The following is a 57,671-nucleotide window of genomic DNA, read 5'->3' as shown; positions in this document are numbered from 1 at the left end:
GTGGACGACCCGGCTGCGCTGCCCCGGGACGGCTCGGTCGACGTCGTCGTCCTCGACCTGTACCTGGCGGACGGCAGGCCGTCGACGCCGGCGGTCTCCGAGATGGCCACCTGGGCGCGCGTTCTAGTGATGTCCGCGTCGCGAGCCCCGGCCGATGTGCTGGCAGTCGTACGGTCCGGAGCGAGCGGCTACGTCACCAAGGACACCGGCAAGGAGGCGCTGCTCGCGGTCCTCGCGACGGTCGCGGCAGGGGGATTCTCGCTTTCGCCGCAGCTGGCGGACGTGCTGGCCGCCGCGCTCTCCGCGACGCCAGCGGTGCCCGAGGATCCCTCGGACCTGCTGTCGCCGCGCGAGCGTGAGGCGCTGGACCTGATCGCGGCCGGGTTCACCCATGCTCAGGCCGCCAAGCGCATGAACGTCACCAAGGCCACGGTCGACACCTACGTCGAACGCATTCGCGTCAAGCTGCAGGTCGGCAACAAGGCGGAGCTGACCAGGATCGCCCTGGCGGCGCGCCGTACCTGAAGCACGCGGCGGGAAAAGGGCAAGGAACGGGACAGAGCGGACGATGTCCGATAGGGGGTGGCGGCGGTCGACCGGCTCGCAGCCTTATGGGTCCGCACCGCCGCGGGGGTGGCCCTGGTGGTGTGCCCCATCGTGTGGTGGCTCGCCGGTGCCGGTATGAGGGGCGGCGCCGCCGCGGGTACGACGGCACTCGCCCTCGCGGTGCCGACCGGGGTGGCGGCGCGCGCCGTTCGCAGGGTCGGCCGGGAACTCGACCGGCAGACAGCGGCGGCGATCAGTCGCGCCGAGGAGGCGGCACGCTCCCAGGAGCGCGAGCGGCACCAGCGGATCCTGCACGACCGGGTCCTGCAGATCATGGAAATGCTGGCCCGCGGTGACCGCCGGTTCGACACGGGCGTCCGCGGCCAGGTCGCCGAGGAGGCTGCGTGGCTGCGCGACCTGGTGGAGACCGGCAGGGAGCGCGAACCGGGCAACCTCGTGGCCGAGTTGGAGACACTGGCCCGCGCCTTCGCCCTGCAGCAGCTGCGGGTGGAGGTGAACACCGCGGGGCTCGCCGCCGCCGGCAACCCACACGACCGGCTGCCGCGCACCCACGTGTCGGCATTGGTGGAGGCGACCCGCGAAGCCCTCACCAACGTCGTCAAACACGCGGGAACGGATGTCGCCACCATCCGCGTCAACCACGGGCCGCACGGCCTCGTGCTCACGATCGTCGACGCGGGACGCGGCTTCGACGGCGAACCGGCGGCCGGCACCGGCCTGCGGCGGTCGATCATCGGCCGGCTCACCGAGGTCGGCGGTGCGGTGCTGATCGAGAGTGCCGCTGGTGAAGGCACCTCCGTGGAACTACGGCTTCCGATCCCCGAGTAGGTACACGTGGAATTCGTATTCGATGACGGCGGGCGCGGGACCGAGTACACCCTGACGGTCACCGATCCGACCGCCGAGGTCGGCGACCTGGCGGAGGCGCTCGGGCAATCCTCCGTCGCCCTGGTGATCGACGGGCGGCTGGTGGCCGGCTCGGTCGGGCTGCCCGCCTCCGGACTGGTGGCCGGGTCGGTCGTCGCCCCGGCCACCGCGGTAGCGCACAGCCGTCCGGAGCCGCCCCCGCGTGAGGCTTGGGTGATCGCCGGTCCGGACGCCGGTGGTCGGTTGCCGCTCAGCCTGGGAGAGACGTCCGTCGGCCGGGACGCCGCCTGCGGTGTGCGGATCGATCATCCCGGGGTCTCACGTCACCACGGCGTGCTCACCGTTCCGACGACAGGGCCGGTCACGGTGGCGGACCAGGATTCCCGTAACGGCATCGACGTCAACGGGACGTTGATCACGGAACCGACGTCGGTCGGGGAGCAGGACGTGATCGGTGTCGGCGGTGGCGCTGTGTTGCGTGTGGTGAGGCCGCCGGAGGACCATCGGCGGGCGAGCGTCGACACCGTCCACGGTGTGCGGCACGGCTGGCGAGTACCGTTCCACCGCCAAGCACGCAGGACGCTCCCGGCTCCCGTGCCGTTGCGGGTGCCTCAGGCGCCGGAGCGCCGACAGCGCTCACCCTTCCTATTCACGTCGCTTCTGGCACCGATCGGTCTGGCCGCCCTGACGGTGTGGCTCTTCCACGACGTGCGTTTCGCCGTGTTCGCCGCGCTGTCGCCACTGGCGTACCTCGCCTCCGGCTTCGAGGAGCGGCTGCGCGGCCGGGGCGGACGACGCAGGAGACATCGCGCCTACCGCACCGCGCTGGAACGCTTCGAGGGCGAGGTGGCACGGGAGCATAAGGCGGAACTCACCCGCCGCAGGACCGCGGGGCTCGATCCGGCCGAGGTGGCGTTTCGCGCCGAAGCGCCGGGCGCGTCCCTGTGGGAGCGGCGTGCGGGTTCCGAGGACTTCCTGAAGCTGGCGGTCGGCGTGGGTGACCAGCCCTGGCAGCCGCAGCTCACCGAACCGCCCTCCGGCGCCCATGAACTGCCCGCCGAAGTCGCCGAGGTGCTCGCCCGGTACGCGGAGCTGCCGCGCGTCCCGGTACAGGTCGATCTCGGCGTGACCCGGGTGCTCGGAGTCGACGGACGCCGTGAGGCCGCGCTCGCGGCGGCACGCGCGCTGCTGCTGCAAGCGGCGGTGGCCACGGGCCCGGCCGACCTGGCGGTCGCGGTGTTCACCAACTCGGCCTGGTCGGCGCGGTGGGAGTGGACGAAGTGGCTGCCGCACCTGTTCGACCGGGCCGAGGGCACAAGCCGGCTGATCGCGGTCGGCCGCGCAGAGGCAGACCGCCTTGCCACCGAACTCCTGGCGCACCATCCGTTCCCCGAAGCCGAGCGCGGTGTGCTGCTGGTGGTCGTCGACGGTGCCGCCCTGCTGGAGGGGCGCAACTGCCCGTTGCGCGACCTGATCGGTGGCCGGGCTGGCTCCACCCGGGCCGTGGTGCTGGCCGATCCACTGCCCGCGCTGTGCGAGGTGGTGCTGAGCGTACGCGCCGGTGGCGCCGGGGAACTGCGCCACGTGGCCACCGGCGAGCGTCGCGGCAGCATGCTGACCGCCGGGGTCGGCGAGGCGCAGGCACGCGAGACCGCCCAGGCGTTGGCCCGCTTCGAGGACCCCGAGATCGCGTTGGCCGGGGCCGGTCTGCCCGCGCGGACACCGCTGCTGCCGCTGCTCGACCTCCCGGACCTGACCACCGGCGCGTTTGTGGACCGCTGGCGGGCAGCGGCGCGCACGCTGCGCGCCCGCACCGTGCTCGGTGTCACGGGCGAGGGACGGTACGAGATCGACCTGGACGACGACGGACCGCACGCGCTCATCGCGGGAACCACCGGCTCGGGCAAGAGCGAGCTGCTGCGCACCCTGGTCACCGGGCTGGCCGTCGGAAACGACCCGGACCACCTGGTCTTCGTGCTCATCGACTACAAGGGCGGCGGCGGCCTCGACAAGTGCGCCGACCTGCCGCACGTCGTCGGCATGGTCACGGACCTCGACGACCAGTTGAGCATCCGGGCGATGCGCTGTCTGGAGGCGGAACTGCGGCACCGCGAGCGGATGCTGCGGGCCGCCGGTGTGTCAGACTTCCGCACCTACCAGCGGCTGCGGGACACCGACCGTCCGGAGCTCGAACCCATGCCGCGCATGGTGGTGGTGATCGACGAGTTCGCAACGCTCGTCAAGACACTTCCGGCATTCGTCGACGCCCTGGTGGACGTGGCTCAGCGCGGCCGCGCGCTCGGCGTCCACCTGGTGATGGCCACGCAGCGGCCGGACGGTTCGGTCAGCGACGCCATCAAGGCCAACGTCAAGCTGCGGATCTCACTGCGGGTGGAGACCCCCGAGGACTCCCGCACCGTCATCGACTCGCCTGCGGCAGCGGGCATCGGACCACAGCAGTGGGGCCGGGCCTTCCGGCGGGTCTCGGGTGCCGAGGTGGAGGCCGTCCAGACGGCCCTGGCGACCACCGTCACCCCGACCGGGGGCGCCAGCGAGCGGCTGCACGTCGCCCCTTTCGCCTTCGGTCCCGGTCTGCCGACTGCTGAGGGCACCGAGGAGTCGCATGCCGAGACGGGCCCCACCGACCTGCGGCGCCTGGTCGATCTGGCCCGCGAGGCGTTCACGGCAGGCGGGTACCCGGCACCACGCCGACCATGGCCCGATCCGCTGCCGCGGCACGTCCCGCTCTCGGGCCTGGACGTCGCCGAGGCCGGCCTGCAGACCCCCACCGCGGGACTGCCGGCCCTCGTGCTCGCCGACGATCCCGACGGCCAGCGGCGGGTGCCACTGGGCTGGGACCCGGACGCCGGCAACCTCCTGGTCTTCGGCGCGGTCGGCTCTGGCACCACCACCGCCCTGGCGTCGCTGCTGCTGGCCTGGGCGCGGGCCCTGCCGCCGGAGCGGTTGCACATGTACGTACTCGACCACGGCGCGGGCGACCTGGCGCCGCTGGCCGGGCTCGCGCACGTCGGCGGATGCGTCCGCAGCTCCGACCGCGAGCGGCTGGTGCGGCTGATCGGCCTGCTCGGCAGGGAACTGGAGCGACGCAAGGCCATCGGCGGCGCGGACTTCCCTCGCTGGCTGGTGGCCGTCGACGGGCTCGGCGCACTGCTCGCAGGGACCGGGGACGACCTGCTGCTGGACGAGTTGATGGGGCGGCTCGGACAGGTCTACGCCGACGGCCCGGCCGTCGGCATCGCTTTCGCCGGGACCGTCGACCGGGCCGGCGGCATCCCCGGCAACTGGTTGAGCCGTACGGCACAGAAGGTGCTCCTGAGACTCGCCGACATCTCGGACTACGGCAACTTCGGCGTGCCCGCGCGCGAGGTGCCCCAGGCGGCTCCCGGGCGCGGCCTCGTCGCCGCCACGCGGCAGGTCGTGCAGGTCGCGGCGCCGGGAGCGGAACTCGCCGAAGCCGTGGCCGCAGTGCGCGACACCTGGCCGGGGACGCACCATGTTCCGGCCATCCAGGTACTGCCGGACACCGTGCCACTGGGGGGACTGAAAGCGAGAGCGCGCGCCGACGCACACCCGTGGACCATCCCCATCGGGGTCGCGCAGGAGAACCTGGAGCCGGTTCACCTGGCGATACACGAACACGACCACGTGCTCGTCTGCGGACCTCGCCGCTCCGGGCGCAGCACGCTCCTGGCCACCATCGCGCTCGGCCTGCGGGAGGCCGTGGACGCCCCCATCTTCGCCTACGCGCCACGCAACTCACCAGTCCGACGGCTGCCCGCCCCGGTGCGACTCGCCTCCGACCTGACGGAACTCACCACCCTGGTCCAGGAGAACGACCGGCCGCCCGTGGTGCTGATCGACGACGCGGACGTGTTCGACGACTTCAGCGGAGTGTTCCATGCCCTGACGTCCCATCAGGAACCGGGCATCCACGTCATCGCCGCAGCCCGCAACGACGGCGAGGTGCGCAGCAGCATGCACTGGCTGACGTCCGTGCGGCGCAGCAGGTCGGGGGTGCTGCTGATGCCCGACTCGCTCGACGGCGACCTGCTGGGCGTCGGCCTGCCCCGCCGCGCCGCGCTCCCCATGCGGCCCGGGCGCGGATACCTCGTCTCCGACGGCTCCTTCACCGCCGTCCAGGTAGCCGTGCCTGGCGACTGACAGGCCGACAGGGCGTGTGGAGCCTCGCACCACACGCCCTGTCCTGCCTACGTCCGACGCCCCGCACGCTACTGCCGACACTGCTCCCCCGCCTACCTTCGAGTCATCGACAACAGCCACCGGCACCGGACAACGGCAGGCCGGAGACAGAAAGAGGGCGAGCGCCATGGCGGTTCAGGTTCTGGTCGGAGCAAACGCGCAGACCGACGCGCAGCAGTTCCTCTCGGCGGTGCAGACCTTCACTCAGGAGATCAACAAGGTTCGTTCGGCCGGGCAGAAGTTGGCGAGCTCCAGCGAGTGGCAGGGCAAGTCCGCGCAGAAGTTCGACGCCGACTTCCAGGCGTTCGCCAAGGCGGTCGCCCTGATGGAGCAGTCGCTGCAGAAGATGGCGACGGGCGCGAAGACGGTCATCACCAACATCGACAACACCGATGCGCAGGGTGCCGCGCAGATCGGCGGCTTCAGCGGCTGAAGCCGCCGATGACGCCCTCGCCTCTCTCCGGCAGAGGGAGGCGGGAGGCAGGGATGACGGGCTGTCGGCACGGAACGCCAAGGGCGAACGATGAGCGCAGTGTTGGACGACGAAGAGCTGACGGCACTCGGTGTGGTGACTGTGGAGCCGGGCGATCCGGAGCGAGTCGGCCAGGTTCAGACTGGTCGGCCTGCTGGGGGCCGGCGGTATGGGACGGGTGTTCCTCGGCTGGTCCGACGGCGAGTGGGCGGCGATGAAGGTGATCCATCCCGAGTTGGCGGACGATCCCCGGTTCCAGCGGCGCTTCGGCCGGGAACTGGAGGCGGTCAGGCGGCTCGACGCGGCGTTCACCGCTCCGCTGCTCGATGCCCAGGCGGACGCCGCCCGGCCGTGGCTGGCGACACAGTACGTACCTGGCATCGCGCGGGAGGACGCCGCTTCCCCGGGACAGCCGCTGCCCGCCGCCGCGACGTGGCGGCGGGCCACCGGCGTCGCCACGGCACTGCAGGGCATCCACAGCGCCGGCATCATCCACCGCGACCTGAAGCCATCGAACGTGATCGTGGCCGACGACGGCCCCAAGGTCGTCGACTTCGGTGTGGCACACGCCGCAGGCACGAGCCGGTTGACGGTCACCGGGCAACCTGTCAGCACGCCCTCGTACATGGCGCCCGAACAGGTCAGGACCGGACAGGTCGGCTGCGTCTCCGACGTCTTCGCGCTCGGCGGACTACTGGTGTTCGCGGCCACGGGCTGGCCGCCATTCGGCGCGGGCAGCCCCGCCGAGGAACTGTGCCGAGTCGTCCACGAGACTGCGGACCTGCCCGGGCTGGAGCAGACCGACCCCGCTGTGGCGCGCACTGGTCGAGCGGTGCCTGCGCAAGGACCCCGAGCAGCGCCCGGACGCCGCCGAGGTGGCCGCTGCCGCACGGGAGCAGGCGGTCGGCGCGGGCTGGCCCAGTACGCTGCTGAACGGCATCGATCTGCGCACGGCACTGGCCGGGAAGGCGGCACGGGGCGAGCCGGCCGCGCTGTCCGACAGTGAGACCTCCATCGGGACCGGCGACTGCCTGCCGCAGCGCGCCAGGGCGGTAACGCGGCCACCCAGACCATGCCTACCGCCGACGGCGGCGGCAGCATAAGAGAGCCGTTTCGGCCCCGACCCCCGCACGGCGGTGGAGCAGTTCCAACGTGTGCACGGTCTACGGCATCGTCGGCATGAACACCTGGCACGCGCCGCGTGACTCAGTAGAACGGTGATGCGAAATGGCAGAGAAGGTCCTGGTAGGCGCAAGTGCCCCGAACAGTGCGCGTGAGTTCACCTTGGCTGTGTCCCGTTTCGAAGGGGCGGCGACGAGCGTGGAGAGCCTGGCTGATCGTTTGGCGTCCTCCAGCAGTTGGCAAGGCCAGACGGCGCAGCTCTTCGCCCGCGAACGCGAACAGTTCACGCAACGGATGACCGCCATGCGGCAGGCGTTGTCCCGGATAGCCCAGGCAGCACAGGCCATCGTCCAGGCCATCGAGGAGACGGACCGTCAGGGTGCCGAGCAGTTGCCCAATGCACCGTCCTCGGTCTCACCGGCGCTGGCCATGGCGGCCAACGCCCCCTTGCTGCCTCAAGGACCCTTGCCTCCGGAGCCGCCGCCGCTGGCGACCGATCCGCGGTTCCCGCCTGTCGTCGGCTGGGCAGGTCCGGATCTCCCAGTGGTGAATGCCAAGGGCGCCTTCCAGCCGGACCACGGAAACGACTACGGAGCCGACCAACCCGACTCGACGACTCCCCTGTTGCAGGATTACGCGGAAAGTATCGCGGGCGGGTCATATTTGTATCCCGGAGCCGATGCCGCGCGATTCTTCCAACACTATCTCGACGGATCGGGAAGCGATCTCCACTTCAGCTCGCTGGACCCGTATACACAGTCCCAGAAGTTCCAGCATATGGTCGACCAAACGGTTCGCGACCAGGTCGCGCTCGCACGGGCAACTGGAAAGAACGGCTTCGACTCGGGCTACATCTACAATTCCGACATGTTCCCCGACAACGGAAATTGGACGGGTGCGATCAAAGGTTGTTTCGTCCGAGTGGCCGGGCATCAGACGCCACAGGGCACATGGGAAACCACCTTGCAGATCAGCAGTTACTACCAGTTCGTCCCCGGGGCGAATTTTGGTCCCCTCGATGCCGCCAATGGCGCCGCGCTCCACGAACTGGAAAGGATGGGCGTCGCACGGAACTACCACTCCCTGGGTACAGCCACCCTCGAATTCGACGACAATGGTAGCTGGATTCTCCCTGATCCCGGCACAACCATGTAGGCGGCTGCGCGACTCAGGGCACGCGAGCGTTTTTCGGGTGACGAGATCCGGTGGGAAAGTCAGGAGGGTGCGGCTGATCACATCCCATTGATCTCCGATCTTCCGACGCCCCGCGCCTGGGGCGTGAGCGCGGCAATCGGGTACGAATGCGCGACGGTCACCGGCTGCCGCGGCCGCGCGCCCGTGCGGTCTCGCTGGTGTGCGCCCTCACGGGAGCCGTCATCGTGACTTGGCCTACCTCGCCCAGATGCGTACGGCTGACCGAAGAGGGTGAGCGATTCCTGCCGGCCGCTCGCGAGGCTTTGTCGGCGGGTGATCAGGCGATCGCCGTCCTTCGCGGTGTGGGACCGTCCATCCCGTACCGCTCGACGTGTGGGGCCATACGGTTCCCCCGGGGTGCACGGTCGCCCAGACAGTCGAAGGGCTGTGTGAATGTCCGTAGTCGTGTGCACGGATGAACTGGGGATTCGCCACGGAGTGCAGGGAAGTGTGAACTCTCAGATGGTCCGAAGTCATCTGCACTACGGTCCACTTGGCCGTAGTCGTGTGCGCGACGGGGGACTTCCGGATGGTCGATGGGCCAGTGGCGGAGCGCGGGGTTCGGACCGCGCCTGCCGGGTTATGGGATGCCGCGGTACGGCAGGCCGAGGTGATAGGGCCGCTTGCCGAGAAGGACACGGTGGGGCTGACAGACGCGGACGAGGCCGCCGCGATGCTTCGGATCTCCCGGCGCCAGGTGTACGTGCTGGTCGGGCGGTGGCGGGCGGGTGAAGGGGTGGTATCGGACCTGCTTCAGAGCTGCTCCAGCGGTGGCCGCGGTGGTGGGCGTCTGTCCGATGAGGTCGAGGCGATCGCTCAAGAGGTACTGCGCACCAGGTACCTGACGCGGCAGCGCCGAACCATGGCGGCGATCTGCCGCGAGATCACGCGCCATTGCCGCGCTCGTGGGCTGCGGGTTCCCTCGCGGGGAGCGGTGATGCGTCGGATCGCGCGGCTGGATCCGGTTGCCTCGACCACCGCGCGGGAGGGGAGTGAGGCGGCGGGGCTGCGGGCGGAGTGCCGCCCGCAGCCCCGCCGAGATGGAACGCACCTTCACCGCCGAACGCGCCGCCCACGCCCGCGCCGTCGCCGAAGCCGCTGGCCGCCATACCGGCCGCCCCGTCGCTCACCCGGCAGACAAGATCGAGTACGCGCGGCTACTGAAGCAGCAGGGCAGCAGCCTCGACGAGATCGCCACCAAGACCGTTATCCCCAAGACCTCCCCACATCGTTATCTGCGCGGGACGGCGACAACCGCCGGTGCCCTATGAGCGCTAATCCACTCGCAGCGAGAAGAGTCGCCAATGTCACGCAAGGAAGTGAAAAACAAAATGCGCATGGGCTCGCGATCTCCGTTAATTTCCGTTGCCGCAGTCATCGCCGCGACGGTGGTTATTCCGGGCTGCAGCGACAGCCGACCGACCCAGTTGGCCCAGCCGACCCACAAAATCGTCAAGCACACCTTCTACGGCGTCAACCCTGAGTACCCTGACCAGCGTGAGATTCTGAGCTGGGCGTCGCAGGAAGACAACGGCCCCATCGACGGCACATACACCCTCCAGGAAAAGGCGAACGATTCCGCCCCTTGGACGACATCGAGCGACCCGAAGCCTTTTCAGGGCACGCAGCACGGCACCGAGATCAGCCTGACGGGAGAGCAGCTCGGCGGCGACGTACATGGCACCATCCAGCAGAATGGCCACCGGCTCCATCTCGATTCCGACCTGGGAATCGAAACGTACGACCTGTACGACTCCCCATCGGCGACCCCATCCCCCCCGACTTCCCAGCCGCCCACCTTCACCAGCGCCAAGTGGTCCTCAGGGCCAGGTATCTCCGTCACCGGCAAGACCAGCCCAGACTGGGGCAACCGCAAATACTTGGGTGGCCTGAACGAAGGCTGGTTCCTGGTCTACAGCCGCGCCGCAGTGAGCGCTGGCCGTGTCAGAGCGAGCTCCTCCGACTGCACGATGCCGGTACAAGGACACTCTGACTACTGCATCGGCGCCGATTCCGTTACCGGTGTTGACCTAGGCGGAGGCGAACCGCTGGACGAAGGGATCTACCAGGCGACAGAAGTTACTCTATTCGATCAGGACAACCGCCAGATCGATACGTCGGGCAAAGTCCCTGCTGGGCAGAAGTTTCGAGCCCTTCTGCAGTCCCGCATGCTCGACCCGAAAAATCGCCCCGGTGACATCGCTGCGGTCTGGCTGGATTCCACCAAACGCTTCGGCGTTTCGGGTTTCAAGGAATTCCCCGTCGACGCGTTTCTGCCCGTCACGTCCTAACTAACGAGCAAGGGGTGTTCGGGGTTAAAGGAACGCCCGTCTCGGATCGTGCGCTTATCCTCCGCCACTCCTGGCGTACCCGGCACGTGAGAGTGGTCTGCACACCCCCTGAATGTGCAGACCACTCCGAACATCCGTGCAGACAACTTCGGACATTGACAGGCTGGGCGACGTACGGCTTTAGCCGGGCCCCGGAAGGGACTGGCCGTCCGTCGCCCAGGCGCTGCTGCTCGGCGACACCAACTTGGGATTCGGCCGGGTGCACCCACGGATGGAGTGACCCCCGAGATTCCGACACCTGGACGCTGGATGTTTCGTCATCCAGGGGAAGCGATCCATGGTGGCAAAGCGGAAGAATTACCCCGAAGAGTTCAAGCGGGACCCAGTGGACCTGGCGCGTTCCTCGAAGGACCGAACCCTCACCGACATCGCACGGAGCCTGGGCATCCATCTGGAGACGCTGCGGAACTGGATCCGCGAGGACAAGGCCCGCGCCCAGGACGCGGACGGCGGGGGTGAGGCCGGTATGACCTCTGCCGAGAAAGACGAGCTCAAACGCCTGCGGCGGGAGAATGCCCGGCTCAAGGAGGACAACGAGATCCTCCGGAAAGCTGCCGCTTATTTCGCGCGGGAGACGACACGGTGATCCGCTTCCGTTTCGTCGACGAGCACCGGCACGCCCACGGCGTGAAGCGGATGTGTGACGTCCTGGGCTGGGACCGGTCCGGTTACTACACCTGGCACAAGAACAAGGAGGTGCGGGAGGAGAAAGCCGGCGTCGAGGAGGCGCTGGCACACAGCATCCGGGAGATCCATACCGGTTCCCGGGGATCCTACGGTGCCCTGCGGATCACCCGCGAACTGCGCCGTCGCGGGCAGGTCGTGAACCGCAAACGGGTCGCGCGGATCATGCGGGAGAGGCAGATCGCGGGGATAACGCGACGGAAAACGCGGTCCCTGACGAAACAGGACCGCTCGGCTGCGCCCGCGCCGGATCTGATTCTGCGTGACTTCACGGCGCCGATGCCGGGGCTGAAACTCGTTGGTGACATCACCTGTATGCCGACCGCTGAGGGATGGCTGTATCTGGCGACGGTGATCGACCTGTGCACGCGTGAGGTCGTGGGCTGGTCGATGGCCGACCATATGAGGGCTCAGCTCGTGGAGGATGCCATCCGAATGGCCCATGCTGGCGGACACACCGCCGGCAATGCGATCTTTCATTCGGACCGCGGGTCGCAATATACGTCTCGTCAATTCCGGGACAGACTTGCGGAGTTGGACATCAGGCAGAGTGTCGGCCGAACCGGGTCGTGTTTCGACAATGCTGCGGCGGAGAGCTTCTTTGCCGTCCTCAAAGCCGAGATCGGCACGACGGTCTGGGAGACAAGGATGCAGGCCCGGCAGGACGTTTTCCGGTGGATCGCGGAACATTACAACCGGGAGCGGCTCCACTCGACCATCGGCTACATCACACCGTATGAGGCGAGGAACCGCTACAGGCAACGGCTCGGCCTCGCGGCATAAAACGGAAGTGTCGGGACCCGAGGGGTCACTTCAGAAGGGTCCCGCTCCTGTCCGCCCGACACGGCCACGTGATGGCCCTCATAGGCTTACTGCGTGACGAAAGTCTTGATCACAGGAATGTCCGGCACCGGCAAGTCGACGGCACTCCACTCCCTGCGCCTGCGAGGGCACAGCACAGTGGACACCGATACCGACACCTGGAGCCACTGGGTGACCCAGCCCGACGGCTCTGCCGACTGGATCTGGCGCGAGCAGGCCATCACCGACCTGCTCAGCAGCCACGACCACGGCAACCTCTTCGTGGCCGGCTGCAAGACCAACCAAGGCCAGTTCTATCCGCTGTTCGACCACATCGTGCTGCTGAGCGCACCCGCCGAGGTCCTGCTGACCCGCATCGCGGCGCGAACCAACAACCCCTACGGCAAGCTACCTGAAGAGCGAGATGCCGTCATCGACCACCTGAACACCGTCGAGCCATTGCTCCGAGCGACTGCGACCGTCGAGATCGACGCCACAGCACCCATTGAACACGTCGTTCGGCAGCTGGAAGACCTCGCAGAGCACTGACCCGCGGGAGACGCTCCGCAACAGCGAAGGGGCAGAGTCACACAGCCACTGCGGTCCTCAGCGACTGGGGAATTACACGACCGCAGCCCTGGGGAATTACGTGACCGTCGACAGCTAGACGGGCCAAGGCAGCCTGCCGACCACGATCGCGGATGTAAGCCACTACCAGCACGACGCCCGTCTCCGCCCCCGGCCGCTGAAACTCCCGGCATAGTCCGGGAGCCAGTGGTGCAGTCCTGACGGAGTATCAACGTGCTCGGCCGTTACGACGGCGCAGCCACACCCCGCTCTCACCAAGGCACCCCAGTACACCCTCAGCGAAGCACGCCACGGCTCACCCGCCAGCACCCCACACAAGATCACCAGCAAAGTCGCGGTGCTGCACGACGCGCGACACGACCACGTAGCGGGCGACAGGTCGCGGGGGAGACGATCGCGTGGCACGAGGGCAAGCAGCAGCGTCCATCGCATTCGGCGCCCTCATCGACAAGCCGAACTGAATCGAGGCTGTTGAGCGCCAACTGTTGCAGGCGCAGGAGGAGTCGCCCTGGGAGCGGGTTGTCGAGCCCCCAGGCGCAGCGCGTTGATCGTGGGATTGTCCGGATGTCACAACCCTGCGGCCTTGAGCACACCTGCGAGGGCACGGCGGATCGGGACCCGCTTGCACGATCTCTGCACGCTTGGCCACCACATGGCCACCACACCGAACCCAACAGACCCGAGCCGACCGGCAGCACCGAACAAAAAGCCAGGTCACAGCTCTGTGAACCGAAACGCCCACCGGTCGTCAATCCCAGACCTACGCATTGCGATGCGTCGACCACAGGTGCCCGATTAGCCCGGATTCCAAGGTCACCCGAAACAAGAAATCCCAGGCCAGAGGCCTAACCTGGGTTTCACCTTGGAGCCGCCTTCGGGATTCGAACCCGAGACCTACGCATTACGAGACCATGAGCGATCGTGTTGCCTGGTGCCGGGTCGTGCCGCCGGGTGGCGTTTTTCCTGATCAGAGCACGCGGGACTGGTTGACCAGTGCCATCCCGTGATGCAGGGTCCGAAGGCATCCGGCCACCGAGCGGCCACCGCGAACTCCACGGCCGCAGGGTTACCGCCTTCAACTGCCCGCCACACCGATTGTGGCAGCCTTACAAGCCCCGGACTCCGCCGCTCAGCCTACGAAACTTGGTTTGAGGAAGGTGATGTGGCGGGGGAAACCGCGGTCGGGAGCGAGATGCGCTCCTCAGCGACAGGCTGCAAGACCGGGACGCATCCCAGCCCCCACTCCTCTGCAACTTCCCGCAGCACTGCTGGGTGGCGTTTTCCTGCTGAAGAGCCCCACATGTTCCCCCTCCATCCCGTCGCGACGTGCTCGGAATTGCCGCGAGTCAGCGGTGCGGCCCTGGAGATCCTCACGATGACCGCATCTGGCAGTCTGCCCCTCCATGCTCTCGCACGGAAGACAACTTTGCCGCGGCGAGTCCGGATCTGCTGCACGCGATGGTCAAGACGTTCGCCGACGCGCTCATGTCCGCGGAGGCAAACGCCCGATGACAGCGACGAACCACTCCTCGCCGGAGCCGCCTCCGCTGACGTTGCCGTCAATTAATGCCGTCAGGCATTGGCCCCTTCTTACCTCCGGAAGGGGCCTACACTTATACGCCTGCATCTCCCTGAAATCCGCCTATTTTCAGTAGGAAACGCGGGAAAATCGGAAGTTGGCACGCCAGGAATTATCTCCCGATAGGGACTTATGGAAGGCATCGATAATTTGCGGAAGCTCCGCCAGCGCGGTCCGAAAATGCTCATCTTCCGATCCGTCCCTAAATTCCAGGACGTAAGAGTGAGCGGGAATTCCAGCGGCAGTACCAAACCCCACCTGAATGAACCAACCCGGCCGGGTCTCAAGAATGAGGTACCAGTCTTCCGGCGAAAGCCCATTCAATGCCCGAGTTACGTCATCTCGACTTGGGCTGTTAATGACCGTACCGTCAGCAAACTCTAGCGTTACCGAGTTCCCGCTTACCGGAAAATGCACATTCCCGGACTGAGGATCATAGGAGGTAACCCCGGTCGCATTGGCCAATTCCAACAGAAACTCAGACACTTCCAGCTGCCGAGGGTAGGAGATAGGGGCGATCAGGCACTCACTAGTCCGATACAGAGGCGCTGCCCAAGGGGAGGTTTCGAAATTATCCTCCGTCAGGTCGGGGAACCGGCTGATCAGCTCACCGAAGAACACGTCCAATGCGGGATGCTCATTTGCAATTCCAACTTCTCCCGCGATCATCGCGCTGTACTTTCGAGCCGCTTCAACGGGAGTGATCGGCTGCGCTTCCCACCAGAACCCAAGATCAAAGCTCACGAGATCACTCCTGTAGAAAAAACCTCCGGCACTGCTGGGGGCAGCCTACAGGCGCAGGCTGCCCCCATCCTATCAGTGGGGAACCCAAGCGTTGAAGGTTCCCTCCAGGGTGAGCCCCCCACTGGTTGTGACCGTGTTCCCCGGCGTATTGAGCCAGTTGTCAAATTCCCTCTGGGGCGGAGTCAGAGGCGAGGAGCCCCCCTTCACCTCCACGCCGAGCCAGTGCCCATCAATCTGAACCGCTCCGTCATATTTCCGCAGAGGGAATCCGGGAACCCTTGCGTACACTTGGCCGCGAACTATTGGAGCACCATCCAATTCAAGCTGATCCATCACGGTTCGCTCATCGAGAGAGCCGTCCGTTCCCGGCTCCCCATTTCGCTTTGCAAACTTCCCGTCAGCTGTGCGCGGCGCTTTCCCTGTCGGCGGGCTCGAGCGGCTGGAGCCGAACCGTCCCGAAATGCCCCGCATGCCCATGGCAGAAGCCGCCAGTGCCCCCGCGTCTCCTATACCCCCACCGCCGTCTGTGCCGCGGTACATGCCGGCTGCGGAGTTGGCCTGGTGATACAGGCTCAAGTACTTCCCGACTTGCTTACAGTTGACCTTGACGCAGGCGTTGAGCATGGCACTCACCTGAACCAGCCAACGAGCCTCTCCATCATGAATGTCTTCGCTCTGGATGCCGTCGTCGAAATACTGGCGATAGGCCTGCAGAAAGGGGGCGTTGTTCTGGACCTGAATAGGCTGGCCGGTTGGTCCTACATAGGGAAGGTCATTCACCGTCGGGGAGGATGCAGCGCTGTTCCCCGTGCCACCGACGCCGCCTCCGTGCGCCGTCCCTGACTGGGTGCCGCTACCGCCGGAGTGCGGGACCTCATCAATGGTGCCGCCGTTGGCTGTGCAGTTCAGATAGTGGGCGCAGTTGTCCAGCTTGAGACCGGTCGGGTCGCTCAGGGTGACGGGGTTGTTGTCGCCGTAGGCGTAGCCGTTGAGGCTCTGTGCGTCGCCCATATCCAGGACGGGATCGACGCTGAGGAAGCGTCCGATGCTGGAGTCGTATTCACGTGCGCCGATGTAGGTGAGGCTGGTGGTGGGGTCGGTGGTCTTGCCGAGGAAGGTCTTGTCGTCGGCCCAGACGCCGGTGCCTCCGGTGCGTGCGGCGCCGAACGGGGTCAGGTAGCGCTTGGTGACGGCCTGAGTGGTGGAGTCGAGACTGACCGTGGGGGTGCCGTGCGGGTCGCCGGAGAGGTAGCACAGGGTCTGGGTGCCGCTCTTGTTGGTGCGCAGGGCGATGGTGGCGCTTCCGGTGCTGTAGTAGCGCTGGGCCCAGTACTTGGCCGTCGAGGACGCCGCGTCCAGGTGGACTTCGGTGGTGCCCAGGTAGAGGACGGTCTCACCGCTGGTATTGCGGCGGACGAGGAGGTTGCCGTCGGCGTCGTAGACATGGCTGGTCGTGCTCTTCGTGGTGCCGCTGCTGGACTTCTCGGTGACCGTGTCGAGGTGGCCGGTGGCGTTCCAGGTCAGGGACTGGGTGTCGGTGCCGTTAGGGCGGGTGGTCGTGTCACCGATGTCGTCGTAACCGTAGGTAGCACCCACGCCGGTGCAGGAGGTCGCGGTGGTCGTCGCCGTGAGGCGATGAGGTTTGGCGGTGGTGTTGTAGCAGTAGGTCTTGGTGGTGTCTCCGCTGCCCGTGTGCGCGGTTTCCGTGGTGCGCAGGCCGCTGCTGGTGTAGGAGTACGAGGTCCAGTAGGGGGAGGCGCCGCCGAGGTTGGTCGCGTTGCGGCCGCTGGCGGCGCAGGAGGCGGTGGACGGGGTCCAGGCGTCGGTGAGGCGCTGGTAGCCGTCGTAGCCGAAGCACTGGTAGTCGGTCGCACCGGTGCCGGAGAGGTTGGCGGTGTCGAAGGTGGAGGTGACGTTGCCGGCGTCGTCGTGGGTGAAGTTCAGGTCCTGGACACTGCGGGTGGCGTCGGTGGTGAGGCTGCGGGTGAGCCGGTCGGTGCCTTCCTCGTAGGTGTTGGTGATGTAGGCCTTTTTGGCGGTGGATGCCGTGGAGGTGCCCAGGGTGTACTGGTTGACCTGGCCGAGAGCGTTGTAGTCGGCGGCCAGGAGGTAGCCGGTCGCTCCGCCCACATCGGTGACCTGTCCGAGGCCGTTGTACTCGTAGTCGACGGTCTCGCTGCTCAAGCCGCCGGCCGCGGGTTCCTTGTAGTACTGCTGGCTGCCGTCGATGTTGTAGTACGACGTGAAGGCCAGGGTCGACGTGACTGCGCCGGAGGTGACCAGCGGGTCGCTGGACGGCAGGGTGAGCTGGGTGCCGGTCGCGTGGTAGAGGTTGTCGTACGCGGTGACCTTACGTGTGTACGCACTGCCTGTCGTGCCGCCGACGTAGCTGATCGAGTCGTCCAACTGCCCCTTGGCGAGGGTGTCGTAGTCCCAGTGGGCCAGTTTGTTCGCGTCGGTCTTGGAGGTCTGCCACTGGTCGGTCCTGCGGCCCAGGACGTCATAGCCGTACAGCAACTGGCTGCCGCGGTTGTCCGTGGTGGTGTCCGTCTGGTCCAGGTTCGTGTAGGTGGTGGTCGTGGTGCCCAGGTCTGGGTCGGTGGCCGAGATCTGCCGGCCCAACAGGTCGTATTTGTAGGACCATTGGGCGCCGTCCGGACCGGTGAGGGTCAGAGGCTTGCCGTCCAGGCTGTTCGTGTACTTGGTGGTCGTATAGGCGGCTCCGGTTCCGGCGCCGTAGGCGGCGTCGGCGGGGTCGGTTCCGGAGTACGTCCGCTTCTCGACGATATTGCCGAAGATATCGGTGATCGTGCGGGTGGCCGAACCGCCGTTCGGGGCAGTCGTTGCGGTGGAGTCGCCGGTGTAACTGGTGCTCGTAGTCCACTTCTTGGCCCCGTACACGTACAGAGTGCTGCTGGTGGGGCGGCCCGCGCCGTCGTAAACGGTGTCCGCCTGCTTGGGCGCGCCACCGTACTCGGCCCGGGCGTAGGTACCGCCGGGGAGGTGGGCGGAGTCGAAAACGTCCGCGTAGGTCTCGTAGGCCAGGCCCCTGCTGTCGTAGCGGGTGTCGGTGAGCAGGCGTCCGCCGTCAGGGGTCGGAGACTGAGTCTGCAGAGGCCGCAGCAGGGAGTCGTAGATGGAATAGCTGGTGTTGTAGGTGGTGCCGTCCGCCTTCAGGGTTGCGGTCGACGTCCAGGACGGGGCGTCGTTGGTGACGCTGTAGGCGTAGGTGTAGTTCGCAGTCTGGCCCCCGGCGTGGGAGCGGTTGGACAGCCAGGTCGCGGTCTTGCGGCCCAGTGCGTCGTAGGTGGTCTCGGTGATCTTGTTGTTGACGTCGTAGACCTTGGTGGGCAGGCCGGAGGCATAGTCGGTGTAGGTGTAGGCGTTCTGCAGTAGGGCGTTGGTGACCTTGGTCTTGGTCAGCGGTCCGGAGTCGGTGGGTGTGTAGGTGGTCTTGGTGGTGTTGCCGGCTGCATCGGTGACGTTCATGGGCCGGCCGAGGCCGGCGGCGCCGCCGCTGTCGTCGAAGGTGATGGTGGTGACGGTCTGCCACGCGGTGGGATAGCGCTCACCGTTGGTGGCGCTTGCCGGGTAGGCGGACGCCCGTCCGGTCCAGGTCGGCTCACCCAGGGTCGGGTTCTGGTTGACGGACCAGGCAGTGGCGGAGGTGTTGTCGTACACCGTGGCGGTGTCGGACAGCACGTCGCCACGCGAGGCCGAGGTGGACGGCAGTGCCAGAGAGGTCTCGGCGACGGAGCAGTCCTGGCCCACGACACGGGTACGCGAGACGAGACCGGTCAGGCCGACGGCGGCGTTGCGGGCGTACCACGTGCGGGTGCAGGTGTTGTCGCCGCTGACACCGGTCTGGCCGGTGTCGTTTACCTGGGTGGCCATGCCGTAGTCGTCGTAGGTCGTGCTGCTGGTTCGGGTGCGCCAGGTGGCGGAGGCAGTGAGGTAGGTGGAGGTGGATGTCTGGCCGGTGCGGACGTAGTACGCCTTGATGCTGGCGTACGACTTCTGCTGGCTGGCCGTCTGCTGCGACCAGGGGGTGTTGACCGTCACCGTGACCGGAGTGGCGCCGTTGTAGGTGACCTGCTCACGCAGGAATCCGGCGTCCTGGTCGGTGTCGGTGACGTCGGCGACGTCCAGGCCGGAGACGTCGAGGCCGGTCCGGGTGGCGGAGGCGGTGGTGCCGTCGGACTGCGTGTCGCCGTCCATGCCCTGCATGTACAGGCTGACGGTCTTCGACTGGGTGGTCCCGGAGGCGCCGGTGGTCGTGGTGACCTTGCCGTAACCGCGCCAGTCGGACCAGGTCCGCTCATCAGCGGGGACCAGCGGGTCGAAGTTGTAGTGCCAGGCCGGGTCCGCGTAGCTGTAGGCGGTTTCCACGCCTTCGCCCAGGCCCGTCGGGTCAGTGCTGAGCATGGCGGTGACCCGATACTTGTGGAACCAGTCCAACGAGGCTTCGGTGGCGCCGTTGATGTGCCAGTACTGCGGATAGCAGCTGAGGGTGTCCTTGTCCTCGGACGCCGGCATGTTCGAGCCGCGTACGCACTCCGGGTCGGACAGGGTCACCGTGGTGATGGCGCCGGTTTCCGAAGTGACGGAGGCAATACGGGGCATGCTCAGCGGCAGGATGTCGTCGGAGGTGGAGTCCACCCGGTTCGGCCGCAGTTGGTAGGTGAAGGCGACCGGCGGCAGGGTGATGGCGGTGCCGTTCTTGCCGGTGCGCCGGATCGAAGACAGCACCAGGGTTTGGTCGGAGGTGTCGCCGATGTCCTGGCCGTCCAGGAACTTCTGCGTCAGCGCCCAGGAGTCGACGGGCATGTACTTGCTGTCGGTGGCCGACCAGGCGAAGGTGTCGATGCTGGTCAGGCGCTTGCGGGTGAAGAACGACGGGCTGTCGGTGTTGCAGTCGTCGGCGCCGCTCGCGCAGATGAAGTCGAAGGGTACGTCAGGCCAGTTGTCGGACGTGGAGTCGGTGAGTGAGGGGCAGTCCGAGGCGGTGCACCGTTCGTCGTAGGAGAACGTCACCTCGTCCGAGGCAGTCCCGGAGAACAGTGTGGTGGCGCGCTGTCCATAGAGGATCTTGGTGAGGTAACCGCCGCGTGTGTACTGGGTGTTGGCGGTCGAGGCCCCGTTCTTGGGGTAGGAGTTGGTCTCGGCCGTGTACCAGTACGACATGGCGTTGCCGTGCAGGTCGACGACATAGTCGAGGTTCCATCGCCACGCCTGGGTGAGCGAGCGGTCGGCGAAGCTGGAACCCTGGTCGTAGCCGGGCTCACCGGAGTCGTCACCGAAGACCGGGACGGTCCACACCGAGTTGGTGCGCTGGGTATCGGCACCGGGCAGCTTGTTCAGGCCGAAGACGTACTTGGTGCCGTCTCCGGTGGTGATCGTCCAGTACTCGCCGTCGTTGTCGCCATTGTCGCCGCCGGTCGAGTGGGTGACGGTGGATGCGTCATCGTCCTTGAGGTGCCAGGCACCCGTGCTGTCGTCCTTGACGAGTTCGGTGGACTTGCCGTTGAGGACGAGGGAGGCGTTGTCGTACTTCCAGCACAGGTCGTGCTTGTCGGTCTGGCCGTCATCGTCGCAGGACGCATATGACCGTTCGACGTAGGACGCCGCGCTCAGGTCGAATCCTTCACCGACCTGCGTGGACTGGTTGTTCGTGGATGCCGTCTTCCCGTCGGTGCTGCCGGAGTCGTAGTCCAGAGAGAGGGAAGGCGACGGACCTGCTGCCGCGGGCGGCATGGACAGCGGATAGGACCAGGTGAAGGCGCCGGAGGAACCGCCGGCTTCCCAACTGGACGCCTCGGACAGGGGCGAGGCGGAGTAGTTGCCCGAGCCGGACGCCGACTCCCCCGAGGTGGCCGTCAGCGCGAGTACGGTGGCCGAGGAACCCGTGTCCTGGGACAGGATGGCCGAGCGGACACCGGAGCGCGATGCCCGCGGTTCGCTCCCTTGGGCGGGGACCTGCCCCAGCGGAACCGTGGCGGACACACTCTGTCCGCTGACGCTGTTGTGCGAGTCCAGGGGTGTCTGGACCCGGCAGGCCGCCTTGTCCGGAGTGGTCAGGGCACAGGCCGGCAGTTGCACGAGGCGCAGGCGGCCAGCCCAGTCACCGCCGTAGGCCGAGGCGAAGGCGCTGTAATCGATGTTGACCTTGGCGTCGCCGTCGTCGCTGGCGCCTGCCGTCAGCAGTACACCCTTGATCCCTGCGGCGGATGCGGCCTTGTGGCTGAGGACCTGGACGCGGACCGTGCCCGAGGCGGTGTTCGCCCCGGCGCCTCGGTGCACGGAGACGGGCAGTCCGCCGGCCGTCAGCCGGAGGGCACCGGATGCGGGGAGGGGCGCGGTGCCGGTGGAGGCCTTGGGCCAGGTCGTCTTCTGCTCCGCGAGGGCGCGTTCGGCCTGCTTTTTGTTGGCTGCCCGTTCCGCGTTGACCCGAGCCCGGGCCTTCTTCGCGCCCAGGCCATTCACCGGTTTGACAGTGTCGGAACGCTGCGCGGGTATGGCGGGAACCAATTGCCTGGTCGCCACCGAAGCTTCGGCAGCCGCAGGAGTCAGGCCCGCTATGGCCAGCGCGAGCGTGACGCCGACTGTGAGCACTCTAGGTCTACGGCGTCTCGCACCACTGGCGGCACTCACGACAACAACCCCTCACACGTTAGAAGTCATCAGGAATGGAAGCTCGGGACTTGTCTGGGCGAGGCGGCAGCGAATGCCGCCTCGCCCAGGGTGGCGACGGTCAGTCCCCCACCGTTTCGGCGATTTGTTCCTGGCTGGCCATGGCACCGGCCCAGACCCGGATGTCGCTGACGGTCGCGGGTAGATAGTGGCCCCAGGCAGAGTTCACGTACGCCTTGCCTACGGCGAAGTCACCTGTGCCCGGCGTCGCGGTGTAGGCGGTGGCGTCACCGTTTTGCGCATCCCCCACATAGAGGCTGACCGTGCCGGACTGGGCGTCGAACACCCCCGTCAGCCGCACCGCGCTGCCCAGGTCCGCCGTGTAGTCGGAGACCACTCCGGTGAAGCTTCCGTCGGCATTCAGACGGCCGAAGTGCCAGTAGCCGACAGGGACGGTGCCGTTCTCAGGATCGTCCTCGGTTCCCGTCAGTTCGTACCACAGGCCCCAGGCGGAGCCGTCCGAGCTGCGCTGGCCGAGGACCTGTCCCATGTAGCCCACCGGCTTCGCCGCGAGGGCGGTGCTGTCCAGCTGTATGGCGGTAGTCGCGGTGAAGGACCCGGTGTCGTCCACCAGCGGCCCCGCTGCGGTCGCCGCGTCGTCGGTGCCATCCATGACGATGCCCGTACCGTCCAGCGACGCTCCCCCCGACAGGGTCAGGAGCGAACCGTATCCGGAGGTGGTGTCGGCGACCGTGGTCCCGGTCGCGGCGGACGGGTCCCACGCTGCCATCAACTCCGCCGCCGCGTAGCTGTCGTTGGTCTTCAGCCGCGCCTCGGTGGCCAGGGATTCCGGTGACAGGGCCTGCTGCCAGACGGTGACCTCATCGATCTGCCCGTTGAAGTAGTCGGTGAACGCGCCTGGGGCGCTGCCGTTTCCTCGGCCGAACTCCAGCGGGCCGGTGTCCGCCTCCGGCTCCCCGCTCGGCATGGCCTGCGGGCTGCCCTGGGCCTTGCCGTTGACGTACAGCTGGATCGTGTGCGCCTTCGCGTCATACACACCGGCCAGGTGGGTCCACACCTTCACAGGCGGCGAGGCGGAATCCGCGACCGAGCGCACGAAGTGCGCGGTGCCGACCGCGTCGGTCCAATGCCAGTTGAAGATCCACTTACTCCCGGCGGTGGAGTAGTAGATGGCGAAGCCGGGTTGTGTGCTTCCGCTGCCAGTCTGGGAGAGGACCACATAGTTGTGGGTCGGAGTTGTGGCCATCCGGGCCCATGCCTCGACTGTGTACGACGACCGCGCCTCCACCACCGGACCCGACGTGGCCGCATAGCCTGCCGAACCGTCCACGGTCAGCCCCGTGTCAGTGACCGGCGTCGCCAACTCCGCCCCCGAGGCGTCATGCGTCAGCACGCCCCGTCGGCCGCGCCCGTCCCGGGAGGCGCCGGACGACGAAAGACTCGCGTTGTCCTGCTCCGCGGCGACCGTCGTGGACGTGTCGAGCGCGGCGCCGCTCGCTTCGTCGAAGTGCCACTGCCCGATCGGACCGGGCCCCTCGGCGACCAGGAAGTCCACCGAGTTCTGAGCGCCCCACCCCAAAGAGTCCTCCGCGCGCACGAAGACGGTGAACGTGCCCGAGGTCGGCGGAGTGAACACCGCAGTCGGTTTCGACGCAGAAATCGGCGCCGACCACGCGGCTGAGGAAGTCAGCTTGTACTCATAGTTGGTGTTGGTGGTGTCACCGGACGCAGCAGTGAACGTGAACGTCACATCCGTACCCGGTCCACCCGCAGCGGTGCACGAACTGGCACACGCGGAGTACGGGCTCGACAGAGTGACCCCGGGGGCCTTGGGACGGGTCGGGTCCACCTTGAAATAGCAGTACCCCGTGGTCGACCCGTTCGACGGGCCGGCCAGATAGTCGTCCCCGGTGTAATACGACCGCGTCCAGGCACGGTAGCGATACAGCGTCCCCTCAGTCAGGGTCGACGTCGGAACGCTGCCCGGCGAAACGTTGTCGCCGACGTATCCGTTGGCGGGCCGCGCCGTTTCGAAAACGGTCGACCAAGTGCCGCTGCTCGCCGTGTACTTGTCCACGCTGTAGACGGCCCTGAGGGACGCTCCCGCCTCACCACCCGGCGCAGTCTGCGGCGTCGCCGCAAGTGACGGCGTCGGGGAAGAGACGATCAGCGGATCCGACTTGTTGGTCTCACGCGACGCCCGTCCCGGTGACCAGGCCGATCTTCGTGGGTTTGGCCGGGATGCCCACGTACTTCACTTTGAGTTCGGCGTTGTCGTCGAACCGTTTCCAACTGTTCGGGTCACTCTCGTCGTGCGCCTTGAGCATCAGCGTCAGGCGGGAGAAGTCGCCGTTGGCGAACTTCGTCACGGTCGAGGTGAGGTTCTCATTCGTCTCGTCGGGGTTGTCGTTGAACTCGATCGGGGCAGCGGGCTGGCTGGGATCGCACGCGGAACCGCGTCCCGCGGACACGTTGCGGTCCACCATCAGGTCCCAGTTCGCCGTCGGGCCGGGCCAGTTCGTCGAGGATGAGATGTTGCCCGTGCGCACGAGGTCCACCCATGACGGAGTGCAGGACATCGACCACTTCTCGGTGATGGTGAACGTGGCGTCGAGAACGTGCTTTCCCGCCAGCTTCGCCGGCGAGAACTCGAAGTACATGCGGTTCTTGTAGCCGGAGCCGCAGTAGTAGGCGTAGCCGCCGGTGACGTAGGTGCCGCAGTAGCCGACGCCCTTGCCGCTGTCGCCGCCGGAGAAGTTGTAGAAGGTGTCGCCGTCCGAGGAGAGCAAGGTGCGCTCGGAGGCTGTCATGCCGACATCCGGGTCGATGTACTGGGGGAATACGGCGGAGTCGTCGGCGAGCATCGAGGCATCTGGTGTCACCTTGATCGTGCTCTGCTCCGCGGTGACCCCAAGACTGGCGGAGGCGTCCCCGTCGCTGGGCCCCTCGGTCGGGTCCGGTGTCGCCTCGCCGTCATCGCGTGTGGTCTCGTCCGCGGTGCTGTCCTGCGCCGTGGTCGTGAACGAGGCCTGCGACGCAGCATGGGAAGAGGCGGATGCGGTGCTGGTGGCGTCGCCGGCCGAATCCCACTGCTGGGCGGCCGGAGCACGGAAGACGGTGTTGCCGTCGTCGTCGACCGCAGACAGGCCGTCACTCCCCCCGTCCCGCAGAGCCAGCCCGTCGGCCTTCACCGGGAACGAGAGTTCCTTCAGTTCCGGGTTCGACGCGGCCGACGCCGAGGTGACGATGAGCACCTCACGGTACCCCTCAGAGGTGGCGGTCATCCGCAGATCAACGCCCGGCAGGACATCCGCATACACCGCCGAGTCACCGTCCAGCGTCGGCTTCGGCAACGTGCCGGGCCAGCCCACCGTCAGCGAACGTCCGTCGAGCGAAAGCTTCACCAGATCGGCTCCGCTTCCGCCTCCCGAGAAGGAGATCTTCGCGACCGACGCTTTCGGGCCGACAGTGCCGTCCGACCGCGCCTCCAAGGTCGTGTCCGGCTGCGTCCAGGACCCATCGGCCTTTTGCACCCGCACCGGCACCGCAGAGTCGTTGAGCGTGAACGTCACGCCGTCCGGATTGGCGAACGTCGTGGTATAAGGCGTGCGTTCACCCACGACCTCAACCTGTTCCCCCGTCTCCGCCGCCTTCTCCGCGTCAGCCCGCGCCTCCGGCGTCACCTGATCAGCGGCCATGGTGTCGTCTGCGCGTGCTCCCGTCGCGGGTAGCGCCAGCGTCGGCAAAGCAGCCATCAAAGCGGCCGTTGCGGCCAGCGAGACCACACGTCTACGCGCGCCAACTGCCGAGCGTGCACGCCAAGAAAACCCCATCCCCCACCCCAACCGTTCACACAGCTCTTACCCCGCCCTTACGGCCGCCTCATCAGAACCGCCCGCATCACAGCTGGTCAATGACATACACGACACCAAAGGGCGAGATTCAGCCATGCCCGCGCGTAGCCAAATAGGGCGAATTAGCATCTATGGGAACGGACCTGCGCGAACCCCCTAGCAGCCCGCCGTGTCACACCTGGAACCAGGTGGCCGCATCACCCCGCAGTTCGATCACTTATGCGAATTCTGTGCCGGGCAATTCATCTCATGATGACCCTAATGATCCCATCGCTAATATCCAATAGCAAATGATCGAGACGTAGGAGCGCGGCATCTGCAGTCGAAGGCGCCGCGAAACGGCTTCAGAGCCTTCCTCCGGCCCACACTTGCATGAGATCAGAAATGATGGCAAACCATGCCTTTATCCAAACGTATACACCCAGTTAGGCGTGGCCGATATTGGGCCCATGGGTAGTGAAAGAAAAAGCAAAGAGCCAATTCGCGGACACACAGGAACCAGACCGCACTCGCCGCTCAGGCCGCCTCCCGCGGCCTGGAGCGGACCGCGACCGCACCGCGGGCAGGGCCCGCGGTGCTGCAGGGCCTGGTGATCTGCGGCCGCTGCGGCAGGCGCATGACCATCGCCTCTCACCTGCGGCAAGGCCGCGAAGTCTCCGACTACCGGTGCATGACCCACGCCATCCAAAACGGCGGCAAGGTCTGCCAGCGCATCCCCGGCATCGAACTGACCATCGCCACCCTGCTATTGGACGAGCTGACCCAGCTCGCCGTCGAAGCCGCCCTGAAAGTCACCGACCGCCTCGCCGCCCAAGCCGCCGAGGCCAACCGGCGCCGCTCCACCCACCTCCAACGCGCCCAGCACCGCGCCGACTTGGCCAAATGCCACTATCTCGCGGTCCATCCGGACAACCGTCTCGTCGCCAACAGCCTGGAAGGCGGGCTGGAACGCGGCCCTACGCGAGGTCTCCGCCGCCCGCAAGGACACTGGCTGCTGTCCCCTCTCCGGCTGGCACCTCCGCCGACGCCCAGAACGCCGCCCAACGCATCGCCCAGACCTCAGTCTTCCTCTCCGTCGTCTCCACCGTGCGGATCAACCCGGTGGGGCCGGTCCCGGTTGCGCCAGCAGCCGTGGATCCGCTGGCGCATCACGCAGCGCAGTGGCGGCTGGTGTCCATGGAACTGGCAGGACTGTGCGTTGCGGCAGCGCTGGACCAGATCGGCGAACCCTTCGATCCCGACGAGTTAACGCTCGTCGAGCTGCTCACCCATCCCCCGGTGGTGCCGACCGGCCGTGCCCGCAGACTGACCTTCGCACTGCTTCACTACTGGCGGCAGGAATACACCGCCGCCTACTCTCGGGCGCTGCCCCGGGTCGAAGGGCTGCTGCGCGAACTGCTCCGGCAGCAGGACGTTCCCGTTGTCCGTGTCGCTCAGGGCGATACCCGCGGAGGAGCCAGCCTGCTCGGCACACTCATCGACCGCATGACCGAGGCCGAGCTCGACCCTGATTGGCAGGATTTCCTGCGGCTGCTGCTGACCGATGGTGCGCGCGGCATGAATTTGCGCAACGACGAGCTCCATGATCTCGCCGACGCGGAGCCGCAGCCTCACCGCGTCGCCCTCGTCCTGCTGGCCGACCTCTACTTGGTCGCCCGCGCCCACCAACCGAACGCAGACGAGACAGCCGATCCCCAGGAAGTCTGAGCCCCGCCTGCCCGAAGGGCACTAGAGTCCGCCCACGTGAACGACAGCGTGTACGTGGGCAACGCGGGCAAGGATGCGGCACTGGACCGGGGATGGCTCCTCGGGCACTTCAAGGATGTGGGCGATCCGCGTCACAGCGAGACTGTGGAGATCAAATGGGGGGGTCCACCCCCGCGGCGATGAGCGACTGCAGTGGGTCAAGGGCGAGGAACGCACAGCCCTCCTGGTCCTCATCAGCGGCTGCTTCCGCGTCGAACTTCCCGGCCGCAACGTTCTTCTCGATCAGCAGGGCGACTACGTCGGGTGGGGGCGCGGGGTCGACCACTCATGGTTCGCGGAGGAAGAGTCGGTTGTGCTGACCGTTCGGTGGCCGTCCGTGCCCGGCTACGCAGTAGCCGGGTGAGCGGGGTGTGGGAGGGTGGGCAGCTGGTGGAGACGGGCTGCGAACGGGATGATAGATCAGATGCGGGCGGCGTATCACGAGGAGCTGGAATCGATCAGCAACGGTCTGGTGGACATGGCGAACCTGGTCGGTTCGGCCATGGGCCGCGCCACCGGCGCCCTGCTGGACACTGATCTCCAGCTTGCGGACAGCGTAATCGCCACCGAAGACCAGGTCGATGAGCTGCAGCGAGATCTGGAGAACCGGGCAATCGCAGTGCTGGCGCGGCAGCAGCCGGTCGCCACCGACCTGCGGGTGGTGGTCACCTCCCTGCGGATGAGCGCAGACCTGGAGCGCTGCGGTGTCCTGGCCCAGCATGTGGCCACGCTGGCCCGCCGGCGGCATCCCGAGCACGCCGTGCCAAAGGATCTGCGCCGCACGATCCTGGAGATGGGCCAGCTCGCGCAGCGCCTGATGGCACAGGCCGCCGAGGTGCTGATCACCCACGACGTCGACGCCGCACGGCAGTTGGAGCGGGACGACGACCGGATGGACGAGCTGCACCGCATGATCTTCCACCACCTGATGGACGACCGCTGGCACCACGGCGTGGAGACGACCGTCAACGTCACCCTGGCCGGCCGCTACTACGAGCGCTTCGCCGACCACGCCGTCTCCATCGCGCGCCGTGTCGTCTACCTGGTCACGGGCGAGCACGCGGACGAGGTGGCCACCAACTCGCGCGTGACCACGTGACCAAACAGCCGACTGTGTCGACGAACTGACCGCCGTCCGGTTCGATCGTCGCCCGGCGATCTGGTCATCAAAGTCCGTGCCTGTCGGGGCGAGAGATGGCCGCTTCGGCGAACAGCCGACGATAGAAGGGACCAAGACCGTCGGGGATGGTCAGGGACTGGAACGCCTCCTGGGCCGGCAGGAGACGGCGGCGGGCCATCTCGAAGCGCGGGTCCCACGGCGCCAGACGCACCTCGGCTCGCCGCATCGACCGGCCCAGCACCAGCCCCTTTTGCGGGCCGTACACGCAGACGCCCCGGCTGAACCCGAGGAGCCGGCGGCCCATCACCTCGGCACGGGCCCCCTCACCGACCTCGCGGCGCATCGTGTCGGCCCACCGCTCATGCCGCTCGGAGCGACCGCCGGGCAGGCCCCACCGCTGACCATCCGGGCTGATCACGACGATCCGATGGCCGACGACGCACACCGCCTCCGCGCCGTGCGGCGTACCCCGGCGGTGGGCCAGGAGGCGGATACCACGCGGAGCGCCACGCCTGACCGTTGATGGATGCGGTGACGTAGGCGCAAGCCCGGCAATGTCATTCACGATCGTCTCCTGGGAGTTGGTGGATCCGGCCTCACGCTGGACGCCCTTCGGCTGGTGATGTGGCGTCGGCGACGATCATGACCGCCCGCTGTCACGGAGGCTGTCAGAGTCCTGAGGTCCGGGCGTCGGCGCGCTCCGCCTCCTGCGGCCGGGGCACGGTGAGCCGGTCGCCGTTGCGCCGCGCGGTCTCCATCGCCCATGGGCTGGTTGAGGCGAGACCGGCCAGCAGCACGACGGCGGCGCAGCCGGCGATGACGGCCCAGGCGGCGTGGCTGGCGGTCACGATGTCGGCACCGGCTCCGGCGGCGATGATCGATCCGGTCACGGCGACGCCTATGGCTGCGCCGAACTGGCGGCTGGTGGAGGCGAGCGCCCCGGCCACGCCCGCCTGGTCGGCCGGCATCCCCGACACCGCGGTGTTGGTGACTGGCCCGGCTACCAACCCGGAACCGGCACCGACGACGACGTAGCCAACGATGATGTACCAGAGCGGGGTATGGGCCTCGAGCCGCAGGAACATCAATGCCCCGATCGCCTGCAGCGTCCCGGCCAGCACGAGAGGCAGCCGAGGGCCCTTCGCCGCGACGAGCCGGCCGGACACCGTGGCGAACACTGCGAGCGCGACGGCCATCGGGATCGTCCGCTCCCCCGCGCCCAGCGCGCTGTCGCCGCGAACGTTCTGCAGATAGAGGGTGTTGAGGAACAGGAAGCCGCCGAGCACGGCGGAGGCGGCCACCGCGATGAGCATCGCCCCGGAGAACGGCGCGCTGCGGAAGAACCGCATGTCGATCAAGGGTTCACGGCGACGTGTCTGCGCAGCAACCAGCGCCACCGCGCTTACCGCCGCGACCACGAACAGCGCTGTGATCAGCCCGGAGCCCCATCCCAGCCGCCCTCCCTCGATGATCGCGGCGGTGGTCGAGGCGAGCAGCATGGCGACCAGCACCTGGCCGACAGGGTCCAGGCGACGGGCACTCGCGGCCCTGGACTCGGGAACGAAGCGCCGGGCCAACGCGATCGCGGCAACCCCCACCGGTACGTTTATCCAGAAGATGGACCGCCAGCCAAGGCCGTTGACCAGCAACCCGCCCAGGACCGGCCCGGCCGCCAGACTCAGCCCGGCGATCGAACCCCACACGCCCACCGCGCGCGCCCGGTCCTTTTGATCCGGGAAGACGCTGACGATGATCGACATAGCCACCGGGTTCAGCAACGAGCCCCCGGCCGCCTGCAGGGCGCGGAAGGCGATAAGCCAGCCCAGGCCCGGCGCCAGTGAGCACAGCAGCGAGCCTGCCGAGAACAGGACCAGCCCCGTCTGGAACGCCCGGCGGCGGCCGAACCGGTCGGCCAGCGATCCGGACAGCATCAACAGGCAGGCAATGACCAGCGTGTAGGCGTCGATAGTCCACTGCAGACCGCTGACCGAGGCGTGCAGGCTGCGCTGGATCACCGGCAGGGCCACGTTCACGATCGTCATGTCGATGCCGACGACAAACACGCTCAGGCAGCAGATCGCCAGCACCAGCGAACGCCGCGGTGAGCTTGAACTCGCCATCACAGCCCCTCGCCCAGCCGTTCGATCAACGGCGCTGCCGCCCTGAGGACTTCCAACTCGGCAGGGGTGAACCCCCCGTCAGCGAGCGCCTTCGCCAGCTGATCCGCCCGGGCACTGCGCCTGTCCCTCAGCGCCCGCCGCCCGGCAGGGGTCACCGACATGACCACCCGCCGACCGTCAGCGGGATCGGGGCGGCGCTCCACCAAGCCGCGCTCATCGAGCCCGGCCAGCGTCATGCCCATCGCCTGCGGGGTGATCTGTTCAGCCCTGGCCAGATCGCTCGTCGTGGCCGGCCCTGCCCGCTCCAGGCGCGACAGGGCCGACACCTCCGGAAGCGTGAGCTCACCCTGGACCGGCTGGCGAAGCCGCCGTACGAACAGACCAAGGCTCGCCTGCAACTCCGAGGCAACCACGCCCACATCCAGATCATCCACCATGATTAGAAAGCTAGCTTTCACAGTTGAGATCTTCAATCTGGCTTTCATAAATGTCTGGCGGCATGGCCAGCACACCCAGGCTCGGGGTTTCGACGGAGATGGAAGCAGCGACGACGACAGGGCCGATATCCCCGGCCTGCGCTTCACCGACCCCCGCGTTCAGGCACTGCTACACGCCCTGCTGGCCTTCAAGGTCCTGCCCCGTGGTCTCGCCAGGCTGATCATGGGATTGTCCGGATGGCATAACCCTGCGGTGCATGCACACCTGCGGCTGCAAGGCGGGCTGGGGACCCATCTGCACGGCCGCTACACGCTTGGCCACCAAATGGCCACCGCGTCGCGCCGAGCAGACGGCGGCAGTCAACAAAAGGCCAGTTCACAGCCCTGCAAACCGAAACAGTCACGGGCCGCCAACCTCAGACCTACGCATTGCGATGCGTAGACCACGAGTGTCCGATTAACCCGGATTCCAAGGTCACCCGAAACAAGAAACCCCAGGTCAGAGGCCCAACCTGGGATTCACCATGGAGCCGCCTTCGGGATTCGAACCCGAGACCTACGCATTACGAGACCATGAGCGTTCGTGTTGCCTGGTACCTCGTCGTGCTGCGTGGTGACGTTTTTCCTGATCAGAGCACGTGCGACAGGTTGACCCATGACACCCCGTGATGCACTGTCCAAAGGCGTCTGTCCACCGGCTGTCCACCGACGGGGTTGTCACCGGCCCAGCAACGAGCCCGGAGCTGGGCTCCCGACCACGCGTTCGACCGATCGGAGAGTCGAACGGAAGCCACTGTAGGACCTCCACAAGCACCCCTTCGCTGGGGTTCGGGCATCCTTTCCTCCCAGTCAGACTCGGGTGACTACGGCAAGATCCGGAACGCGGGCTCCGCGCTGGGCGATCGCCTACAAGCTGCACGCCGTCGAGAAGATCACCCGGCTGCTCGAAGTGGAGTGGAACGTCGGCCGCACCGGCATCATCGCCACGCGCGCCGTCCTGGAACCGGTCGAGATCGACGGCGCCACCATCACCTAGCTACTTGCCCCTGAAGAAGTCCGGGGCTGCCTCTGGGTTGTCCTCTGGGTAGAGCTGGTGAGGGCCGCGTCATGACGGCAACAGTGGAAGCGGGTCGTTGCGGCCGGGGGTGGGGCGGTGTTGCGTGTCGCGGCAGTGCAGGACGCCTGGTGGGAGATGCTGCCGGAGCATGCTCGGCAGTTACCCGCCGAACTGGCCCTGGTCGATGCGTTCTTGGACGACGAGCGATTCATCGCCCCGTGGCGGGCGGTGTTCGCCGAGCGGCTGGGGCGGCCCTCGGTGCCGGTGGAGACGCTGCTGCGGCTGCTGTATCTCAAGCACCGCTACCAGCTGGGTTACGAGACCCTGTGCCGTGAGGTCGCGGACTCGTTGAGCTGGCGCCGGTTCTGCCGCATCCCGCTGGCCTCCCCGATGCCGCACCCGACCACGCTGATCAAGCTCGTGCGCCGCGGCGGAGCGCAGACGGCGGAAGAGCTGAACGACACCCTGCTGGGCAAGCTGGTCGAGGACAAGCTGCTGCGGTGCCGCAAGCTGCGCATCGACACGACCGTGATGGAAGCCGATATCGACCACCCCACGGACGCCGATCTGCTCGACCACGGGATACGCAAGCTGGGCCGGCTGGTGCGGCGGATCAAGGCGTCCGGGGCAGCCAGGCGCACCCGCTTCCGTGACCGCAGCCGGTCCGCGGGACGCCGTTTGAAGGAGATCTCGCGCACGCTGCGGCGACGCACCGGCCAGGCGGTGGGCGAGATCGACCGGCTCACGGGTGAAATCGCCGCCGTGGCCCGCGCGACCTTGCGGGACGTGGCGGCGGTAGAGCGCAATGCCCGGCGCACGCTGGGCGAGCGGCCTTCGGGGCGACTCGCGCACGTGGTGGGCGAGCTGGCCGAGACCGTGGCGGGCACCCGTCGGCTGCTGGAGCAGACCGCCTTACGCCTGGCGGGCATCCGCATCATCCCCGACCGGCTGGTCTCGCTGGCCGACCCCGACGCCCGGCCGATCCGCAAGGGCAAGCCCCAACACCCCACCCAGTTCGGCTACACCGCGCTCGTGGCCGAGGACGAACGCGGCTTCATCGTCGACCACCAGGTCCAGCGCGGGAACCCGGCCGATGCGCCGCAACTGCTTCCCGCGGTGCAGCGTGCCATGTCACTGACCGGCCGCCCGCCGGGCACGGTCGTCGCCGACCGCGGCTTCGGCACCGCCGCCAACGATCTCGCCCTGGCCGAACTCGGTGTCCAGCGGATCGGCCTGCAACGCGCCGGAAAACCCGGAAAGGCGCGGCGTGAGTACGAACACAGCCGCCGATTCCGGCGGATGCGCAACTGGAGGGTCGGCGTCGAGGCCCGTATCAGTCACCTCAAGCGCAGCTTCGGCTTCCACCGCACCCGCCTGCGTCGCCTGGCCGGCGCGCAGACCTGGGCCGGACTGGGGATCTTCGCCTACAACCTCCAGCGGATGACCGTTCTCAGCCGGTGAAGCGCCGCCCAAAGTACAGGCCAACGGCACAACTCGGTCGCCCAGGACGGCCCCTCACCAGCCCAGACCCTTTTTCAGGGGCAAGTAGCTAGCCACCCTCCGCAACCCGGCCGACATCACCCGCCGCGACCTGCGCCGGAGCGACCACGTCATGGTCCATCGGGCCGGCGACGTCATCCCCCGCATCGAAGCCCCCGTCGCCCACCTGCGCACCGGCCACGAACAGCCCATCGCCTTCCCCGAGACCTGCCCGCGCTGCGGGATCGGCATCGACACCAGCGAGCAGCGCTGGCGCTGCGAGAACGGACGCAACTGCCACCTGGTCGCCGCCCAGTCCTACGCAGCCGGCCGCGACCAGCTCGACATCGAAGGCCTTGGCACGACCCGCATCGTCCAGCTCGTCGACGCCGGCCTGGTCGCCGATCTCGCCGACCTCTTCGCCCTCACCCGCGAACAGCTGCTCAGTCTGGAGCGGATGGGCCAGACCAGCACCGGCAACCTCCTCACCGCCATCGCCGCGGCCAAGGCGCAGCCGCTGTCGCGGGTGCTGTGCGCGCTCGGGGTGCGCGGCACCGGCCGCTCCATGTCCCGCCGCATCGCCCGGCACTTCGCCACCATGGACACCATCCGCGCCGCGGACGCGGAAGCGATAACGGTTGTCTCTGGAGCAAAGTGGATACCCGGTGTGGACGTCCACGAAGGAATGTCCACACCGGGCGCGGCAAATCAGGCGGCCGACTCCTCTGCCAGGATCGCGTCGCGTGTCACCTCGTAAGCAGCCTCCGCTTCCGGGTCGCGTTCCATCATGCGTTCCCAGAAATCTCCCGCGATCCATTCCTTCGGCCCCATACTCAGCCCACCCCGCCGATAGATCTCCACACTCCACTGGGACGGGATGACATCCGACACCTGCTCGAAGAACTTTCCGCTGTACAGGCCGGCGAGGTCGTGCGGCGAGTGCTCGATGCGCAGGGAGGAGGACCCGTCGCTGCGGACATGGAGTTCGAGTACGACGTATTCCCGTCCCGGGGTGAAGTAGTACCTGCCGTCGCGAGGGGCGGGTGGCGCGTCCGGGGCGCCCAGATAGCGGACTTTCAACTTCTGTTTCCTCCGCCCAGCTTGACCTTGTAGTCGTAATAGTAAAGCTCTCCGGTGACCTCGTTCTGGTAGAAGTGGATGTTGAAGGTGCCTTCGCCCCCTGGAATGTTCATGCGCGGAGTGGCGTACTTGCCCCACTGCTCGGCTCCGCCGTGCGCCGCGAAGTACTCCTGCAGGTGAGTGTTCCCCATCTTCGTTCCCTCTTGGATCATGTGGGAACGCGCGATGGTCTCCGCGGTGAGGTCCCCGTCCGTAGTGAACATCTTGGACGCCGCAGCTGCATCGGCCTCGTACTCCAGCTGCTTCCCGAGCCGGACCCCGTTGGCGGCGTTTGCCGCGCCCCCGTGTGCGGCGCCGGATGGCATGCTGCCGCCTGCCGCGCCGCCTGTTCCTATGTCGGCCACGACTTCGGCGCAGCCTGCGGGGTTGGCCAGACACGCTGTGGCGATCTCCGGCCCGGCAGCTGCGACGACCGGAGCGCCGACCACGGCCGCATCAATGGCTATGGCAACGCCCAGCACGACCTTCTGCCAGGTGGCGAGCTTTCCCGTGTCCGGAATGTCGTGGGCGTTCGGGTCGTAGTTCGGGTTCGTGCCCATCGCCCAGCAGGCGTTGCACTGACCGTCGTCCTTCTTGGGCTTCGGGTCGGGGCCCTTCTTGAAGACCACCCTGGCCGACTTGACGCCCCCGTCCGTGCGGACGGTGACGGTCATGGTGCCGCTGCCGGCGCCGCCGCCGGCCGTCTGGTACTCGATCGTCTGGGTGTACGTCCTCGTGGAGTGGTAGACCAACTTTCCGTTGGGGCCGATCGTCAGGTAGTCCCGGTAGTAGCCGCCCTTGCCGTCGCTGCACCCCTGCTCGCAACCCGAGATGGGTCGCAGGCCGGTGGGGTCGGACTTGGTGACGGGAGTGTTGTTGGAGTAGGCGTAGCCGTTCAGCGACTCGTGGTCGTCCGGGGCCAGGACCGGGTCGACGGAGAGGAAGCGTCCGGTGTCCGGGTCGTACTCGCGGGCGCCGATGTGGGTGAGTCCGGTGTCGGTGTCGGCGGGTTTACCGAGGAACCCCTTGTCGTCAGGCCAGGCGGATGGTGTCGTCCCGCGGGCGTCGCCGAAGGGCTTGGTGTAGCGGCGGGTTACGGCCTGGGTGGTGGCGTCCACCGTCATCGAGGCGGTGCCGTGGTGGTCGTCGACCATCCAGGTCAGGCCGGCCTCGGTGCGGACTGCGGTGGCGTCGCCGGCTGGGTAGTAGCGCTGGGCGGTGAACTTCTTCGCGTCCGTGTCGTAGTGGAGTTCCTGACCGGCCAGGTAGAGGACGGTCTTCGCTGGGCCGCGGCGGATCAGGAGTTCGCCGTTCGCGTCGTACAGGTAGTCGGTGGTCTTGGTGCCTTCGGTGAGTCGGGTCAGTTCTCCTTCGATGTCCCAGGCGAGGCTCTGCGCGGTGCCCGTGGTGCCGTACCGCTTGGTGGTGTTGCCCTGTTCGTCGTACACGTACGACTTGGCTGCGGCGCCGCCCACCGTGACTGAGGTCATGGTGTGGGGCTGGCCGGCCCCGTCGGCGTTGACGGGGGGGTAGCCGTAGCTGGTCTTGGTGTCGCCCGTCGCCTTGTGCTCGGTCTGGGTGTCACGCAGGCCGCCGGGCTTGTAGGCCCAGCTGGTCCAGTACGGGGCAGGGCCGCCGAGGGCGGATGCTGAGAGGGCGGTGGCGCAGTCGTTGGAGGACGGGGTCCAGGCCTCGGTCAGGCGGCGGTAGCCGTCGTAGGCGAAGCACTGGGTGTCGGTGCCGTTCGCCTTGTCGGTGACCGACTTGACGTTGCCGGTGGCGTCGTAGACGTAGTCGACGTCGCTGGTGTAGCCGGTGTTGGTCTGGTCGACGGTGTGGGTGTTGAACAGCCGGCGGGTGCCGTCCTCGTACTGGTTGAGGATCTGGAGCTGCTTGGCGCCGGTGGAGGTGCCCAGGCGGGTCTCCTCGATCTCGCCGTACGGGGAGTAGCCGATGTTCTGGACGTAGTCCGTCATGCCGTCGGTGCCGGTCAGCATGCCGAGGCCGTTGTAGCTGTTGGTGACGGTCTCGGCGGCCAGGCCGGCCACCGCGGGCAGCGAGGTGGACTGGACGGTCCCGTCGATGTTGTACGTCGTAGACGTGGTGAACGTCTGCGGGGCGCCGGCGACGACCAGCGGGTCGGTGGCGGCGATGACGGTCTTGGTGCCCTTGGGGCGGCCGAGGCTGTCGTAACCGGTGACGACCTGGGAGTAGATCTTGCCGGTGGTCCCGCCGACGTACCGGATCGAGGCCGTCGGCTGTCCCTTGGCCAGGCTGTCGTAAGTGAACTTGGTCAGGCGGTGGGCGTCGTCCTCGACTCCGTCCCAGGTACCGGTCTTGCGGCCCAGCTCGTCGTAGTCGGTGATCAGCGTGCGCGAGGTGCCGTCGAGGGTGCTGGTGACGGTCAGCGGCTGGTCGGCGTCGTTGTAGGTGGTGTCGGTCCTGCCCTTGTCCGGGTCGGTCACGACGGTCCTGCGGCCGCGCAGGTCGTAGCCGTACGTCCACACCGCCCCGTCGGGGCCGGTCAGCTTCTTGAGCTGGCCGCCGGGCGTGTACTCGAACAGCGTGCGTGTGTAGTCGCTGCCCGTCGGGGCGGGACCGCCGTACTCGCGACGCTCGGTGATCCGGCCGCGGGCGTCCTTGACCGTCAGGGTGCCGGTGCCGCCCGCGGCGGCGGTGACAGCGGTGCGGTCGCCCTGGTCGTCCGTCTTGGTGCGCCACTTCTCCTGGTCGTAGACCCGGAAGATCGAATCGGTGGCACGCCCGGCACCGTCGAAGAGTGTCTCGGTGGAGGCCGGGACGGAGCCCTGGAAGGTGTTCGCGAGGGTGCCCGACGGGGCGTTGTTGTCGTGGACCTGGCTGTTAGTGATATGGGCCAGGCCGCGGTCGTCGTAGAGGGTCTCCGAGATTACCCGGCCGCCGTCCGGCGCGGGGACCTGCTTCTGGCGGGACCGCAGCAGACCGTCGAAGATCTCGTACGAGCTGTTGTACGTCTTTCCGTCGGCCTTCAGGGCGTCGGTGCGGACCCAGGTTTCCTTGTCGTTGTTGATGCTGTACGCGTAGACGATGCTGGCGGCGTCGCCGAGGGAGCGTGAACGGTCCGGCTTCCAGACCGACTTCAGACGGCCGAGCGCGTCGAAGGACCACTCGGTGACGTTGCCGTTCGGGTCGGTGGTCTTGGTGGCCGCGCCCCAGGCCGGGTCCACCTCGGTGGTGGTGGTGAAGAGCTTGGGGGATGGGGAAGTGGTGGTCTTGGACGTCAGTGGGCCATAGCCGGTGTCGTCGGGCAGGTACGTCGTGGTGACCGTGTGGTTCAGCGCGTCGGTCGCGGTGAGCGGGCGGCCCAGCTTGTCGAAGGTGGCACCCGAGGCCTGCTGGTACACGGGCTTCTTGTCGACTGCGCCGTAGCTAGCGACCCGGTAGGAGGCGGTGATCTCGCCCTTGGTGGGCGCGGTCCCGACGGCTTGGCCGTCGTAGGCTGTGGTGACGTCGGAGACGACGTCGTCGGGGACCGTCGGGGTGGTCGCGCACGGAACCGAGTAGGTCTCGGTGCGCGAGACCGTGTTCACCAGCCAGGCCGAGGTGTTGCGGGCGTAGCTGGTCTTCACGCACGACTCGTCGCCGGTCCTGGCTGCGTCACCGCTGTCCTCGACGGTCATCGGCATGCCGTATGTGGGGTCGTACGTGGTCTTCTGCGTGACCGTGCGGGTGCCGGTGGACGTCTTGGTGCGGGTGGCGGTCTCCCCGGCCTGGACGATCCAGGAGTCGGTGGTGCCCCAGGTGTAGGTGTGGCTGCCGGTCTTGTGGGACCAGGGGGTGTTGATGGTCCCGCTGAGTTCGTCCGTGCCGTTGTAGACGATGGTCTCGCGGACGAAGCCGGCGTACTGGCGGGAGTCGTCGATGGCGGTGCCGGCGGAGTCGGTGACCTTCTCCACGCGGGCTGTGCCGTCGAGTTCCTTCTCGCCGTTCAGGCCGCGCATGTAGAGGGTGGACTTCTTGGAGCGGGGGCCGTCGGAGTCGCCGGAGGTTTCGACGACCTTGCTGTAGCCCCGCCACTGGGACCATGTGCGGTTGGAGGCCTTGGTAATGCCCTCGTCGTCGGCGTAGCCCCAGCCGGCGTTCTCGTAGTCGTAGTACTTCTCGTTGGTGTCGCCGTGGCCGTAGGGGTCGTCCTGGAGGACGGACGTGACGACGTACTTGTGGAACCAGTCGGTGACCGGAGTCGCTCCGGACTGGGACCACTTGACCGGGTAGCAGCGGCGGGTGTTCTTGTCGATGTTCGCCGGCATGCTGCTGCCCCAGATGCAGTCCGGGTCGGAGTAGTTGACGGTGATGGTCGAGCCGGTCTCGGACTTGATGGTGCGCACGCGCCACTTGATGTAGCGCAGGGTGTCCGGGCCGCTGCCCTCGACGTGGTTGGACAACTGGATGCCGCCGAAGACGACCGGTGGCATGGCGGCCGTGGTGGTGTTGGCCTTGCCGGTGTTCTGGATGGACTCCAGCCACAGGCTCGGCGAGGAGGCGTCACCGGTGTCGGGGAAGCTCTGGTCCAGGTGCCAGGTGTCGACGTCGCGCTGGGTGGTGCCGGTGCCGGTCCAGACCGAGGTGGTGATGTCCGTGAGGCGCTTGCGGGTGAAGAAGGCCGGGCCGATCTGGGTGGTGCACTTGGTGCCCGAGGCACAGATCATGTCGTAGGGGACGTCGGGCCAGTTGGCCTTGGTGTCTGCGGTCAGGCTGGAGCACGAGGTCAGGCAGCGCTCGGCGTAGGTGAGGCGGACCTGCTGGGCGGCGGGCTTGCTGTAGATCAGGTCGCTGCGCAGGCCGTAGTCGATGCGGTTGAGATAGCCGCCGCGGGTGTAGGCGGTGCCGTTGACGGTGGTGTCGGCGTTCTTGGAGTAGTAGTTCGTTTCCTTGGTGTACCAGTACGTGGAGGCGTTGCCGTGGGGGTCGACGACGTAGTCCAGGTTCCAGCGCCAGGCCTGGTTGCAGGAGGAGTCGGCGAAGCCGGTGGACTTGTAGCAGGGCTCCCCGGAGTCGTCACCGAAGACCGGGACGGTCCATACGGAGTTGGTGACCGGGTCGTCGTCGGCGGTGTCGGTGGTGCCCTTGTCGCTCCAGCCGGGAAGCCGCTGCTTGCCGAAGAAGTACTGGATGCCGGAGGCGTCGGTGACCTTCCAGTACTCGGTGTTGTCGTCACCGTTGCCGGTGGCCCCGGTCAGGTGCTCGACGCGGGTACCGTCCTCGTTCTTCAGCTTCCAGCTGCCGCCGGACGCCTGGGACAGGGCAGCCGAATCGCAAGCGGCCTTGTCCGCACAGTCGTTGACCAGCTCGACGGCCTTGCCGTTGAGGACCAGGGTGGCATTGGCGTACTTCCAGCACAGGTCGCCCTTGCCGCTTTGGCCGTCGTCCTTGCAGGAACCGTACTTGCGCTCGATGTAGGACTCGGTGAACGAGAAGCCCTCACCGATCACCGAGGTCTGGTTGTTCTCCCCGGCCGTACGGCCGTCCACCGAGCCGGAGTTGTAGGAGAGGGACAGGCTCGGGGCCGGGCCGGCCGTAGCCGAAGGCACCCTCAGTGGGTAGGTCCAGGTGAAGTCGCCCGTGCTGCCGCCGGCCTCCCAGGTCGCGGTCGGGGACAGCGTCGTGGCGGCGTAGTCGCCTCCGCCGCCCGAGCTGTCGGCCGCCGCCGCCAGCAGCGTCGTCCGAGCGGGCACCGTGCCCGACACCGTCTGCGACGTGGCGTCGTTGTCCGCGCCCGCCACCGGGCGCTGGATGCGGCAGGACTTCTTCTGCGGGGTGGTCAGCGCGCACGCCGGGAGCGTCACCAGACGCAGACGCGGACCGAAATTGCCGCCGTAGACATCGGAGAAGGAGGAGTAGTCGAGGGAGACGCGGAGCTTGCCGGACGCCTCATTCGTGAGGGCGACGGTGAGCAGTACCCCGTTGACGCCCGCCTGCTTCGCGGCCGACCGGGAGTGGACGCTGAGCGCCACCTTCTCGGCCGCGCCGACCTTCGCGCCCGCGTTCCGGGCCAGCTTCACGCCCAGCCCGCCGACACTGACTGAGGTCCTCTTGGCCACCGGGACACTGGCGGTGGCCTTCCCGGCCTTCGGCCACATGGCCTTCTTCAGCCGATCCCGGGTCTTACGGGCCGCCGGGGCAGCCTTGTCCTTCGGCGCCTTGGAGGTGCCGGGCCGGAGCACGCCCACCTTGTCGATCTTTGCGTCGGGCCCGTGCTCCAGCGGCTTGCGGCCTGCCGAGGTCTGGGCCTGGGCCGCGAAGTCGTAGCCCGAAGGAACCACGACCTGCGGCAGGACGACGAGGGAGACAACCAGCGCGCCACGGCCGAGCCAGCGGCGTACGACCGCCCCTGGCAGCCGTCTGCGGAAGGGTGTTGAAGACACAGTGATTTCCAGGTCCTTGGAGTGGGGGAAGCGTGACGAACAGCGCGGGCAGGGCGGGTGATCAACCCCGCCCAGCTCACGGCTCCGCTACTGCTGCTCGGTGTTGCGCCGGTTGGCGATCGTGTCGGTGGAGGTGGCCCCGGCCCAGACACGGACGCTGTCGATCGTCCCGGGGAAGTAGCGCGCGGCCACGCCATTGATCTTCGCCCGGCCGATCTCGAAGGCACCGCTGCCCTGCCAGGGGGTGGTGTAGGAGATGCCGTCCTCGTCCCCCATCAGGGCGCTGTCGACGTAGAGCTTGAGCGCGCCGAGCTTGGAGGTGTCGTCGGGGTCGGCCGCGGCCTGAGCGTCGTAGACGACCGAAATCATGACCGGGACTCCGAGTTGGGCCGTGGTGAACGCGGTGGACTGGCTGGTGGTCCAGGCCGCGCCGGTGCCGTCCTTGTCGGGACGGCCGAACGTCCACCGGCCCTGAGTGCTGCCGGCGGGCTGCTCGTACCAGACGCCCCAGGCGGACTGGCTGGTCCCCGACTGGCCGAAGACCTGCACTGCGTACGACTTGCTGGTGTCGGCGAGCTGGGCCGGGTCCAGCGTCACCCAGGCGGTCGCGGTGAACGAGCCGGAGTCGTCGACGACCGGGCCGCTCGCGGTGGCGTACGCGCTGGTGCCGTTGAGGGACATCATCTGCGTGGTGGTGACCTCTTCGCCGATGTCCGGGTCGCCGTGGCTGACCTGGGTGAGCGCGGCCCCGCTGAGGGTGAGGTTGCGGCCGAAGCCGCTGGTGTCCTTGACCGTGGTGCCGGTCGCGTTTGCGATGTCGGTGGCGTCCCACTTGGCGACCAGCGCGGGGACCGGGTCGCCGGAGGTGCCGTCGCTGATGTCCTCGTCCTCCAGCCAGGCCTCGTGGGCGACCTCGGTGTCCGCAAGGGCGCGGGACCAGACCTTCACCTCATCGATGGTCCCGGAGAAGTACTCCTTGCCGGTCGCTGAGGCCAACAGCCGCCCGACCTGAAGGGCACCGGACGCCTTCCACGGGGTGACCGGGAACGCCACGGGGTTGGTCTGCGGGACTCCGTTGACGTACAGCTGGATGGTGTTCGCCGCCGCGTCGTAGACGCCCGTCAGGTGCGTCCAGGCGTTCAGGACCGGCGGCTTGGTACCGACCGAGCGGGTGATCGCCGGGTCGGCGACGTCCGTCTGGTGCCGGTTGAAGACCCAGGCGTTGTACGCGGTCGAGTAGTACAGCTGGAACCCGGAAGCGTTCGTGCCGGCCTGGGACAGGACGGTGTAGTTGACGTCCTTCATCGTCAGCCGCGTCCAGGCGGAGACGGTGAAGGACTTGGTGGTGTCCAGCACCGCGCCGGAGGTGGCCAGGTAGGCGCTCGTGCCGTTCAGCTTCGCCGCGCCGGAGCCGCTGCGCGCCAGGGTGTCCCACGTGACACCCGAAGAGGTCAGCGGGTGCTGGGTGGCCTCGGTCGCGTCGGTGAGGGCGTTGTCCAAGTGCCAGATCCCGGCGGGCTTCTCGGCCCCCTTCACCAGGAAGCTGTAGTAACCGGTCAGGGAGCTGTGGCTCGCGGCGTCGTAGGCGAAGACCTGGAGGGTGTTCTCACCAGCCTGGTTCGGCGAGATCGACTGGGTGGTGGAACCGCCCTTGGCGACCGGGATCGGCGAGGAGAGCGGACCGCTGTTCAGCTTCCACTTGTAGCTGACGACGTCCGACTGGACCCCGGCCGTGTTGGGGTCGCTGTCGCCAGCGCTGAAGGTGAACTTGCCCGGCGTGCCCACCCCGCCCGCAGCGGGGTCGGTCTCGGCCGGCTTGTAGTCGGCGCTCGTCACCAGCGGGGGCGGCGGCGAGTCCGTGTCCACGCGGAAGTAGCACCAGGACGACGACCAGGACGAGTCCAGTACGCCGGTGTCTCCGCGGTCCGTCTTGTAGTAGGCCTGCGTCTTGACCCGCATCCGGTAGTCCGTCTGCGGTGCCAGGGCGCTGGTGGTCGCGTCACGTGTCGCGTTGTCGGCCACCCAGGCGGCGTCCGGCGAGTTCGCGGACCAGACGCGGCTGGAGCCATCTGCCTTCCACACCTCGAACTGGGCGCGCAGCTGGGCGTTGGAGCCGTCAGCGGACTGCACCTGGGCCAGCATCTTCGGCTTGGTGGTGCTGGTGACGAAAGGCGACGTGGAGGCATTGCAGACCCGCCCGGCGTTGCCCTGCTGGACGCCGTACGAGGTCGGCTTGGACGGGTACGACACGTACGTCACCGACAGCTTGGCGTCGTCGCGGAAGCGTGCCCAGGCGCCCGCGTCGGACTCGTCGTGCGCGGTCAGCGAGAAGGTGATCTGCGGGTCCTTGTTCGCGGCGGCGGAGGCGAGGGTGGGAGTCAGGTTCTCGTTGGTCTCCGCACCCACGTTGTCGCTGAAGCGCACCCAGTTCGCCGGTTGCGACGGGCTGCACAGGGAGCCTCGCCCGTAGGCCACATTTCGGTCGCCCATCAGGTCGTCCGCGGTGGGGCGAGAGGACCAGGTGGTGCTGGAAGAGATGCCCTTGGTGACATGGCTCAGGTCATACCAATGTGGATCGCAGCTGAACGTCCAGACCTGGTACACCTCCAGCGTGGCGTCGAGGATCTTCTTGCCGTGGATCGACGACAGCGGGTATTCGAAGTACATGCGCTGGGTGTACGGGCTGTTGGAGCAGAGGTAGCCGGCGTAGTTGGAGCAGCGGCCGACGCCCTTGTCGCCGTCGAACTTCCAGTACTTGGTGCCGTTGGAGGCCAGTGCCGTCCAGTCGCCGAGGGTGATGCCCTTGGTCGGCGGATCGATGTAGAGCGGGAAGACGGTGTCCGTGCCATGGAGCAGGGCCGGGTCGGGCGTGATCTCCAGGGTGGCCCCGGAGACCTTGAGAGGGAGTTCTGCGGCCGCGTCACCACTGCCGGGGCCCTCGGTCGGGGCGGGTTCACCCTTCGCGGCGGGCAGCGGGGTCGTGTCCTCCGCCTCGGAAGCGGTGCGTATGAGCTGGGTACTGATACCGGACGGGGTATCACCGGCCGAGTCCCACATCCGCCCCGCCGGGCTCTCGAACACCGGCATGCCCTCGCCGTCCCGGGCGACGAAACCGCCATCGGCGGTCGGGGCGATGTCCAGCCCTCCGCCGGAGACGGTCATCCTGATCGTCGCGAGCGCCGGGTTCTTGGCCGCCTCCGCGGTCTTGACCACGAGCACCGAGGTGTAGCCCGTGCTCAGCGCGGTCAGCCTCAGATCGACGTCGGGGAGGACGCCGGGGTAGGTGGCGGTGGCGCCGTCAAGTTGGGGCTCGGGCAGCTTGGTGGGCCAGCCGAGCTTCAGCTCGTGCCCCTTGTCCTCCAGCGTGACCAGCCCGTCGCCGCTGCCGCCGCCCGAGAAGGTGAGGTCGGCGGTCGTGTTCCTCGCCCGTACCGATCCGTCGGCCTCGCGCGCGAGAGTCGTGTCGACGGGAGCCCAGGTGCCATCGTCCTTGCGAGCACGGACCGGGGCGGCGTTCATCTCCTGGGTGAACGTGCCGTCCGGGTTTGCGAACACCTGGGACGACTCGGTAGTCACGGCGTCCACAACCACGCGGTCGCCGGTCTTCGCCGCGAGAGCGCTCGCCTTCGACTGAGGAGTGCTGTCGGCCACTGCCGCTGCCGCCCCGTCATCGGCGAGCGCCGGCGTCGCCGCCACAACCCCAGCCGCCGGAACCATACCCCCCCCCCAGGAGCGCGACAACTGTCGCCCCGCTCCTCACCACTTGGCGCCAGCCGTGCCGCTGTTGTCGCGTGAACACGCCCACACATCCTTAAGTTTTCCTTACCAAGAGCTGTGAGGATCACGTGTAAGACATGTGCGCGTCAATGGTGTCTTGTGTCACATAGTGCGCGCCCGTACAGATGGCCGCACGTGCGGGGCTATCGATGGAGCGCCTCGCGTTGCCGTTCCGCACGCACTTCTTCTGGCCGCAATCACGCTATGCCCGGAGGGGATTGAGGACCGCTCTCCCCTGCCCATGACCCCCCAGCCAACGAGATCTGGGGACGCCGCTTCAGCCGCTCTCGCAAGACTGCGGACTACCCCCCTCTGCGGCGTCTCGGCCAGCAACACGCATCCGCATGGAAACCCGCCCAACCTGTCCTCAGCGCTTCCTGCCGCGCCACGCTACCTACCGCCGAACAACAACACACAACGCGGCCGCGGACGAGCGGCCAGCCACCGACCAGGAGTAGGGTCACGTATTGTCATGACATGACTACGTTTCACTGATCCGCCCAGTGAGCCGAAGGTGACGTCGGCACGCTTCAAGGCAACGGGGCGCGATGGAGGGCCCGGGTGCGGAGATGTGCGCGGACCCTTTCCGCCGACTCGCGAGAGACCCACCGGCGGATGCCCGACCGCCGAGTCTGACCCAAGGGGCCGACTGCCGACGGATCGCCCGAGCCGGCTGTGAGATCTGTCGCGACCGGACAGTCCCCACGATGCCGATCGCTCCATCTGGGACCCGTGGAGTTCACCCGTCGACACAAGGGCAGCGAGAGACTCCTGATGGAGCGTCACGCACGGCTGTCCACCGGTTGTCCACCAGGACCCTCTACGCCGCCATGGTCCATCCCCTACGAGCGGATAAAAGACCAGGTCAGAACCTTTGATAGTCGACCTCGTCACAGAAAACGAACCTCCGACCTACGCATTACGATGCGCAGAGCACGAGTGCCCGATTGGCCAGGATTCCAAGGTCAACGAATCTAAGAAACCCCAGGTCAAAGGCATGACTTGGGGTTTACCAGAGAGCCGCCTTCGGGATTCGAACCCGAGACCTACGCATTACGAGGGCCTGCATGATCGTGACGGGTGGTGATCCGTGATCACGCTCGATCCGGTTTTGCCTGGTCAGAGACTTCTCGACCCTCGCCGATGTAACGCTCAATCCAACGGGTGCTGACTCGTCCGCTCACGCATCGCTCACGCAGAACCGTGGTCCGGGCAAGCCAGTTAGCGCCTGCCCGGACCACGCCCTACTCGAGGATGTCCAGCGGCGGCAGTCCGTCCACGATCTTCATCGTCTCCAGGCTGACCGTCACGATCCGCTTGAGGAGGTCGATGATGTAGCGCGGGTCGTCGGACCAGTCGTTGGGGTCGGTGGTGATTTCCGATGCCTTGTCGACCTTGACCTGGTAACGATCGATGATCCACTCGATCGCAGAGCGGGTACCGAGCTGGTAGCGGTACGCCTCCTCTGGAATGTTGGTGAGGGTCACGCGGTGGTTATAGACGATCGTAGATCGGTCCGGCTTCCCCTTCACCTTGGGGATCTTCATCTTCCCGACCTTATATAGCTCTGCGGGCGAGGTGCCCGAGGCATCACCGGTGACCCTCTCGACGATGCCACCGTATGACTCGGCCTGCTCGTAGTTGATGTGCAGATCTGCGAGCCTGCGGCCGGCCTCGGCGAAGCCGCGAAAGTCACGCACCTTGGGAATGCGAGGGAGGGACTTCTTCAGGTCCGCGGTGTAGCGGTCGCGGTACTCCTGAGAATGGAGCAGGCCGTAAACGTAGTAGAAGACGTCGTCTTTGGTGAGTGACGAATCACCAAAAGCATGGCGATAGTCGCGGAGCGCGGAATCCGTAACGTTATCGACTTGTTCAAACCCGTCACCCCCGACATCGATGGATGAAAAAAGGTCGTCCCCTGTTGTCACTTGACGATAAATGTGGCGCGGAAAGTGTGGGCCAACACTCTTCGTCCCCACGGCGTGAAGATCGGGGACGCTATCGGTAATTAGCACCGAGAAGGGTTCATCCGAGCCCATTCCAGTGATGTAGAAGCCGACGTTCCGGTGATTAGGAGTGGGGAAAACTTGGGGAATCTGCGAAACGGTTGCATTGACCTGGCGGTCGACGTATACAAACTGCCTCGTAAAGGGGCGATACATTCCAGTGAAGATGCCCTCCTCGCGAAACGTGTACAGGCGCCCCTTAGCGATCGCCCCTTCATCCGCGCGGTTCCAACTAATACGCTTCGGATCGAACGTCATATACGCCTTGGCGTCTGCAGATTTGGGCGCCACGATTCCCCTGGATTGGCAATGCTCGGAAAATCCACGCACCTGAGAGTTGTGGAATTCCATCATTGACTCGACTTTCCCCACAAGCTTCCCACGATCAAAGTCGTATAGCCACGTATCCCTCCCGGTTACGACTCCGTTGGAGTGAAATCCGAAGACCGGGCTAACGTCGACCGATGCAGGGTCCTTCAGACTGATGGGCTGGAATTCAGAATACGCTTCGTCTCGCTGATTGATCCAGTCGCCATCACCATTCGGCTCAATAAGCTGCCAGTTCAGCGTTTCAAGACTCTGGCTGCCAATGAGGCTGAGCTTTTGCTCGCGGGTGAGTGAATCTTCGATGGCTCGATAGTTGAGCTCACCGGCGCTCTCCCCGTCCCTCCCCTTTACGAGGATCAGGATGGCAACGGAGGTCTGACTCCCTTCCCCGAAGATCTTCCCTCCCTCCTTCCGCCAGTCTCCGTCCCTCTGGTTGCCGCGAAGGTTATAGCAGTAGACAGCGCTAAATTCCTCGGTCAGAGACCTACGAAGCCCGTCGTAGCTATTGCCGTCAATGTAACCTCCATTGGTCACAAAGGAGATTACCCCTTCACCCTTGATTCGATCCGATGCCCACCGGATGGCGCGAATATAAGAGTCGTAGAGATTTCTCTTCAGCGTCGCCGTTGATAGGGCAGCATAGGAATCCTGGATGCGACGATCCAAGACTTCGTATTTCACATTCTGATTGTCGTCGTTCTGACTCTCTTGCCCTACCGAATAGGGAGGGTTTCCGATAACAACGCGAATCGGCTGACTTTGCTGCTTCTTGGCACGCTCGCTATTTCCTTCCAGAACATCCATTCCATCGAGCTTGGTGGTTCCCTCGGCGAGCTGGAAGGTGTCGGTGAGGACGATTCCCTCGAACGGCTTGTAGTCTTCGCCGACCAGGTCGTGGAATGCAGCTTCGATGTTGACCGCGGCGATGTAGTAGGCGAGGAGCACGATCTCGTTGGCGTGCAGCTCACTCGTGTACTTGCGCAACAGGTCTTCCGGCTTGATGACGCCGGACTGGAGGAGGCGTACTGGGAAGGTTCCCGTACCGACGAAGGGGTCGATGATCTGGACACCTTCGTCCGACAGGGAGCGGCCGAGGTGTTTGGCCATGGCCTGTTCGGTCGCGCGGATGATGAAGTCGACGACCTCAATGGGGGTGTATACGATGCCGAGCGCGTCAGCGGTCTTCGGCAGGGCAGTCTTGAAGAACTTGTCGTACAGCTCGACGATGACGCGCTGGCGGCCCTCGTGGTTGTCGATGCCTTCGGCACGGACCTTCACCGAGTGGTAGAAGCCCTCCAGGGTCTTGGTCTCAGCGTCCAGGCCCTGGTCGTCGAGGATGTCGAGCATGCGCTGCATGGCCTTGGACACCGGGTTGTGCTCGGCGAAGCCGTAGTCCTTGAACAGGGCGTCGAAGACCGGCTTGGTGACGATGTGCTGGGCGAGCATGTCGATGGCATTGGGATCGGTGACGCCGGGGTTTATGGTCGCGCGCAGTTCGCCGACGAACTCTTGGAAGGCGGCCTGCTTCTCGGGGATCGCTAGTGCGGCCTTGATGCGGGTGACGTGGCGGTCGGCGATCTGGGCAATGTCCTTGGCCCAGTCCTCCCAGTAGTGGCGTTCGCCGACCTTGTCGACGATGCGGGCGTAGATAGCGTCCCGCCAGTCGCTGACGGAGAAGAGGGCGTCCTGGATGTGCTGGGCGCTCTGGGCTTCCTTGTCCTTGGCGGCCTGGGCGCTGTCGGCGGTGCTGGAGCCGTCCTGGTCGCCGATCGTCTCGTCGTTGGGCCCGATGCTGCCGATGCCGATTTTGTTGTCGGGCTTGTTCTTGTTGAGCTCGATCTGGTTGACGGTCGCGTTGAAGCGGTCGTCGTGGGCGCGGAGGGCCTGGAGGACCTGCCAGACGGTCTTGAAGCGCTCGTTCTTCTGGAGAGCCGCCTCCGGCGACATACCCGCGGGGATAGCGACCGGCAGGATGATGTAGCCGTAATTCTTGCCCGGGGCCAGACGCATCACGCGGCCGACTGACTGGACGACGTCGACCACCGAGTTGCGTGGGTGGAGGAAGAGGACGGCGTCCAGGCTCGGGACGTCGACGCCCTCGGAGAGGCAACGAGCGTTGGAGAGGATGCGGGCCTGGTTCTGCCCGGGGTCTTGCTTGAGCCAGTCAAGGAGCCGGTTGCGCTGCAGGGTGTTGAAGGTGCCGTCGACGTGGTCGACCTCGCAGTGCAGCACGTCGTCGTCGGCGTCGTCGTAGGCGTCGACGACCTCGTTGAAGCGGTCGGCGATCGATTTAGAGTCGGCGATCGAGCGGGCGAAGGCCACCGCCCGTTTCATGGGGGCCTCCTCCTCTCCGAAGCCGGAGCCGTCGGCGAAGGTGCCGGTGCGCTTGGCCATTGCGTTCCAGCAGCCGATGATTTTCGCTGCGTCATCGAGATTGAGCTCGGAGGATCCGCCGGCGATGCCCTGCTGGAGGGTCTTGGCAACTACGCCCTCGTCAATGGTGAGGATGAGGACCTTGTAATCGGTGAGCAGTCCCTGCTCGACGGCCTGGCCGAAGCCGAGGCGGTGGAACTCCGGGCCGAACATCTGCTGGTTGTCCATCGAGGCCAGAACGGCTTCGGCGTTCTTGGCGTCAGTCTTGGTGTCCTCGTTATAGATCCGTGGGGTGGCCGTCATGTAGAGGCGGCGATCTGCACCGAGGTACGCGTCGTCGTGGACCCGTACGAATGCCGACTCGTCGTGTCCGGCCAGGGTGACGCCGGTGGTGCGATGGGCCTCGTCACACAGGATGAGGTCGAAGCGGGGCAGGCCCCTCTTCTGAGCCTCGGAGACGGTGGCGATGGACTGATAGGTGGAGAACACCACGGTCAGTCCCGGTGCCGCCTCCACGCTGGCCATCTGCTGGATCAGGCGGTCAGGGTCGGTGGTAGCGGGCAGGGCCAGGTCGTGGGTGGCCATGTCCTTGTCGTCGCCCTTGGGCTGCTGCTTGCCGACCTTGGTGTCCGAGCACACCGCGAAGGCTCGCAGCGACACCTCAGCCTCGAATGACCACTCGCGCAGGGTCTGCGAGAGCAGAGCGATGGAGGGCACCAGGAACAGGACGGATGTGTGCTCGCCCTCGCCGGCGGCAGCGCGCTCCTTCTGGAGCCGTTCCACGATCTTCAGGCCGGTAAAGGTCTTGCCGGTACCGCAGGCCATGATCAGCTTGCCGCGGTTGTGGTCTGCGAAGCCCGTGAAGACATCGTCGATTGCCGCCCGCTGGTGCTTTCGCGGTTCCTTCTTCTTCTGGAGGGTCAGCTCGATGGGCTCGTCGACCGCGGGCAGACGCCATTCCACCGGGCTGTTGGCGATGTCGGACAGGCCGAGGCGTGTGACGGGGATCTGCTGGTCGTCCAGCGCCGCCTCGGCGTGGACGCCCCACTTCTCCGTCGTAGAGACGATCATGCGTCGGGTGAAGCCGCCCTTGCCGGAGGCCGTGAAGAAGGAGTCGATGTCGTCCTTCTGAATGGTGTGCTGGGGCTCGTAGAACTTGCACTGGATCGCGCAGAAGCCCCCGGTCTCCCGGTCCTGTGCCACCAGGTCAATACCCGTGTCGCGCTTGTCGTGCTCAGCTCCCGGCCAGTCCGTCCACATCCACACTCGGCTGAACTGCTCGGTCCACTGAGGATCGGTGCTCAGGTACTGGAGGATCAGCTCCTCGAAGCGAGTGCCGCGATCACGGTTCCTCCCGATCGAGCCGTGGCGGATCGCCCTGATGACGTCGTGTACGGACGTGGTCGTGGCCACAGCGCTTCGCTTCCCATCACTGCCGGAGGCACGCGGGGCCGCGCGCCAAGAAAATCGCACCAAGAAATGCTCAGAACCTTACTGGCACTCGTGGACGATACGCACGGCTGATCGCGTGATGGCGAAATCCAGCCCGGATACGCGGGCACGAACCCACGCTTCGTCGACAGTCCTTCCGCCCGAACCGTGGTGGGTGAGGAAGCCGAGGGAGGCTTCGACGCCCCAGGCGCCGTAGATGACGTGGGCGACCTTCAAACTACGGGCGGCAAAGGCCGCCGCCGCGACCCGCCAGCCACTCTTGCTCCTGTTACCTCGATGAGCCCGACATGGTGCTGACCTGGGTCGGTTTACCTGATGGTCTGGGCCGGCCTCGGGGTGACGGCATGAACGAGTGATGCGCGACGCAGAGCGCAGCGAGAAGAGGCGCTCGACGACCCGCCCGCTCGACCCCGAGCACACAGCTTTCCGGCGCGCATTAGGGTGCGGGATGTGCAGCCGCCTCTGGTTCTCTTCGACCTCGACAACACCCTCGTGGACCGGCGGGGAACGCTCGCCGGCTGGGCCGCAGGGTTCACCGCCCAGTACGGCCTGGAGGACGAAGATCAGGCGAACGTCCTAGACATGGTGGCCGAGCGGGCCTACCCATCCACTTTTGAGGCGATCCGCACCCAGTACCGACTGCCCGTGTCGACTGCGGAGTTGTGGCACACGTACTGCACGGACATCGCTGCCTTGGTGTCGTGCCAGGCCGGGGTCCTCAACGGCTTGGAGGAGTTGCGTGCGGCCGGCTGGCGGGTGGGGGTGGCGACCAACGGTGCGGCGGATATCCAGCGGGCCAAGCTGCGGGCCACCGGTATCTCCGAGCGCGTGGACGGCGTCTTCGTCTCAGAGGAGGCTGACGCGCGCAAGCCGCAGACCCGGCACTTCGCCCTGGCGGCGGCCCGCTGCGGCACCGTGCTGGGCGACAGTGGCTGGATGGTCGGGGACAACCCGGTCAACGACATCGGCGGCGGACGCTCCGCAGGACTGCGCACCATCTGGATCGGCAACGGCCGTTCCTGGCCGCCGGACGATCCCGGGCCGGACCACGTGGTGCCGCATGCACGCGCCGCCATCGACCTGCTGCTTTTGCACTCCGTCGACTACACAAGGACCGCGGCATGACGAGCACCATTGGGCTGTTGCACCCCGGCAGTATGGGCTCCGCCTTCGGCGCCCAGCTGCGCGCGAGAGGCCACATCGTGCTGTGGTGCCCCGACGGACGCAGCGACACAACCCGCCGCCGGGCCGAGCGCGCGGGCCTCGAAGCCGCAGCGCTGCCTGAGCTTGTCTCTCGCTCCGATGTGCTGCTCTCTCTATGCCCTCCCGCCGCAGCGGAGGAGACCGCCGGCCAGGTAGCCGAGCTCGGCATGTCCGAAGCGGGCACGATCTATGTCGACGCGAATGCCGTCTCGCCGTCGCGCGTGGTGAGTATCGCCGACCGCCTGGCCCCAATGCCGGTCATCGATGCAGCGGTGGTCGGATCGCCTCCGGCGGGCGGCATGTCCCCGACGCTCTACCTTTCCGGCGCCGTCGAGCAGGCCGACCGGATCGCCGAACTTTTCGCCGGCACCGATGTGCGGACCCACGTCCTGGGCGACAGCATCGGCAAAGCCTCCGCACTCAAGCTCGCGTACTCCAGCTACCAGAAGGTCTCCCGGGTGCTGGCTGCCGTGGCCTACGGCGCGGCGGACACGTACGGGGTTGCGGACGAGCTGCTGGTGATCGCGGCCAAGCGCACCCGTAGCTACCTCGTGGAGACCGACTACATCCCCAAGACCGCTGCCCGCGCCTGGCGTTGGGGCCCAGAGCTTGAGGACGCGGCGGCCCTCCTCTCCGACGCCGGGTTGCCGGACTCCCTTATGCACGCGGCTGCCGCGACGCTTGCCCAGTGGGACGGGAACAGAGACGAGCGGCTGTCTATCGCTGAGGCCCTGGAAGCTCTGCGTCTTGAGCGGGACCCGGACAACCCGAGTTGAGCAGGTCGCATCCGCTGGGGCGCTGACGTCCTGGCCGTCAGGAGCGTGGTGGCGTGGTGCGGACGATGTCGTCGATCCTCTGTGCGGTCTCATGGGGTGCCGTGGCGTCCGTGTCCACGCGCAGTTCCCACTGGGCCCGTGGGTGAGCCGCAAGATCGGCCTGAGTGGCGTCCCAGGCGGCCAGCCGGGCCGCCGTGTCGGTGTCCCCGCGCTGTGGTGAGCGTCGAGCGGTGGTCTCCTTCGAGCACCACAGCAGAACGCGCACCCAGCGCGCCGGGTAAAGAGCGGTTACCTGCTCCATCCCCGCCAGCTGGCCGAGGTGGACGACTGGGGTCTTGCCGCCCTCCATGGCCTGGTCGAGGCCGGGGCGGTCGACGACGTAGATGTTGCCGTACCGGTCGTTGCGGTAGATGACATCGCCGCGTGCCTCTAGGGCGGTCAGCTGCTCTGGCGTACCCATCCGGTAGCCCTTGGTCTTCCCGGTCCCGATCTTCAGCCGGGTGAACAGCACGTACCGCGCGTCGAGTTCGGTGAGCGCCGCCGTGATCGTGTCCTTGCCCGCCGCCGGCGGCCCGTACAGCAGGATGCCCTGCCTCACTGGAACACCGTCCCGAAGACCTGGCGCACCTGGTCCGTGAGCGATATCGCGGAGCCGAGACGGTTGTCGACAACCAAGTGCGGCACGACGGGCCGCAGTTCGAGATCGATCCCACTGGCGTACGTGTCCCAGTTCTGGAGTTTCCAGCTGTCGCGGGCGGCGGACCGGAAGCTGATGTACTCGTGCATCGTGTCGAGGTCGCACTGAATCCAGACGACAGCGACGGTGACGCCACGCGCTTCGCAGCGGTTGATCAGGCGCCGCATCCACCGAGGGTCTGTGGTCTCGGCGATGAAGGGCGCGGAGAGGACGGTGCTGATCGCGCAGTCGACGTTCGCGTACGCGGTCTCCAGCAGGCACTGGTACTCCAGCGGGCGGACCTTCTCCCGGTAGAGGTCGGTGTGCCGGTCGTTGGGCTCGCTGCCCATCTCGACGAGGAGGCGCTCGACGAGCGGGCGCGTGATCGGGTCCTTGTCGAGGACGGGCCATCCAGTGAGTTGCGATACGAAGCGGGCGAATTCCGACTTCCCGCTGCCCGCGTAGCCGCCGACCATCATCAGCGTCGGCCGGTTCGGATCACCGCCGGTGTGACGCCGTTTCCAGGCATCGAGGATCCGCTGCTGGACACCCTGGCCGTCGGCGTCCTCCGCGCTCGGTGCCAGCTGGTGCAACGCCCGTTCCACGGCCAGGACGTGGGCGCCGTTCTGCGGTTCGCTCGACGCGGTGAACTTGAGCTTCGTGGCCTCGTCGGGCAGAGCGTTGCGAAAGCCGAGCTCGGGCTCGGTCGCGCGGTACAGAAGGCAATACGCGCGACGGTAGTGCGGCCCGGGATAGACCTCACCCTGCTCGTGCTGCCACAGCGTCTGAAAGTTGGCGGCCGGCACCGTGAGCCCCGCGGCCCGGGCCACCTCGCGCACCTGCTCGCCCGCGCCTTCGAGCGTCAGACCGTGAGCTTCGCGTTGCTGTCTCAACTTGTCCGGACGCCACCCGGGGCGACTCTTACCCACCGCGCCTACCGCCTGCCCATCCCTGGTCATGATCCGGAGCCTAAGTCTGCCTGTCATGAACCCGTGTGTAAGCGGATGTTGAAAAGTCAGACCAACCGGCCATGAGCTGCTGATGAGCAGCTTCAGGAATGGCTTGTGATACTCCGCACAGCTCCGAGCCGCTGTCATGGTCACACCGACGCGGTCGTCCCAGTACCCGCCTCGGTCTCCAGTAATCGTCCGAGATCGGAAGGGGCTTCCGCAGTGGCTGTCGATGTTGCTGTCCTGCTGCTCCTCGGCATCGTGATCGTCTTCTTGTGCCGCGGAGGTGGGCTCAAGGCGGGTCACGCCGTTGTGTGCGCGGTTTTCGGTCTGTATCTCGCCGGGACCCACAGCGTCGGCCCGTTCGTGAAGGACGTCACGGCGTCGGTCGCCGGCTTGTTGTCGGGGCTGCGGCTATGAGCGCGCCGACGGCTTCACCGGGCCCTGGCGGCTCAGCGCGGCCTCGACCTGGTGGCAGTCAATTCCTCCTTCCTCGTCTGTCAGACGCCCGAGAAGGCGTCATCTGGCCGCAGCCCAGCCAGCCGGAGAGTTCGGTTCTGCACGAGATCACCGATCTACCGATGGAGCCTCACCATGCGCTATCCGCCGACGAGCACCTCCTTGTCGACGAGTCTGTCCGCGCCCGCCACACATCCAGTGGGCGACGTACTGCTTGGCCCTTCACCCCAGCGGAGTTCTGCTGCTCCGGCTCCACGCCCGACCGCAGTGATACTCGATCTATTCGGCACGCTCGTCGCAGCCCCGAGTGTGGTCGAGCGGAGGGCTGCCGCTGCCCAGTTCGCTGCGATCCTGCGCGTATCCCCGGCGGTCGCCGAGTCGGTGCTGTCCGACAGTTGGCAGGCGAGGCACGACGGGCAGATGGAGTCCACCACCGAGGTGGCGGTTCACCTCGTCGCCCGCTGCGATGCCTCTGCGGCCTGTGTGGATGAGCTGGAAGTGCTCCTGGCCCGGCTCGCCCATGTCCGTCTCCAGGCCGATGCCTCTCTCCTGCGGGCGCTGGAGCAGCTTCGGCGCGGTGGCGCCAGGCTGGCCGTCCTCAGCGACGCGTCCCCGGACATCGCCGAAGCGTGGAGCGCAAGCGACCTCGCGCCACACTTCGACGCTGTCGTGTTCAGCTGCCGGGCGGGTGCGGTGAAGCCCGACCGTCTGCTCTTCCGCACGGTCCTCCGAGACCTCGGTGTTGCCCCGCAGCAGGCCCTCTACTGCGGCGATGGCGGCGGTGACGAGCTTGCCGGCGCTGAGCGGGCCGGCATGCGTGCCGTGCGCGTGGAGCGTCGGGGCGGGCCGAGTGGCCTCGCGTTCGGCGAGACCGCTTGGTCCGGCAGGGCGATACCCGACGTGGAAGCTCTCCCCACCTTGCTGGACAGATGGGGGCAGCGATGACCGGCCCGTACGCGTGGGCAGTTGAGAACGGAGTCCTCTGCCGACTCCCCGCTCCGGTCTCCATGTCCTCGGCACCCGACACGACGCTCGTCGAGACACGCTTCACAGGATTGTGCGGAAGCGACGTCGCGAAGCTCAATCATCCTTGGCAAGGACGATTGCCGGAACCGTGGTACCCCGGGCACGAGATCGTCGGTGTCGACACGGAGACGGGTGACTGGGTCGCAATCGACCCGCTGGTCTCCTGCCGCTCGTGCCACTACTGCGACCGCGGCCATGTCCACCTCTGCCCACGACTCCAGCGCATCGGGTGGGATCTTCCCGGAGGTCTCGCCGGTTGCGTGCGGGCGCCCCGCGACAGCATCGTCCCGCTTCGCCACCTGCGCGATCCCGCGCACGGAGCCCTCGCCGATCCGATGGCGGTGGCCCTGCACGGAGTCCGCTGCGGGCTACGAGTGCCCATGGGGCGGCTCGGCATCATCGGGGGCGGCGTCCTTGCGGTGTGCACGGCCATCTGCGCGGCAGAGGCGGGGTGGGACGTGCACATGCTGGTCAGGGAGCCCTCACGGTCGCATCAACTGCGCTACGTCCTCGACCGGCACATCATTCTCCACTCTGCCGAGCTGCCGGCGTGCGACGCCGTCGTGGACGCCGCGTCTGGTCACAGCGACGCCCCCATACGCCAGGCGCTGAAGGCTGTTCGTGACGGGGGAACGGTTCTCGTCCAGAACGCCTACGCGCCCCGCGTCGTTCTCTCGGTCCCCCTGCGGGATGTCTTCCGTCGCTCGATCACCCTGCGCGGCTCCTTCTCGTACTGCCGCGCGGACGGCCATGACGACTTCCGAGACGCCATCGACGTGATCGCCAAGGGCGGCGACTGGGCCGCCCTCATGACCCGAGACCGATTTCCCCTCGGCGAACTGCCGCAGGGACTGGCGGCCCTGAACAACGAAGCCCGCCATCGCCCCTTCAAGGTCCTGCTCACATCCGACACGTGACGGAAGGAGCCCACGCCATGGCGGTCACAACGCCATTGCTGGCCCACAAGATCAACTCACCTGCCGACATTCCCCCCCAGGACGTCCACGACGGGATCACGCGCATCCTCGCCTTACCGGAGGGCCACACGCGCGACGTGATGCTGGGGAGCGTCCTGACGGGACTGCTCCTGCGGGGGCCACGGCTGGAGGAGGTCGAGGCCGCTGTCCAGGCCGCGACAGCCCTGGACCGAAGCGGCTGGGACTTCCATCAGCCGCCGGAAGGCATGCGGTTCGTCGGCTACACAGGCAGTGGGAAGAAGACGTTCAAGACGATCAACCTCAGTACCGCCGCCGCGCTGGTGGCGGCCACAGGGGGAGCACACGTCGCGAAGCTCGGATCGCGCAGTGCGTCGTCGAAGACCGGGTCCCGCGACTTCGTCGACCTCGTGGGCGCGACGAGCGACATGGTGCCGCACCAGGAGATGGTCGACATCACGGCGCAGACCGGCTTCGGGTTCTTCTCCATCGAGAACCGCGTGCCCGAGTTCGACCGTCGCTACGGCGGCAGGT

35 protein-coding genes and 6 pseudogenes (2 of these 41 only partly in view) are annotated in these 57,671 nt (G+C 67.0%); 27 read left to right on the top strand and 14 right to left on the bottom strand.

Features of this window, described 5'->3' with window-relative positions; translation table 11 throughout:
• The 13 genes and pseudogenes from LJ657_RS48605 to LJ657_RS49335 all read left to right on the top strand — a co-directional run.
• Positions 1-525: the 3' portion of a LuxR C-terminal-related transcriptional regulator gene (locus LJ657_RS48605; protein ID WP_308117053.1), read on the top strand. Its footprint begins 123 nt before the window's first position; the window shows 525 of its 648 coding nt (coding positions 124-648); the start codon falls outside the window, past its left edge; it ends in the stop codon at positions 523-525.
• Between the two features lie 57 nt (positions 526-582).
• Positions 583-1,395, top strand: a complete 813-nt coding sequence (locus tag LJ657_RS17245; protein WP_232649491.1) for a sensor histidine kinase — start codon at positions 583-585, stop codon at positions 1,393-1,395.
• A 6-nt stretch (positions 1,396-1,401) separates the two neighbouring features.
• Positions 1,402-5,616, top strand: a complete 4,215-nt coding sequence (locus LJ657_RS17240) for a type VII secretion EssC family protein (RefSeq protein WP_232649490.1) — start codon at positions 1,402-1,404, stop codon at positions 5,614-5,616.
• Between the two features lie 166 nt (positions 5,617-5,782).
• The gene (locus LJ657_RS17235; RefSeq protein ID WP_232649489.1) at positions 5,783-6,088 is read left to right on the top strand and encodes a WXG100 family type VII secretion target; all 306 of its coding nucleotides are present in this window, start codon (positions 5,783-5,785) and stop codon (positions 6,086-6,088) included.
• Between the two features lie 139 nt (positions 6,089-6,227).
• Entirely contained in the window at positions 6,228-7,133 is a 906-nt protein-coding gene (locus LJ657_RS17230) for a serine/threonine-protein kinase (RefSeq protein WP_308117057.1), read from the top strand.
• 221 nt (positions 7,134-7,354) lie between these two features.
• Positions 7,355-8,404 (top strand): WXG100 family type VII secretion target, encoded by a 1,050-nt coding sequence (locus tag LJ657_RS17225; RefSeq protein WP_232649487.1) that lies wholly within the window; start codon positions 7,355-7,357, stop codon positions 8,402-8,404.
• A gap of 568 nt (positions 8,405-8,972) precedes the next feature.
• Positions 8,973-9,431: pseudogene (locus LJ657_RS48950) on the top strand (DNA-binding domain-containing protein); the annotation flags it as partial.
• A 52-nt stretch (positions 9,432-9,483) separates the two neighbouring features.
• Positions 9,484-9,714 carry a hypothetical protein gene (locus LJ657_RS17220; protein WP_232649486.1) on the top strand — a complete coding sequence of 77 codons (231 nt, stop codon included), beginning with the start codon at positions 9,484-9,486 and terminating at the stop codon, positions 9,712-9,714.
• A gap of 33 nt (positions 9,715-9,747) precedes the next feature.
• Positions 9,748-10,734, top strand: coding sequence for a hypothetical protein (locus LJ657_RS17215; protein WP_232649485.1), 987 nt, complete (start codon positions 9,748-9,750; stop codon positions 10,732-10,734).
• A gap of 337 nt (positions 10,735-11,071) precedes the next feature.
• Entirely contained in the window at positions 11,072-11,380 is a 309-nt protein-coding gene (locus LJ657_RS17210; RefSeq protein WP_232649484.1) for a transposase, read from the top strand.
• Positions 11,377-12,261, top strand: coding sequence for an IS3 family transposase (locus LJ657_RS17205; RefSeq protein WP_232649483.1), 885 nt, complete (start codon positions 11,377-11,379; stop codon positions 12,259-12,261). Before LJ657_RS17210 ends, LJ657_RS17205 begins: the two co-directional genes overlap by 4 nt.
• A gap of 93 nt (positions 12,262-12,354) precedes the next feature.
• Positions 12,355-12,828, top strand: a complete 474-nt coding sequence (locus tag LJ657_RS17200; protein WP_308117052.1) for an ATP-binding protein — start codon at positions 12,355-12,357, stop codon at positions 12,826-12,828.
• A 1,414-nt stretch (positions 12,829-14,242) separates the two neighbouring features.
• Positions 14,243-14,373 (top strand): annotated as a pseudogene (locus tag LJ657_RS49335) (IS256 family transposase); the annotation flags it as partial.
• A gap of 142 nt (positions 14,374-14,515) precedes the next feature.
• Here the strand turns inward: LJ657_RS49335 and LJ657_RS17195 are convergent.
• The 4 genes from LJ657_RS17195 to LJ657_RS48595 all read right to left on the bottom strand — a co-directional run bounded on the left by LJ657_RS17195 (position 14,516) and on the right by LJ657_RS48595 (position 25,686).
• Positions 14,516-15,190, bottom strand: a complete 675-nt coding sequence (locus tag LJ657_RS17195; protein WP_232649481.1) for a hypothetical protein — start codon at positions 15,188-15,190, stop codon at positions 14,516-14,518.
• 72 nt (positions 15,191-15,262) lie between these two features.
• A complete protein-coding gene (locus LJ657_RS48110) occupies positions 15,263-21,673 on the bottom strand; it encodes an RHS repeat-associated core domain-containing protein (protein WP_308117051.1) in 6,411 nt (2,136 codons plus the stop codon).
• A 268-nt stretch (positions 21,674-21,941) separates the two neighbouring features.
• The gene (locus tag LJ657_RS48600; protein WP_308117050.1) at positions 21,942-23,477 is read right to left on the bottom strand and encodes a laminin G domain-containing protein; all 1,536 of its coding nucleotides are present in this window, start codon (positions 23,475-23,477) and stop codon (positions 21,942-21,944) included.
• A 553-nt stretch (positions 23,478-24,030) separates the two neighbouring features.
• A complete protein-coding gene (locus tag LJ657_RS48595; protein WP_308117049.1) occupies positions 24,031-25,686 on the bottom strand; it encodes a hypothetical protein in 1,656 nt (551 codons plus the stop codon).
• 583 nt (positions 25,687-26,269) lie between these two features.
• On the opposite strand from LJ657_RS48595, the pseudogene LJ657_RS48945 reads away from it, so the two are divergent.
• Positions 26,270-26,395: pseudogene (locus LJ657_RS48945) on the top strand (recombinase zinc ribbon domain-containing protein); the annotation flags it as partial.
• 45 nt (positions 26,396-26,440) lie between these two features.
• Here LJ657_RS48945 and LJ657_RS17180 read toward each other — a convergent pair.
• On the bottom strand, positions 26,441-26,599 hold the full coding sequence (locus LJ657_RS17180; protein WP_232649480.1) for a hypothetical protein: 159 nt from the start codon (positions 26,597-26,599) through the stop codon (positions 26,441-26,443).
• Between the two features lie 182 nt (positions 26,600-26,781).
• Here LJ657_RS17180 and LJ657_RS17175 point away from each other — a divergent pair, with 182 nt between their 5' ends.
• From LJ657_RS17175 to phoU, 3 genes and pseudogenes are all read left to right on the top strand, one after another.
• A complete protein-coding gene (locus LJ657_RS17175) occupies positions 26,782-27,402 on the top strand; it encodes a hypothetical protein (RefSeq protein WP_232649479.1) in 621 nt (206 codons plus the stop codon).
• A 36-nt stretch (positions 27,403-27,438) separates the two neighbouring features.
• Positions 27,439-27,805 (top strand): annotated as a pseudogene (locus tag LJ657_RS17170) (cupin domain-containing protein).
• 60 nt (positions 27,806-27,865) lie between these two features.
• Positions 27,866-28,540: a phosphate signaling complex protein PhoU gene (gene phoU / locus LJ657_RS17165; RefSeq protein WP_232649478.1), complete on the top strand. Its 675-nt coding sequence runs from the start codon at positions 27,866-27,868 to the stop codon at positions 28,538-28,540.
• A 67-nt stretch (positions 28,541-28,607) separates the two neighbouring features.
• On the opposite strand, the gene LJ657_RS17160 is transcribed toward phoU, so the two are convergent.
• The 3 genes from LJ657_RS17160 to LJ657_RS17150 form a co-directional block, all read right to left on the bottom strand.
• Positions 28,608-28,979, bottom strand: coding sequence for an NUDIX hydrolase (locus LJ657_RS17160; RefSeq protein WP_232649477.1), 372 nt, complete (start codon positions 28,977-28,979; stop codon positions 28,608-28,610).
• Positions 28,980-29,229: 250 nt separating this feature from the next.
• Complete coding sequence (locus tag LJ657_RS17155) at positions 29,230-30,681, bottom strand: MFS transporter (protein WP_232649476.1); 1,452 nt, start codon at positions 30,679-30,681, stop codon at positions 29,230-29,232.
• Positions 30,681-31,118, bottom strand: coding sequence for a MarR family winged helix-turn-helix transcriptional regulator (locus LJ657_RS17150; RefSeq protein ID WP_232649475.1), 438 nt, complete (start codon positions 31,116-31,118; stop codon positions 30,681-30,683). The genes LJ657_RS17155 and LJ657_RS17150 overlap by 1 nt, the downstream gene beginning before the upstream one ends.
• Here LJ657_RS17150 and LJ657_RS17145 point away from each other — a divergent pair.
• The 4 genes and pseudogenes from LJ657_RS17145 to LJ657_RS17130 form a co-directional block, all read left to right on the top strand.
• The gene (locus tag LJ657_RS17145; RefSeq protein WP_232649474.1) at positions 31,117-31,560 is read left to right on the top strand and encodes a hypothetical protein; all 444 of its coding nucleotides are present in this window, start codon (positions 31,117-31,119) and stop codon (positions 31,558-31,560) included. The genes LJ657_RS17150 and LJ657_RS17145 overlap by 2 nt on opposite strands.
• Positions 31,561-31,986: 426 nt before the next feature.
• Positions 31,987-32,151, top strand: a pseudogene (locus LJ657_RS17140) (hypothetical protein); the annotation flags it as partial.
• A 120-nt stretch (positions 32,152-32,271) separates the two neighbouring features.
• Positions 32,272-33,636, top strand: a complete 1,365-nt coding sequence (locus LJ657_RS17135) for an ISNCY family transposase (protein ID WP_232649473.1) — start codon at positions 32,272-32,274, stop codon at positions 33,634-33,636.
• Between the two features lie 91 nt (positions 33,637-33,727).
• Positions 33,728-34,303, top strand: a pseudogene (locus tag LJ657_RS17130) (helix-hairpin-helix domain-containing protein); the annotation flags it as partial.
• 59 nt (positions 34,304-34,362) lie between these two features.
• On the opposite strand, the gene LJ657_RS17125 reads toward LJ657_RS17130, so the two are convergent.
• The 4 genes from LJ657_RS17125 to LJ657_RS17110 form a co-directional block, all read right to left on the bottom strand.
• Positions 34,363-34,734, bottom strand: coding sequence for a hypothetical protein (locus tag LJ657_RS17125; RefSeq protein ID WP_232649472.1), 372 nt, complete (start codon positions 34,732-34,734; stop codon positions 34,363-34,365).
• Positions 34,731-41,177: an RHS repeat domain-containing protein gene (locus tag LJ657_RS17120; RefSeq protein ID WP_232649471.1), complete on the bottom strand. Its 6,447-nt coding sequence runs from the start codon at positions 41,175-41,177 to the stop codon at positions 34,731-34,733. Before LJ657_RS17120 ends, LJ657_RS17125 begins: the two co-directional genes overlap by 4 nt.
• A gap of 87 nt (positions 41,178-41,264) precedes the next feature.
• Positions 41,265-44,894: a LamG-like jellyroll fold domain-containing protein gene (locus LJ657_RS17115; protein ID WP_232649470.1), complete on the bottom strand. Its 3,630-nt coding sequence runs from the start codon at positions 44,892-44,894 to the stop codon at positions 41,265-41,267.
• A 1,304-nt stretch (positions 44,895-46,198) separates the two neighbouring features.
• Positions 46,199-51,073 carry a DEAD/DEAH box helicase gene (locus tag LJ657_RS17110; RefSeq protein WP_232649469.1) on the bottom strand — a complete coding sequence of 1,625 codons (4,875 nt, stop codon included), beginning with the start codon at positions 51,071-51,073 and terminating at the stop codon, positions 46,199-46,201.
• A 489-nt stretch (positions 51,074-51,562) separates the two neighbouring features.
• On the opposite strand from LJ657_RS17110, the gene LJ657_RS17105 reads away from it, so the two are divergent.
• Together LJ657_RS17105 and LJ657_RS17100 are read left to right on the top strand one after the other, a co-directional pair.
• The gene (locus LJ657_RS17105) at positions 51,563-52,237 is read left to right on the top strand and encodes an HAD family hydrolase (RefSeq protein ID WP_232649468.1); all 675 of its coding nucleotides are present in this window, start codon (positions 51,563-51,565) and stop codon (positions 52,235-52,237) included.
• Positions 52,234-53,091 (top strand): NAD(P)-dependent oxidoreductase, encoded by an 858-nt coding sequence (locus tag LJ657_RS17100; protein WP_232649467.1) that lies wholly within the window; start codon positions 52,234-52,236, stop codon positions 53,089-53,091. The genes LJ657_RS17105 and LJ657_RS17100 overlap by 4 nt, the downstream gene beginning before the upstream one ends.
• A 37-nt stretch (positions 53,092-53,128) precedes the next feature.
• Here LJ657_RS17100 and LJ657_RS17095 read toward each other — a convergent pair whose 3' ends face one another.
• On the bottom strand, positions 53,129-53,689 hold the full coding sequence (locus LJ657_RS17095; protein WP_232649466.1) for a phosphotransferase-like protein: 561 nt from the start codon (positions 53,687-53,689) through the stop codon (positions 53,129-53,131).
• Positions 53,686-54,726 carry an AAA family ATPase gene (locus LJ657_RS17090; protein ID WP_232649465.1) on the bottom strand — a complete coding sequence of 347 codons (1,041 nt, stop codon included), beginning with the start codon at positions 54,724-54,726 and terminating at the stop codon, positions 53,686-53,688. Before LJ657_RS17090 ends, LJ657_RS17095 begins: the two co-directional genes overlap by 4 nt.
• Positions 54,727-54,939: 213 nt before the next feature.
• On the opposite strand from LJ657_RS17090, the gene LJ657_RS17085 reads away from it, so the two are divergent.
• The 4 genes from LJ657_RS17085 to LJ657_RS17070 form a co-directional block, all read left to right on the top strand.
• Positions 54,940-55,137 carry a hypothetical protein gene (locus LJ657_RS17085; RefSeq protein WP_030588493.1) on the top strand — a complete coding sequence of 66 codons (198 nt, stop codon included), beginning with the start codon at positions 54,940-54,942 and terminating at the stop codon, positions 55,135-55,137.
• Between the two features lie 306 nt (positions 55,138-55,443).
• The gene (locus LJ657_RS17080; protein ID WP_232649464.1) at positions 55,444-56,121 is read left to right on the top strand and encodes an HAD family hydrolase; all 678 of its coding nucleotides are present in this window, start codon (positions 55,444-55,446) and stop codon (positions 56,119-56,121) included.
• Positions 56,106-57,119, top strand: a complete 1,014-nt coding sequence (locus LJ657_RS17075; protein ID WP_308117048.1) for a zinc-dependent alcohol dehydrogenase — start codon at positions 56,106-56,108, stop codon at positions 57,117-57,119. Before LJ657_RS17080 ends, LJ657_RS17075 begins: the two co-directional genes overlap by 16 nt.
• A 17-nt stretch (positions 57,120-57,136) precedes the next feature.
• A protein-coding gene (locus LJ657_RS17070) for a hypothetical protein (protein WP_232649463.1) crosses the window boundary here: on the top strand, positions 57,137-57,671 show its start. 617 nt of this gene lie beyond the right edge of the window; only the first 535 of its 1,152 coding nucleotides appear in the window; the start codon lies at positions 57,137-57,139; its stop codon lies off the right edge, out of view.

It is taken from the genome of Streptomyces guryensis, assembly GCF_021261325.1.
Taxonomy (GTDB): domain Bacteria; phylum Actinomycetota; class Actinomycetes; order Streptomycetales; family Streptomycetaceae; genus Streptomyces; species Streptomyces guryensis.
The sequence above is the reverse complement of the archived record's forward strand: the minus strand, read 5'-3'. Positions and strand labels throughout refer to the sequence as shown.

Bases quoted from the DNA above. Each gene is read 5' to 3' on its own strand.
- LJ657_RS17215 (WP_232649485.1), top strand. From the start codon at position 9,748: ATGTCACGCAAGGAAGTGAAAAACAAAATGCGCATGGGCTCGCGATCT.
- LJ657_RS17180 (WP_232649480.1), bottom strand. From the start codon at position 26,599: ATGGACCGCGAGATAGTGGCATTTGGCCAAGTCGGCGCGGTGCTGGGC.
- LJ657_RS17210 (WP_232649484.1), top strand. From the start codon at position 11,072: ATGGTGGCAAAGCGGAAGAATTACCCCGAAGAGTTCAAGCGGGACCCA.
- LJ657_RS17075 (WP_308117048.1), top strand. From the start codon at position 56,106: ATGGGGGCAGCGATGACCGGCCCGTACGCGTGGGCAGTTGAGAACGGA.
- LJ657_RS17150 (WP_232649475.1), bottom strand. From the start codon at position 31,118: ATGGTGGATGATCTGGATGTGGGCGTGGTTGCCTCGGAGTTGCAGGCG.
- LJ657_RS17155 (WP_232649476.1), bottom strand. From the start codon at position 30,681: ATGGCGAGTTCAAGCTCACCGCGGCGTTCGCTGGTGCTGGCGATCTGC.
- phoU (WP_232649478.1), top strand. From the start codon at position 27,866: ATGCGGGCGGCGTATCACGAGGAGCTGGAATCGATCAGCAACGGTCTG.
- LJ657_RS17145 (WP_232649474.1), top strand. From the start codon at position 31,117: ATGATTAGAAAGCTAGCTTTCACAGTTGAGATCTTCAATCTGGCTTTC.
- LJ657_RS17225 (WP_232649487.1), top strand. From the start codon at position 7,355: ATGGCAGAGAAGGTCCTGGTAGGCGCAAGTGCCCCGAACAGTGCGCGT.
- LJ657_RS17220 (WP_232649486.1), top strand. From the start codon at position 9,484: ATGGAACGCACCTTCACCGCCGAACGCGCCGCCCACGCCCGCGCCGTC.
- LJ657_RS17115 (WP_232649470.1), bottom strand. From the start codon at position 44,894: ATGGTTCCGGCGGCTGGGGTTGTGGCGGCGACGCCGGCGCTCGCCGAT.
- LJ657_RS17090 (WP_232649465.1), bottom strand. From the start codon at position 54,726: ATGACCAGGGATGGGCAGGCGGTAGGCGCGGTGGGTAAGAGTCGCCCC.
- LJ657_RS17235 (WP_232649489.1), top strand. From the start codon at position 5,783: ATGGCGGTTCAGGTTCTGGTCGGAGCAAACGCGCAGACCGACGCGCAG.
- LJ657_RS17100 (WP_232649467.1), top strand. From the start codon at position 52,234: ATGACGAGCACCATTGGGCTGTTGCACCCCGGCAGTATGGGCTCCGCC.